The sequence below is a fragment of the Streptomyces sp. VTCC 41912 genome (assembly GCF_045799175.1).
GTDB lineage: Bacteria > Actinomycetota > Actinomycetes > Streptomycetales > Streptomycetaceae > Streptomyces > Streptomyces albulus_C.
The window spans coordinates 1-56,478 of the sequence record NZ_JBJMAB010000022.1 but is presented as its reverse complement, the minus strand read 5'-3'; the positions used below and the strand labels follow the sequence as shown (position 1 = coordinate 56,478).

General features: G+C 70.3%; 51 protein-coding genes and 3 pseudogenes (1 of these 54 only partly in view). 36 read left to right on the top strand and 18 right to left on the bottom strand.

What is annotated here, in order from left to right; translation table 11 throughout:
* Positions 1-25, top strand: partial view of an SRPBCC family protein gene (locus ACJ6WD_RS26560; protein ID WP_407616658.1) — the end only. It extends 428 nt beyond the left edge of the window; 25 of the gene's 453 nt are visible here — the last part of the coding sequence; its start codon lies beyond the left edge, outside the window; its stop codon occupies positions 23-25.
* Between the two features lie 123 nt (positions 26-148).
* Positions 149-394, top strand: a complete 246-nt coding sequence (locus ACJ6WD_RS26555; RefSeq protein WP_407616657.1) for a hypothetical protein — start codon at positions 149-151, stop codon at positions 392-394.
* Between the two features lie 226 nt (positions 395-620).
* On the opposite strand, the gene ACJ6WD_RS26550 is transcribed toward ACJ6WD_RS26555, so the two are convergent.
* Together ACJ6WD_RS26550 and ACJ6WD_RS26545 are read right to left on the bottom strand one after the other, a co-directional pair.
* Complete coding sequence (locus tag ACJ6WD_RS26550) at positions 621-1,472, bottom strand: class I SAM-dependent methyltransferase (protein ID WP_407616656.1); 852 nt, start codon at positions 1,470-1,472, stop codon at positions 621-623.
* Positions 1,473-1,592: 120 nt separating this feature from the next.
* Positions 1,593-2,375, bottom strand: coding sequence for an alpha/beta fold hydrolase (locus ACJ6WD_RS26545; protein ID WP_233660205.1), 783 nt, complete (start codon positions 2,373-2,375; stop codon positions 1,593-1,595).
* Positions 2,376-2,493: 118 nt separating this feature from the next.
* Between ACJ6WD_RS26545 and ACJ6WD_RS26540 the strand changes: the two genes are divergently transcribed.
* The 10 genes from ACJ6WD_RS26540 to ACJ6WD_RS26495 all read left to right on the top strand — a co-directional run bounded on the left by ACJ6WD_RS26540 (position 2,494) and on the right by ACJ6WD_RS26495 (position 15,345).
* On the top strand, positions 2,494-3,450 hold the full coding sequence (locus tag ACJ6WD_RS26540; RefSeq protein ID WP_376438982.1) for a helix-turn-helix domain-containing protein: 957 nt from the start codon (positions 2,494-2,496) through the stop codon (positions 3,448-3,450).
* 1,116 nt (positions 3,451-4,566) lie between these two features.
* Entirely contained in the window at positions 4,567-5,316 is a 750-nt protein-coding gene (gene cseB / locus ACJ6WD_RS26535) for a two-component system response regulator CseB (RefSeq protein WP_016576435.1), read from the top strand.
* A 59-nt stretch (positions 5,317-5,375) separates the two neighbouring features.
* Entirely contained in the window at positions 5,376-6,635 is a 1,260-nt protein-coding gene (locus ACJ6WD_RS26530; RefSeq protein ID WP_233660207.1) for a HAMP domain-containing sensor histidine kinase, read from the top strand.
* Between the two features lie 153 nt (positions 6,636-6,788).
* Positions 6,789-8,009 carry a cytochrome P450 gene (locus ACJ6WD_RS26525; protein WP_376438995.1) on the top strand — a complete coding sequence of 407 codons (1,221 nt, stop codon included), beginning with the start codon at positions 6,789-6,791 and terminating at the stop codon, positions 8,007-8,009.
* Positions 8,010-8,075: 66 nt separating this feature from the next.
* Positions 8,076-8,945, top strand: coding sequence for an AfsA-related hotdog domain-containing protein (locus ACJ6WD_RS26520; protein WP_376436705.1), 870 nt, complete (start codon positions 8,076-8,078; stop codon positions 8,943-8,945).
* On the top strand, positions 8,942-9,589 hold the full coding sequence (locus ACJ6WD_RS26515) for a methyltransferase family protein (RefSeq protein WP_376436702.1): 648 nt from the start codon (positions 8,942-8,944) through the stop codon (positions 9,587-9,589). Before ACJ6WD_RS26520 ends, ACJ6WD_RS26515 begins: the two co-directional genes overlap by 4 nt.
* Positions 9,586-10,590 (top strand): NAD-dependent epimerase/dehydratase family protein, encoded by a 1,005-nt coding sequence (locus ACJ6WD_RS26510; protein WP_331247423.1) that lies wholly within the window; start codon positions 9,586-9,588, stop codon positions 10,588-10,590. The genes ACJ6WD_RS26515 and ACJ6WD_RS26510 overlap by 4 nt, the downstream gene beginning before the upstream one ends.
* The gene (locus ACJ6WD_RS26505) at positions 10,587-13,289 is read left to right on the top strand and encodes a PEP/pyruvate-binding domain-containing protein (RefSeq protein ID WP_407616655.1); all 2,703 of its coding nucleotides are present in this window, start codon (positions 10,587-10,589) and stop codon (positions 13,287-13,289) included. The genes ACJ6WD_RS26510 and ACJ6WD_RS26505 overlap by 4 nt, the downstream gene beginning before the upstream one ends.
* Positions 13,286-14,224, top strand: coding sequence for a hypothetical protein (locus ACJ6WD_RS26500; RefSeq protein ID WP_407616654.1), 939 nt, complete (start codon positions 13,286-13,288; stop codon positions 14,222-14,224). The genes ACJ6WD_RS26505 and ACJ6WD_RS26500 overlap by 4 nt, the downstream gene beginning before the upstream one ends.
* Positions 14,225-14,304: 80 nt before the next feature.
* Positions 14,305-15,345 carry a hypothetical protein gene (locus tag ACJ6WD_RS26495; RefSeq protein WP_376436690.1) on the top strand — a complete coding sequence of 347 codons (1,041 nt, stop codon included), beginning with the start codon at positions 14,305-14,307 and terminating at the stop codon, positions 15,343-15,345.
* Positions 15,346-15,711: 366 nt separating this feature from the next.
* Here ACJ6WD_RS26495 and ACJ6WD_RS26490 read toward each other — a convergent pair whose 3' ends face one another.
* Positions 15,712-16,668, bottom strand: coding sequence for a LysR family transcriptional regulator (locus tag ACJ6WD_RS26490; RefSeq protein ID WP_407616653.1), 957 nt, complete (start codon positions 16,666-16,668; stop codon positions 15,712-15,714).
* A gap of 90 nt (positions 16,669-16,758) precedes the next feature.
* Here ACJ6WD_RS26490 and ACJ6WD_RS26485 point away from each other — a divergent pair, with 90 nt between their 5' ends.
* Complete coding sequence (locus tag ACJ6WD_RS26485; protein WP_407616652.1) at positions 16,759-17,613, top strand: alpha/beta fold hydrolase; 855 nt, start codon at positions 16,759-16,761, stop codon at positions 17,611-17,613.
* A gap of 182 nt (positions 17,614-17,795) precedes the next feature.
* Here the strand turns inward: ACJ6WD_RS26485 and ACJ6WD_RS26480 are convergent, their stop codons facing one another.
* On the bottom strand, positions 17,796-18,524 hold the full coding sequence (locus ACJ6WD_RS26480; protein ID WP_407616651.1) for a TetR/AcrR family transcriptional regulator: 729 nt from the start codon (positions 18,522-18,524) through the stop codon (positions 17,796-17,798).
* An 87-nt stretch (positions 18,525-18,611) separates the two neighbouring features.
* Here ACJ6WD_RS26480 and ACJ6WD_RS26475 point away from each other — a divergent pair, with 87 nt between their 5' ends.
* Positions 18,612-19,472: an SDR family oxidoreductase gene (locus tag ACJ6WD_RS26475; RefSeq protein ID WP_407616650.1), complete on the top strand. Its 861-nt coding sequence runs from the start codon at positions 18,612-18,614 to the stop codon at positions 19,470-19,472.
* 301 nt (positions 19,473-19,773) lie between these two features.
* On the opposite strand, the gene ACJ6WD_RS26470 is transcribed toward ACJ6WD_RS26475, so the two are convergent.
* The 3 genes and pseudogenes from ACJ6WD_RS26470 to ACJ6WD_RS26460 form a co-directional block, all read right to left on the bottom strand.
* Positions 19,774-20,775 carry an L-histidine N(alpha)-methyltransferase gene (locus ACJ6WD_RS26470; RefSeq protein ID WP_407616649.1) on the bottom strand — a complete coding sequence of 334 codons (1,002 nt, stop codon included), beginning with the start codon at positions 20,773-20,775 and terminating at the stop codon, positions 19,774-19,776.
* A 209-nt stretch (positions 20,776-20,984) separates the two neighbouring features.
* On the bottom strand, positions 20,985-21,221 hold the full coding sequence (locus tag ACJ6WD_RS26465) for a hypothetical protein (RefSeq protein WP_407616648.1): 237 nt from the start codon (positions 21,219-21,221) through the stop codon (positions 20,985-20,987).
* A gap of 26 nt (positions 21,222-21,247) precedes the next feature.
* Positions 21,248-21,412, bottom strand: a pseudogene (locus ACJ6WD_RS26460) (TetR/AcrR family transcriptional regulator); the annotation flags it as partial.
* A 185-nt stretch (positions 21,413-21,597) separates the two neighbouring features.
* On the opposite strand from ACJ6WD_RS26460, the gene ACJ6WD_RS26455 reads away from it, so the two are divergent.
* Positions 21,598-22,329: an SDR family oxidoreductase gene (locus ACJ6WD_RS26455; RefSeq protein ID WP_331247413.1), complete on the top strand. Its 732-nt coding sequence runs from the start codon at positions 21,598-21,600 to the stop codon at positions 22,327-22,329.
* 413 nt (positions 22,330-22,742) lie between these two features.
* On the opposite strand, the gene ACJ6WD_RS26450 is transcribed toward ACJ6WD_RS26455, so the two are convergent.
* Complete coding sequence (locus tag ACJ6WD_RS26450) at positions 22,743-22,871, bottom strand: hypothetical protein (RefSeq protein WP_267953184.1); 129 nt, start codon at positions 22,869-22,871, stop codon at positions 22,743-22,745.
* 319 nt (positions 22,872-23,190) lie between these two features.
* Here ACJ6WD_RS26450 and ACJ6WD_RS26445 point away from each other — a divergent pair, with 319 nt between their 5' ends.
* From ACJ6WD_RS26445 to ACJ6WD_RS26405, 9 genes are all read left to right on the top strand, one after another.
* Positions 23,191-23,589, top strand: a complete 399-nt coding sequence (locus tag ACJ6WD_RS26445; RefSeq protein WP_233660221.1) for a DUF6234 family protein — start codon at positions 23,191-23,193, stop codon at positions 23,587-23,589.
* Between the two features lie 529 nt (positions 23,590-24,118).
* Entirely contained in the window at positions 24,119-25,159 is a 1,041-nt protein-coding gene (locus tag ACJ6WD_RS26440) for a bifunctional 2-polyprenyl-6-hydroxyphenol methylase/3-demethylubiquinol 3-O-methyltransferase UbiG (RefSeq protein WP_233660222.1), read from the top strand.
* 89 nt (positions 25,160-25,248) lie between these two features.
* Positions 25,249-26,178 carry an alpha/beta hydrolase fold domain-containing protein gene (locus tag ACJ6WD_RS26435; protein ID WP_407616647.1) on the top strand — a complete coding sequence of 310 codons (930 nt, stop codon included), beginning with the start codon at positions 25,249-25,251 and terminating at the stop codon, positions 26,176-26,178.
* A gap of 33 nt (positions 26,179-26,211) precedes the next feature.
* Positions 26,212-26,997, top strand: coding sequence for a class I SAM-dependent DNA methyltransferase (locus ACJ6WD_RS26430; protein WP_376439031.1), 786 nt, complete (start codon positions 26,212-26,214; stop codon positions 26,995-26,997).
* A 15-nt stretch (positions 26,998-27,012) separates the two neighbouring features.
* Entirely contained in the window at positions 27,013-27,816 is an 804-nt protein-coding gene (locus tag ACJ6WD_RS26425; RefSeq protein WP_376439034.1) for a class I SAM-dependent DNA methyltransferase, read from the top strand.
* Positions 27,817-27,819: 3 nt separating this feature from the next.
* A complete protein-coding gene (locus ACJ6WD_RS26420; RefSeq protein WP_407616646.1) occupies positions 27,820-29,487 on the top strand; it encodes a carbamoyltransferase N-terminal domain-containing protein in 1,668 nt (555 codons plus the stop codon).
* Positions 29,484-30,032 (top strand): GNAT family N-acetyltransferase, encoded by a 549-nt coding sequence (locus tag ACJ6WD_RS26415; protein ID WP_331247408.1) that lies wholly within the window; start codon positions 29,484-29,486, stop codon positions 30,030-30,032. The genes ACJ6WD_RS26420 and ACJ6WD_RS26415 overlap by 4 nt, the downstream gene beginning before the upstream one ends.
* A complete protein-coding gene (locus tag ACJ6WD_RS26410) occupies positions 30,016-31,221 on the top strand; it encodes a hypothetical protein (RefSeq protein ID WP_407616645.1) in 1,206 nt (401 codons plus the stop codon). Before ACJ6WD_RS26415 ends, ACJ6WD_RS26410 begins: the two co-directional genes overlap by 17 nt.
* The gene (locus tag ACJ6WD_RS26405; protein WP_407616644.1) at positions 31,218-32,687 is read left to right on the top strand and encodes a pyridoxal-dependent decarboxylase; all 1,470 of its coding nucleotides are present in this window, start codon (positions 31,218-31,220) and stop codon (positions 32,685-32,687) included. Before ACJ6WD_RS26410 ends, ACJ6WD_RS26405 begins: the two co-directional genes overlap by 4 nt.
* Before the next feature lie 246 nt (positions 32,688-32,933).
* On the opposite strand, the gene ACJ6WD_RS26400 is transcribed toward ACJ6WD_RS26405, so the two are convergent.
* Positions 32,934-34,415 carry an aldehyde dehydrogenase gene (locus ACJ6WD_RS26400; protein WP_407616643.1) on the bottom strand — a complete coding sequence of 494 codons (1,482 nt, stop codon included), beginning with the start codon at positions 34,413-34,415 and terminating at the stop codon, positions 32,934-32,936.
* 69 nt (positions 34,416-34,484) lie between these two features.
* Complete coding sequence (locus tag ACJ6WD_RS26395; protein ID WP_233660231.1) at positions 34,485-35,069, bottom strand: flavodoxin family protein; 585 nt, start codon at positions 35,067-35,069, stop codon at positions 34,485-34,487.
* A gap of 269 nt (positions 35,070-35,338) precedes the next feature.
* Here ACJ6WD_RS26395 and ACJ6WD_RS26390 point away from each other — a divergent pair, with 269 nt between their 5' ends.
* Positions 35,339-36,046, top strand: coding sequence for a TetR/AcrR family transcriptional regulator (locus ACJ6WD_RS26390; RefSeq protein WP_376436649.1), 708 nt, complete (start codon positions 35,339-35,341; stop codon positions 36,044-36,046).
* A 390-nt stretch (positions 36,047-36,436) separates the two neighbouring features.
* Here the strand turns inward: ACJ6WD_RS26390 and ACJ6WD_RS26385 are convergent.
* Positions 36,437-36,799, bottom strand: a pseudogene (locus tag ACJ6WD_RS26385) (hypothetical protein).
* 1,477 nt (positions 36,800-38,276) lie between these two features.
* On the opposite strand from ACJ6WD_RS26385, the gene ACJ6WD_RS26380 reads away from it, so the two are divergent.
* From ACJ6WD_RS26380 to ACJ6WD_RS26350, 7 genes are all read left to right on the top strand, one after another.
* On the top strand, positions 38,277-39,053 hold the full coding sequence (locus ACJ6WD_RS26380) for a hypothetical protein (protein ID WP_407616642.1): 777 nt from the start codon (positions 38,277-38,279) through the stop codon (positions 39,051-39,053).
* A 24-nt stretch (positions 39,054-39,077) separates the two neighbouring features.
* Positions 39,078-39,752 (top strand): hypothetical protein, encoded by a 675-nt coding sequence (locus ACJ6WD_RS26375; protein WP_407616641.1) that lies wholly within the window; start codon positions 39,078-39,080, stop codon positions 39,750-39,752.
* A gap of 217 nt (positions 39,753-39,969) precedes the next feature.
* On the top strand, positions 39,970-40,719 hold the full coding sequence (locus ACJ6WD_RS26370) for a nucleotidyltransferase family protein (protein ID WP_233660236.1): 750 nt from the start codon (positions 39,970-39,972) through the stop codon (positions 40,717-40,719).
* A gap of 12 nt (positions 40,720-40,731) precedes the next feature.
* Entirely contained in the window at positions 40,732-41,598 is an 867-nt protein-coding gene (locus ACJ6WD_RS26365; RefSeq protein WP_407616640.1) for a TIGR03620 family F420-dependent LLM class oxidoreductase, read from the top strand.
* Positions 41,599-41,811: 213 nt separating this feature from the next.
* A complete protein-coding gene (locus ACJ6WD_RS26360) occupies positions 41,812-43,050 on the top strand; it encodes a bifunctional folylpolyglutamate synthase/dihydrofolate synthase (RefSeq protein ID WP_407616691.1) in 1,239 nt (412 codons plus the stop codon).
* Positions 43,051-43,377: 327 nt separating this feature from the next.
* Positions 43,378-44,871, top strand: coding sequence for an APC family permease (locus ACJ6WD_RS26355; protein WP_407616639.1), 1,494 nt, complete (start codon positions 43,378-43,380; stop codon positions 44,869-44,871).
* 14 nt (positions 44,872-44,885) lie between these two features.
* Positions 44,886-46,451 carry a serine hydrolase domain-containing protein gene (locus ACJ6WD_RS26350; protein ID WP_407616638.1) on the top strand — a complete coding sequence of 522 codons (1,566 nt, stop codon included), beginning with the start codon at positions 44,886-44,888 and terminating at the stop codon, positions 46,449-46,451.
* Here ACJ6WD_RS26350 and ACJ6WD_RS26345 read toward each other — a convergent pair.
* On the bottom strand, positions 46,436-48,067 hold the full coding sequence (locus tag ACJ6WD_RS26345) for a helix-turn-helix domain-containing protein (RefSeq protein ID WP_376436618.1): 1,632 nt from the start codon (positions 48,065-48,067) through the stop codon (positions 46,436-46,438). The two genes, ACJ6WD_RS26350 and ACJ6WD_RS26345, sit on opposite strands and share 16 nt — an antisense overlap.
* Positions 48,068-48,205: 138 nt before the next feature.
* Between ACJ6WD_RS26345 and lysA the strand changes: the two genes are divergently transcribed.
* Positions 48,206-49,492, top strand: coding sequence for a diaminopimelate decarboxylase (lysA, locus tag ACJ6WD_RS26340; RefSeq protein ID WP_233660248.1), 1,287 nt, complete (start codon positions 48,206-48,208; stop codon positions 49,490-49,492).
* 38 nt (positions 49,493-49,530) lie between these two features.
* On the opposite strand, the pseudogene ACJ6WD_RS26335 reads toward lysA, so the two are convergent.
* The 3 genes and pseudogenes from ACJ6WD_RS26335 to ACJ6WD_RS26325 form a co-directional block, all read right to left on the bottom strand.
* Positions 49,531-49,799, bottom strand: a pseudogene (locus tag ACJ6WD_RS26335) (transposase); the annotation flags it as partial.
* A gap of 294 nt (positions 49,800-50,093) precedes the next feature.
* The gene (locus tag ACJ6WD_RS26330) at positions 50,094-50,804 is read right to left on the bottom strand and encodes a DinB family protein (protein ID WP_407616637.1); all 711 of its coding nucleotides are present in this window, start codon (positions 50,802-50,804) and stop codon (positions 50,094-50,096) included.
* Positions 50,805-51,592: 788 nt separating this feature from the next.
* Positions 51,593-52,429: a LysR family transcriptional regulator gene (locus ACJ6WD_RS26325; protein WP_407616636.1), complete on the bottom strand. Its 837-nt coding sequence runs from the start codon at positions 52,427-52,429 to the stop codon at positions 51,593-51,595.
* Positions 52,430-52,499: 70 nt separating this feature from the next.
* Here ACJ6WD_RS26325 and ACJ6WD_RS26320 point away from each other — a divergent pair, with 70 nt between their 5' ends.
* On the top strand, positions 52,500-52,817 hold the full coding sequence (locus ACJ6WD_RS26320; RefSeq protein WP_407616635.1) for a hypothetical protein: 318 nt from the start codon (positions 52,500-52,502) through the stop codon (positions 52,815-52,817).
* Positions 52,814-53,566 (top strand): SDR family NAD(P)-dependent oxidoreductase, encoded by a 753-nt coding sequence (locus ACJ6WD_RS26315; protein WP_407616634.1) that lies wholly within the window; start codon positions 52,814-52,816, stop codon positions 53,564-53,566. The genes ACJ6WD_RS26320 and ACJ6WD_RS26315 overlap by 4 nt, the downstream gene beginning before the upstream one ends.
* Positions 53,567-54,323: 757 nt before the next feature.
* Here ACJ6WD_RS26315 and ACJ6WD_RS26310 read toward each other — a convergent pair.
* Positions 54,324-55,181: an alpha/beta fold hydrolase gene (locus tag ACJ6WD_RS26310; protein WP_407616633.1), complete on the bottom strand. Its 858-nt coding sequence runs from the start codon at positions 55,179-55,181 to the stop codon at positions 54,324-54,326.
* Positions 55,182-55,281: 100 nt separating this feature from the next.
* On the opposite strand from ACJ6WD_RS26310, the gene ACJ6WD_RS26305 reads away from it, so the two are divergent.
* Positions 55,282-55,692, top strand: a complete 411-nt coding sequence (locus ACJ6WD_RS26305; RefSeq protein ID WP_233660254.1) for a helix-turn-helix domain-containing protein — start codon at positions 55,282-55,284, stop codon at positions 55,690-55,692.
* An 84-nt stretch (positions 55,693-55,776) separates the two neighbouring features.
* Here the strand turns inward: ACJ6WD_RS26305 and ACJ6WD_RS26300 are convergent, their stop codons facing one another.
* The gene (locus ACJ6WD_RS26300) at positions 55,777-56,328 is read right to left on the bottom strand and encodes a transposase (RefSeq protein ID WP_407616632.1); all 552 of its coding nucleotides are present in this window, start codon (positions 56,326-56,328) and stop codon (positions 55,777-55,779) included.
* Positions 56,325-56,468, bottom strand: coding sequence for a winged helix-turn-helix domain-containing protein (locus tag ACJ6WD_RS26295; RefSeq protein WP_407616690.1), 144 nt, complete (start codon positions 56,466-56,468; stop codon positions 56,325-56,327). Before ACJ6WD_RS26295 ends, ACJ6WD_RS26300 begins: the two co-directional genes overlap by 4 nt.
* Positions 56,469-56,478 lie beyond the last annotated feature (10 nt).

Sequence of the window (56,478 nt, the reverse complement as noted above, 5' to 3'; positions counted from 1 at the left end):
AGCCCTGGTCGAGAACGGCGTCTGAACCGACCGGTCGGGTCAGCGCCGCCCGGCTCACCCCGCTCGTAGAGAGACCTGCGGCCCGCGGCCGATCACGTCGCCAGCGGCCTGTCGCCGCAGTACGCGCTTCACAACCCAGGAGACGTGTATGGCACCCACACCCCGGCCATTCCGGATCGCGCTGGGCGACACCGCGGCCGGACAGGCGAACATCCAGGACTTCTACCGGCTGGCCCCCAAGGACATCGCCCGCAATGCGGTGCTCCACACGGCCCGGTCGACGATCGAGCAGTCCATCGTGGAGTACACCGACCTCGGGGTAGACGAGATCATCTTCGCGCCCGCCACGGACGACCTCGACGAGGTCACCCGGCTCGCCGACATCACCAGCTGATCAGCCGTCAGGGGGTGCAACCCGCCACGTCGACGCCCACGTCAGCCAGCTCCAGGCGCGCCCAAGGCCGTAGTCGTTCCGCTGCGGTAGTGCAGAGAAGGGCTCCGCGCTCTTCCGGCGGACCACCGACCAGAGCGCGGCAGGACCAGGTCCCGCCGCGCGCATGAACCCGGCTCCACTCATCAGGCTCCCGCGGAATCGATCATCTCGGGAACCGGGAGGCCCTCTACCGGCGGACCGCCGAGATCAGTCCGCCGGGCTGCTCCTCGCGCCGCGGCGGGGTGTTGAACGGGCGGCCGTAGGCGGCAGCGCGCTCGCGCAGGGTGTGGCTGTCGGCCTCCCAGCCGTGCCCGGCCAGCCACCCCGCCGGGTCGTCGGGCATCTCCGAGACCCACATGGACGCCGCCGATCCCGGCGCGGCGTTCGCGCCGAAGCGGTCGAGCACGCCGCGCGAGCCCAACGTCAGCCCCATCCGACTGCCCGCCGCCGACCGCGCCCCGATCCGGGTCAGCAGCAACTCCACCGCGTCCTCGGGCAGATAGATCAGCAGTCCCTCGGCGATCCACACGGTGGGCGCCGCCGGGTCGTGCCCCGCGGCGACCAGCGCGCCTGGCCAGTCCGTACGCAGGTCCACCGCGACGGTGATCCGCTCGCAGCGTGCGACGGCCCGCTCCTGGCGCAGCACCGAAGCCTTGAAGTCCAGTGGCGCGGCGGTGTCGACCTCGAACAGCCGGGTGCCCTCGGGCCAGTCCATCCGGAAGGCCCGGCTGTCCATGCCGGCGCCGAGCAGCACGACCTGCCGGATCCCGGACGCGGAGGCCCGCTGCAACAGGTCGTCGAGGAACTTCGTCCTGATGACGATGGAGGCCGACACGGCCAGTCGGCGGCGGCGCGCGCCCTCGTCATCCGGCAGCGGCGCCGAGGAGGGCCACAGGCCGCCGGCGGTGGCGAAGGCCCGTGCCAGGGGGTCGCGGAAGAGCGCGTCGTCCCGCTCGGTCTCCAGCGCCCGCACCCTGGCCACCCCCACCGCCGTGGCCCATACGCCCGACGGCTGCACCCGCTCCTGCTCATCAGTCACCGCGCCAGCCTAGATGACCGATTCCCAGGGAGCCCGATCAGTGCAGCCTGGGGCCAGGCTCATGCGCGAGCCGGGCTCGGATCCTGAGGCAGCACAGTCATGATCGGAGTTGCTCTTCGCTCAGGCGTGGTGCCGCAGGAAAGTGGTGAGCGGCCCGTTGGTTGCCTCGGGGTGCGTCAGGTTCGGGGTGTGGCCGGCGCCGGGAACGACGAGCAGGTCCAGGGCCCCGGGCAGTTGGTCGCGGAGCATCTGCCCGAACGCGAGGGGGACCGGCTGGTCGCGTTCGCCGTGGACGATCAGCGCCGGCGCGGTGATCTCGCCGAGGCGCCCCGAGACGTCGTCCACGCTCATGAGCACGGCAACCGCGTCCGCCAGTCGCGTGCGGGGCTGCTCGCGCCACGAGCGCAGCCACTCCTCGTGGATCGCGGGCTTGCCGAGCAGCAGGTCGAGCAGCACCGGGGCCACCATGTCAGGGCCGCCGGCCCGGAAAGCCTCGCTGACCCCGGTCATCTGCGCCAGAGCCTCCGGCGGCCAGGCCACCGCCGCGGTGTCCACCAGGACCAGGGCCCTGACCCGCTCGGGCGCCCGCAGCGCCGCGCGCAGCGACAGGAACCCGCCCTGCGAATGCCCGACCAGCGTCGCCCGCGCGATCCCGAGGTGGTCGAGCAGGCCGAGCAGATCGTCGGCGGATTCCCAGTACGTGTACAACTCGCCGTCGTCCTTGGACCGGCCGTGCAGCCGCTCGTCCCACACCACACACCGGAACTCGCCGCGCATTGCCTCGACCTGCGGCGCCCACATCCGCCGGTCCATCAAGTTGCCGTGGCTGAAGACGACCGCCGGGCCGTCGCCGCCGCTGTCTTCGTAGTAGAGCTGCTGACCCTTCACAGTCGCGTAAGGCATGAGCGTTCTCCCATCGGGTTAACTTGGTGCTTTCACGGTGCCGGGGGAGCGAGCGGCCGAATTGCCGTCACGCGCACACCCCGTTGTCGCTACGCGCACGGAAGCGGGGGAACGAGCCATGGCGGTCGTGCTGCGGACCCAAGACCACGCGGCGGCCGACCGGCGCGCGTTCTGGCAGGACGTCGTCTGCGACAGCTTCGTGCCGGTCCACGTCAAGCCGCTGACCGACGAGCCGTTCCACGGCCGGATCCAGGCAGACCGACTCGGCGCCGTCCAGATCGCCGAGGTGGTGGCCGACCCGAGCCAGGTGGACCGCACGCCCCGGCTGATCACCCGCTCCGACGCCGAGTTCCTGCTCGTCGGCGTGATCCAGGGCGGCAGCGCGCTGATCCAGCAGGACGGCCGGGAAGCCGAGCTACACCCCGGTGACATCGCCTGTTACGACACCACGCGCCCCTACACGCTCGTGTGCCACGAGGGCTTCTCCATGCTGGAGTTCATGCTCCCGCACCGACTGACACACCTGGACAGCGGACAGACCGGCGAGCTGACGGCGACTCGCTTCTCCGCGACCGAAGGCGTCGGCGCCCTGGTCTCCCCGTTCCTCACCCGACTGGCCAAGCGCCCTCGCGACTACGCGGACAGCGCGGAGAGCCTCGCCCGGACCACCGGCGACCTGCTCGCCACCATGTTCGCCGAGCGGTGCACCCGCCCGAGCCGAGACGACGCACATGCCGCGCGTCGCACCACGTTCCTCCGCATCCGCGCCTATATCGACCGGAACCTCGGCGACCCCGACCTGTCACCGGCGCAGATAGCCAAGGCGCACCACATCTCCCTGCGCTACGCGCAAAAGCTCTTCGCCGAGGAGCAGACCACCATCACCGCCTGGATCAGACAGCGCCGGCTGGAGGGCTGCCGCCGCGACCTCACCAGCCCGTTCGCGGCAGGCCGCACCGTGGCCTCGACCGCGGCCCGCTGGGGCTTGCTCGACCCGGCCCACTTCAGTCGCGCCTTCAAGTCCGCCTACGGCCTCAGCCCTGTCGACTATCGCGCCGCGCACAGCGAGAAGTGACCGCTCGGCAACGCAACAGCGGCAACGTCTCGCACCGTCGGGCGCCCACCCGGATCGGCTGAGGCCCGGCGCAGCCGGCAGCGGCGGCGCCGCATCTGCCGGTCCGATTCCCCACCACCGTCACGCGGGCTCACATGCCTGGCGGGGAGGCTGTGAGGAGCGCGTCAGGGGCGGCGGCGGGAAGAGCGGCGCCGGTGTGCGACCGCAGTCGCCGGAGGCCGGACCGGTGGCAACCGAGCCCGGTTCGCCTGCCGCTGATGCCGGACAGAGCCTTGATGCACCGTCAGGACAGTTGGCGCAGAGTGAATTTGATGCCGCCACGCGTTGGCAGTCCAGACGCCGATCGTTGCCTGGGGGGGGGTGGCCTGATCGGCGAACGGCCCGGAGTGGTCGAGGAGTTCGCGTCGAAGGCTCTTGTGCCACCGTTCGATCTTCCCGGTGGTCGTGGGGGAGGGGGCGGTCGGCCGGACGGCTGGGTCACGACCTTCGCGATCACGGCGAACCGGGAGTGGTCGTCGATCCCGGGCGCCTGCCCGGTATGCCCCAAAAGGGGCAGCTATCGTGTCGCTGGTGCATGCCGTCGATCCGGCCACCCGCCTGCGATGCCGGACGTGGCCCCGTGGGTCCGAATGACTGCGGCTTCTCCTAATTTCGGATGTGTTATTCGGGCCCAGGGGTGCAGTGGTGGCAACCGCTAGGCTCCTTGTCAATGCGCTCTTCACGCTTCGTACACACACGCGCGGGCGCGGCGCGGTCTCGAAGGGACGACGACCGCCGCCGGTCGCTGTCGTGCGGAACCGGGCTGGGCCGTGCCGTTTCCCTCACGGCCATCACGGCCCTCATAACCGCCGCAGCGATCGTGTTGAGCGTGGCCGTGGCCGGATACGCGTCCGACACAGGGGTACGGGACGCGGGCACGACGACGGATCTGCCGCAGCCGGCGGGCACGTTCCCGTCGGGGCCGGACCGGACGCCCCCCGAACGTCCTCCCGTCGAGGGGGCGAAGCGGTGTCCACCCCGTGCCGATGCCGTTCTCCTCCGGTACGGCGCGCCCGGGCACCTTCCGGCCTTCGCCGGCGTCTTGCCATCCCTCACCGGAACAGCGAGGACATTGCCATGACCGCCACCCCCGCCCTCCTCGACGAACCCGCCGGTCCGCACATCCTGTTCGTGGAGGACGACGCGGTGATCCGGGACACCGTCCGCATCGCGCTCCAGCGTTACGGCTTCACCGTCTCCACCGCGGCCGACGGCCTCACCGGCCTCGAACTCTTCCGGAGCGCGCACCCGGATCTGCTGCTGCTCGACCTGATGCTTCCGCAGCTCGACGGCATCGGACTGTGCCGGAGGATAAGGGAGTTCAGCCTCGCGCCGGTCCTCATGGTGACCGCGCGCGGCGACGACCTGGACGTCATCTCCGGGCTGGAGGCGGGCGCGGACGACTATGTGGTCAAGCCGTGCGAGAGCGCGGTGCTCGTCGCGCGCATACGGTCGCTGCTGCGCCGCGCCTCCTTCCCGTCCCTGTCCGGGGAGCCCGCACGCGAAGAACCCGCACGCGACGAGGGCGCGGCGGACGCCCGGTCCGTCCTCACCTTCGGGGAACTGACCATCGACACCTCCGGAATGGAGGTGCGGCGCGCGGGTGAGATCGTGGCGCTGACCCCCACGGAGCTGCGACTGCTGCTGGCGTTCGCCGAGTCGCCGGGCGTCGTGCTGGAGCGCAGGACGCTGCTGAGAAAGGTGTGGGACCACACCTGGGACGGCGACACGCGCGTGGTCGACCTGCATGTGAAGCGGCTGCGTGCCAAGGTCGACGCCGAACGGATCGAGACCGTACGCGGCTTCGGATACAAGCTGCGGCGCTGACGATGCCTCCGCACCCGCCGTCCTCTCCGAGGGCCTGGTCCTGGTATCCCTCACGGTCCTTGCGGTGGCGCATCGCGGGACTGGTGGCCGCGGCGACCTGTGTGACCGTCATCGTCCTGGAGATTCTGGTCGATCGCGCCTCGCACGCCTTCACGTTGGAGCAGTCCCGCTCGGTCACCATGCTCACGCTCGACCGTGCCGCCGTGTCCTACTCGCGTTCGGGCCTGGTCGCCGGAACCGGCGCCGAACTCGACGCGACCGAGGTGCCCGGAAAGCTGCGGGCGTTGGTACGCCAGGGGCGTCAGGGCACGCAGTACACGGACGGCCCCGACGGTCCCGCCATGTGGGCCGCCCGCCCCGCCGGCACACGCACCCTGTCGGTACGGCACTCGTTGCGCACCACGCTGGGCGACCTGGAAGGCTTCAACAGGTCCATCCTGCGGGCCGGCCTGTTGACGATCCTCGTCGTGCTGCCGCCCATCTGGCTCGTCACCGGGGAAATGAGCCGCCGGCTGCGAACAGCCGCGGGCACCGCCCGACGGATAGCGGCCGGCGACCTGGACGCCCGGATCTCCGCGATGCCCCGCCCGTTCGACGAGATCGCCGAGATCTCCGGTGCCGTCGACTCGATGGCGGCCTCCCTCCAGGCGCGACTGCGAAGCGAACAACGCTTCACCGCGGATGTCGCCCATGAACTGCGCACGCCCCTGATGGGGTTGGTCACCGCAGCCGAACTCCTCCCGGACGGTGAGGCGGAACGCTACGTGCGGGACCGGGTGCGCGCGCTGTGCGCGCTGGTCGAGGATCTGCTGGAGATCTCCAGACTCGACGCGGGCGTGGAGCGCGCGGACCCGCAGCACTGCGCGCTGGTGCCGCTGTTGGAGGAGACCGTGGAGCGGGTCGCGGTTCCGGCGACCGTGCTCGTCGGGGGCCCCACCAACCCGGCGGACGTACGCGTGTGGACCGACCCCCGCAGGCTGGAGCGCATCGTCGCCAATCTCGTCGTCAACGCGCACCGGCACGGCCGGCCGCCCGTGACGGTCACGGTGGGGGTGGACGCCGACACCGGCGTTCCCACCGTGTCCGTACGGGACCGGGGGCCCGGCTTTCCCACCGGACTGCTGGACGACGGCCCTCAGCGGTTCCGGACCGGCGCCCGTGAACGCGGCAAGGGACACGGACTCGGGCTGACCATCGCGCTCGGGCAGACCCACGTCATCGGCGCCACTCTGACGTTCGGCAACGCACCGGACGGCGAAGGCGCCGTGGCCCTCGTACGGCTTCCCCGCGGCCCGGCGGCGGACCCGATACGCGACTGACACACCGCCGACCCCGGACGGACGTACCGCTGACACGCCGTCGCGGCACAGCCGAGCCGGCCCCGACCTCCCTCCTACCTCAGGACGACACATTCGCTTCGCAGGATGGCACCCGCACCTGAACTGACGACGTTCCAGGGAAGGACTGCCGCAATGAACGCGAAGACCACCCACGGCGCGCGGGAAGAGACCGTGGTCGACCTCGCCGCTTACGGTGCGCAATTCGTCGAGAACCCCTATCCCGTCTACGCGGAGCTACGCGCGAAAGGGCCGGTGCACCGGGTCCGTGTCCCCGGCCAGGAGCGGGACTTCTGGCTGGTCGTCCGCAACGAGGAGGGCCGCCGCATCCTCGCCGACGAGCGCCTCAGCAAGGACTGGCGCTCCCAAGGGGTCTGGCCGGCCGACGCGCTGCCGATCAACGAGAACATGGTGGAGAGCGATCCGCCCAAACACACGCGCCTGCGTTCCCTGGTGACCCGCGCGTTCACCGCGCGGCGCATCGAGGCACTGGCTCCCCGGGTCCACACGCTGACCGCGGACCTCCTGGACGCGATGTCCAAGGCCCCCAACGGGCGGGCCGACCTGGTCGCCGCCCTCGCCTTCCCGCTGTCCATGACGGTGATCTGCGAGCTGCTCGGCGTGCCGGACCTGGATCGGCAGTCGTTCCGGCAGTGGACCAACGAGATCGTGGCTTCCTCCTCCCCCGAGGCGACCGCCGAGGCCGTGCGGGCGGTCAACGCCTATCTCACCGGCCTCATCGAGCAAAAGCGCGCAGAACCGCGCGACGACCTGCTGAGCGCGCTGCTGCGCACGACCGACGAGGAGGGGGACAGGCTGAGCCCGGAAGAAGTCGTCGGCATGGCCTTCCTGCTGCTCGCGGCCGGGCACGAGACCACCGTCGGCCTGATCTCGAACACCGTGCTGGCGCTGCTCCGCCACCCCGACCAACTCGCGCTGCTGAAGGCCGACTTCTCCCTCATCGGCAACGCGGTCGAGGAGACGCTGCGGTACGACAGCCCGACGGAGAACTCGACCTACCGGTTCGCCACCGAGGCCATGGACTTCTGCGGCGCCCGCTTCGAGAAGGGCGACCCCGTGCTGGTGTCGCTCGCCGCGGCCGGGCGGGACGGCGAACGCTTCGAGGACGGCGAACGCTTCGACATCACCCGCAGCGCGCGCGGACACCTCTCCTTCGGCCACGGCATCCACTACTGCCTGGGCGCCCCGCTGGCCCGGCTCGAAGCCGGCGTCGCGGTCCGGGCCCTGCTGGAGCGCTGCCCCGATCTGCGCCTCGACACCTCCGAACCCCTCGTGTACATCCCGGGGATGCTCGTCCGCGGCGTGCGCCGGCTGCCGGTGCGATGGACCGGGTGACCCCGTGACCGCACCGAGCCCTCAACTCCCCGTCCCGAGCACCCCGAGCACACCCCGGAGCACTCCATGAGTACCGACACGGTGAACCCGGCGCACGACACGGCCCGCGGCCCGATCAGCGAAACCGCCAAGATCAGCACGGACGACACCCACACGTTCTTCTTCGACCACCCCCTCGACCACATACCGGGCATGCTGCTCGTGGACACCGCCCTGCACCGGGCGGAGCAGGCCGCCGGCCGGCACGCCGCGGGTCCACTGCGGGTCCAGGACCTCGATCTGACGTTCAACGGCCTGTGCGAGCACGGCTCCGAGGCCCTCGTCCACCTCAGGGAGAACCAGCCGGGCAGCCGCACGTTCAACCTGGACGTCCGCCAGGACGGGACGAGTGTCTGCACCGGATCGCTGCGGCTGGAGCCGGCTCCACGGCGGGAACTCTTCGTCGAACCGCCAGGACAGGCATCGGGACACGACCGCCCGCGACGCGCGTCCGCGGAGCTGGTCCACAAGAGGTCCCTGGACAACATCCTGATCGGGCCGCTGCGGCAGACCGGCGAGCACAGCTACACCACCGTCATGATCGCTCCGCCCGCCGACCGATGGCCCGACGTGCATCCCACGACCGTGCTGGTGGAGGCGATCCGGCAGACCGCGACCCTCACCTCCCACACCGCGTGGGACATCCCCACGGACTGGCAGTACATCCTGATGTCGATCCACCTGACGCTCACCGGCACCGCGACCTGGCCCGCCGCTCCCGAACTCATCTGCCACGTCAGCCCGTTGAAGGGCCGCGCCCGCGGCGGGATCGACATCGCCGTCCAGGTCGACGGGGCGCAGGTCGGCCACATGCACCTCAAGGCCCGCGCCGTACCACCGGCCGCGTACCAACGGATGCGCGAGGCCAGCGCGAAGACGGCGGAGGCGACGGCATGAGGCGCTGGATCACCGAGAAGTTCCCGGCACTCTTCTTCTTCACCGGGCTCCTGGCCGGCGTCGGCGCCCTCGTCCGGGCGGCGCGGGGCACCGGGAGCCCCGCCTTCCCGATGCCGGCGGTGATGATCGGCGTCTACCTGTGCTGGGTCCTGCTGGAGGCGCGCATCACCTTCCGCACGGCCAGGATGCAGGACACCGAGGACGACCACGGCACGGAGATCCTCTACGGGCTGTCACGGTTCGCGACCGTCCTCGCCGCGCTCTACGGCCCGCTGCCCGACACGTCGCCGCTCCTGGCGGCCGGCCCGCTGCTGGTCCTGCTGGCCGGAATCGCGCTGCGGCTCGTCTCGATCCGGACGCTCGGCGCCTTCTACTCGCACCGGGTGCGCACGGACGCCCAGCACCGCGTCGCCACCTCCGGACCGTACCGGCTGCTCAGACACCCGGCCTACGCGGGAATGATCCTCGCGCACATCGGGCTGGTGGCGTACTTCCTGAATCCTTTGAGCGTCGCGCTGTTGCTGCTGCTGTTCGTCCCCGCGGTCGTGCGCAGGATCTCCGTCGAGGAGAAGGTGATGTCGACCGTCGCCGGCTACCGCGACTTCATGGCGAGCCGCAAACGGCTCGTGCCGTTCCTGTGGTGACCGAAGGACCGCGCACCGGCCGACTGCCCAGGATCGCCCTGACCGGGGCCACCGGTTACGTGGGCCGCGCGTTGCTGCGGCACCTGTCGGGAATGGCCGCGCCCTGGCCGGTCACGGCGCTGGTCCGACAACCGCCGCCGCGACGGCTGCCGTTCGTCACCTACGTGCAGGGCGAGATCCCGGGGCGGCTGCCCGCCGGCTTCCCGCCGCCCGGCACCGACGTGCTGATCCACCTCGCCAACGAGAACCGCAGCCGCGACCAGGACCTCCTGCACGCCGTGAACGTGGCGGGCACCCGCGCCCTGATCGGCGCGGCCCCCGACTCCCTGAAGGGCGTGCTGCTCGGCAGCTCCCTGTCCGTCCACGGCAGGGGCGCTCAGATCCGGGTGGCGGAAACGGCGCCCGCCCGGCCGTCGACGTCCCTGGCCCACGCCCGGCTGGGCGCCGAGCGCGAGGCCGCCGAGGCCATGCGGCAGCGCGACGCAACGGCCTACCTGCTGCGGCCGCGGTTCATCACCGGCCGGGACGACACCTCGTTCCTGCCCGGCATCAGCAAGCTGCGGCGGCTGCCGCTGCGGGTGCCCGCCGACCGGACCCACTTCAGCCTCATCGACGTCGACGACTACGGCTCGGTGATCGCGCAGCTCGCGCGCCGGGTGCTGGAGCGTGCCGCGTCCGGCACGCCCGTCCGCACGGCGGTGAACGTCGCCTACCGCAGACCCGTGACCCTGCGCGCCCTGTTCGACCTCCTGGCGGCCCCACCGAGCCCCGGCCCCCTCCGCTGGCTGCCGGCCGCTCCGGTACGGGCCCTGAGTTCCGTACTCCCCGGGCAAGGGGCGTCCCGGCTCGCGGAGCAACTCGACCTGGTCACCCGGTCCCACTGGGCCGACGTCGGCCTCCTGGAGAGCGAGATCGGAACCGCACTGACCGCGAAATCACCGGAAACGGTGGTGCGCTCCTACCGGGCGCACCAACCCCAACCCGAACAGGGAAACTCGTGAACGAGACTCTCATCGAGACACTCGACGACGGCATGACCCCGGACAGCGTCGGCTGGAAGTTCGCCCGGCTCAAGACCCTCCAGGAGCGGGGTGTTCGGGTCCCGGGACTGTTCTGCCTCACCGGCGCGGCCTACCACCGGGCGGTGGCACCGGTCGCGGACACCATCGACTCCCTGGTGCGCAACACCGACCTGGACGACTGGGACCAGCTGTGCGCCACCAGCGCCCGCATCCGTGAGGTCATCGCCGAGGCCGGACTCGGCCCCGAGGTGGAGCCGGCCCTCGAACGCCGGCTGGCCGCCGATTTCCCCGACGGCCCGCTGCTGGCGGTGCGGGCCTCGGTCATCGGCGCCCTGGGCCAGGGGGAGGACTCGGCACGGAACCCGTTCGCGGGCATGAGCGACAGCTTCCTGTACGTCCCGCCGTCCGGGGTGAAGGAAGCGGTGCTCAAGTGCTGGGCATCGGCGTTCAGCCCGGAGGGACTGCTCTACCGGCACCGTCAGGGGCTGCCCTTCTCCGGGCTGTCCGTCGCCGTCGGCGTCCAGCGCATGGTCTTCGGCGAGCGCTCGCTCGTCCTGTTCACCTGCGACCCCACGAGCTACGCGCGCAACACGGTGATCAGCGCGAGCTGGGGCATCGGCGAGGGCGTCGTCCAGGAGAAGGCCCCCGTCGACCACTACTTCGTGCACTCGCGCACCGGGAACGTCGAGAGCGTCGTGGCCCGCAAGACGACCATGGTGACCCTCGACCGCGAGCGGGGACACGGAACCGTCGAGACCGCCGTGGCGAGCGAACGCGTCGACGTTCCCGTGCTGAGCGACGAGGAGGCCAGATCGCTGGCCGCACTCGGCCGCGACATCGAGAAGATCTTCGGCGAGCCGCAGGACATCGAGGCGACCTTCACCGAGGACGGTCTCGTGCACGTGGTGCAGTCGCGACCCGTGACGATCGAGGCCGACCGGCACCGGATCTGGAGCAGCGCCAACGTGTCCGAGAGCTTCCCGGACACGACGACCCCGATGACGTACTCGGTGGCGCGCCGCTTCTACTGGCTGCTGAACCACGACTACCTGCGCCGCAGCGGAGTCCCCGAGAGCGAACTGCACGATCTGCACGAGACGATGACCCGGCTGCTCGGGTTCATGGACAACCGTATCTACCACAGCATCAACGCCTTCATCACGATGCTGTCCGCCGTGCCGATGTTCGACAGCGTCCGGCGCGACTGGGAACGCCTCGTCGCCGAACTCGACACGTTCTACCACCACACGTCCGACAAGCCCACGGGCTTTCGCGCCCGCGGTCGCCGGGCGGTCCGACTGGTCACCGGATGGGGCCGGGTGGCGCGTGCCTACCAGACCCTGCCCCGCGACTTCAAGGATTTTCAGGAGCAGTGGAGCGGGCTGCTGCGGGAGGTGCGGACCGGGGCGACGGCGAGCGAACATCCGCTCAAGCTCGTCGCCGACTACCGGCACACCTGGCGCACGGCGGGACGGCTCTGGGGCATCACCCTCGTCAACTACCAGTTCATGGTCCTGTTCCACAAGGCCGTCGAGCTGACCATGGACCGCTGGGGCGTCGACGAGCAGGAGACCCTCTTCAGCCAGTTGCTGTGCGGCGGCCGGCAGCTCAAGGGCGCGGAAATCGCCCTGAGCGCGGTACGGCTGGCCGAGCGGGTGCGCGCCGACGCGGGACTGCACGATGTGTTCCTGGCCGACCCACCACGCGCGATCTGGGACCGCTTGGAGGCGGGGAGGCTTCCACGCGAGTTCACCGAGGAAGTGCGCCGGCACATCGAGGGGTACGGCGACCGCGGCATCGCGGAACTGAAGCTGGAGAAGTCCAACCTCCGCGACACGCCGTGGGAGCTGATCCGCCTCGTCCAGCAGTACGCCGCGAGCGACCTGACCGTCGCGGACATGGAAGAGGTGGAACGCGAAACGCGCCTGGCGGGCGAGGCACTGCTGCGCTCCAAACTCCCGCGGGCCCGGCTGCGGCGCGCGGTGCTGCTCGGTCTGTTCGACCGGCTGCGCACCACCCTGTACTACCGGGAAGTCGGCCGGTACATGCGCAGTGAGCTGTTCGGTTACAGCAAGCAGGTCATCCGCGCCCTGGGTGCGGAGTTGCACCGCCGCGACGTGCTCGGCGACCCGGAGGACGTGTTCTTCCTCGATCTCGACGAGCTCTTCGGCTTCGTGGACGGTACGGGCTCCACCCGAGACCTGGCGGGACTGGTCGCGGTCAGGAGGCGCGATCTGGAGAAGTCCCGGGCGCTGCGGCCGGTGCGCGAGTTCGCCACCGGCGACGTGGTGGCGACGTCGGTGCCGCAGCAGGAGGACGTGTCGCCGGACGGCACGGAGGGCGTCGAGGGGCTGCGCGGCCTCGGCTCGTGCCCGGGAAAGGTCCGCGGATACGCGCGTGTCCTGTCGGACCCGGCCCTGGACGGGGAGTTCCCCGCCGACAGCATCCTCATCACCCGGGAGACCGATCCCGGCTGGCTCTACCTCATGCTCGCCTCGAAGGGCATCGTCGTCGAACGCGGCAGTCTGCTGTCGCACACCGCCATCACCGGCAGGAAGTTCGGCATACCGACGATCGTGGGGGTGCCGGACGCGACCCGGCGGATCCCCGAGGGGAGCCTCATCGAGGTCGACGGGGGCACCGGCAGCGTCGTGATCCTGGACGAGGCCCCTCGGTGAGGCCGCTGCGCGCCTTCTGGCGGTTCTTCTCCCGGCGCTTCCCCGCCCTGCGCTACCTGGCGTACGTCGTGCTGTGGCCGGCGGGCGTGCTGGGCGCGCTGGCGCCGTTGCGCCCCGCCGGGGCGGCGGTGGGACCTGGCGTCGCGAAGCAGGTGTGCGCCGCGCTGGCCCTGTTCGTGATCCTGTTCTTCATGCGCGCGGTCGACGAGGTCAAGGACCTCGACTACGACCGGGAGTTCCACCCCGACCGTCCCCTCGTGACCGGCGAGACGGATGCCGCGACGATCCGTTTCTACCTGGCGGGTGCGGCGCTGGCCGCCGTGGCACTGAGCGCCGTCGTCGGAACGGCGGCCGTCGTGACGGGCGTGGCGATCATGGCCTACAGCGTGTTCCTGCTCCTGCTGGAGAGGACCTCCGAGCGCTTCCGCGAGAGCGTCTGGGGGAACATCGCCGTCACGATCCAGCTCAAGACCGGACTGATCTGCTACCTGGCGCTGCTGGCCGCCTCCGGCGGCACCGGAACGCCGCCGCTGCCGACCGCGCTCGTGGTGCTGTCCTTCCTCCTGGCGTATCTGCACTGGGAGATCGCACGCAAGACGGTACGGGCGCGATTCGCCTTGCCCGGCGAGAAGCTCTACTCGACGGCGTGCGGCGCCCGGTGGAGCCTCGGCGTGGCCGCAGTCCTCATGGTCACCGCCTGCTTCTTGCGCGCGGTGGTGACCTTGAAAGCGGACGCGGGCGCGGTACGGCCCGCCACGCTCGCGGTGTTGGCCGCACCACTTGCCCTCGTCATCTGGGGCGTGATCGGCTTCCGCAGGCGCGGGGAGGCGCGGCACACCGCCGGCGGGCCCGCGTTCGCCGCGTACCTGGCGTTCCTCGCGACCGGGGCGGTGCAGCCCGCCCTGATGGGCGAGGCGCCGCCCTGGTTCGGCTGAGCCGGGCCCCCTCCCTGCCCCCCTCCCTGCCCCCTCCTCCCTGTCTCCTCCGTCTCCTCTGACGAAAGGTGTGGCGTGTCATGAACGGACGTGTCATTTACGCCGACTTCGAGTACCCCATCCCGCTGGGCGGCGCGCGCATTCTGTCGGCGCACGTGAAGCTGCTGGCGGAGGCGGGGGTGGACGCCTACCGGTGGTCGCCGACACCGGGCTTCCGGTACGCCTGGTTCGACGACAGCGGTGTCCCGACCCTGTCGGGCATGGAGATCGACCTGACCGCCGACGACCTCCTCGTCGTCCCGGAGATCTCCGTCCTGCCCGGACACGACCCGGCGCCCGGAGCCCGCAAGGTCGTCTTCAACCAGGGGCACTTCCTCACCTTCCTCACCAGCGGCGCGGAGGGCCGGTACCCGGGCTTCACCCCCGATCCCGGCATCTGGACGATCTCCCGGGAGAGCGTCGACGTCCTCAGCCGCGCGCATCCGTACCTGCCGACGCCCCTGCTCATCCCGAACCCCATCGACGGCGAGCTCTTCCGCCCCGCCGAGCGGCGAGTGCCGAGCATCGCGTGGATGCCGCGCAACCGCCCCGCCGAGTCACTGCTACTGGAGCGGCTGCTCCGCGCCGATCCGCGCGGCGAAGGTGTCGAGTTGCGCCCCATCCGCGGATTGAGCCACGAACAGGTCGCCCAGGTCCTGGCCGACACGTCGGTCTTCGTCGCGCTCGGCTCACCGGAAGGAGAGGGGTTCGGCCTGCCCGTCGCCGAAGCGCTGGCGAGCGGCTGCCTGGTCGCCGGCTATCCGTTGGGCGGCGGCGAGGAACTCTTCGACGCGCCCTCGGCCTGGCGCGTACCCGACCTGCGTACGGGCCTGCTGGCGGACCGCGCCCTGGAACTCGTCCGGCGGCCCGAGGACGGCCTGCGCGCCGAAGGGCGCCAGTGGCTGCTCGACCGGTACCACCGCAAGACGGCGACGGACGCCCTGCTGGCGGCGGTCGACGCGGCCCGGACCCTGCCGGGCGGCCCGGCCACGGCGACGCATTTCCTGGCCTGGTCGGAGGAGTACCGGCCGTTCTTCGTGTCCCAGGTGGCGGCCATGGAGGCGGCGCAGAAGGGCAGTTGACCGTCCTCACCGTGCGGAATCCGCCGACGCCGAGGTGACCAGCACGCTCTTCCCCCCCCGTGCAGGGCGGCGGTCCCTGGACAGCTCAGGGGCCGCCGCCTCGGCCGCCCAGTCCCGAGGCGTTGCCGCGCCGCGGACTTCGGCCGGTGCTGCTGACGGTGGCGTTGCGGTATCGCGGGCAGTCTCCCGGCCGGGCCACATCGCCTCCACGCCCCCGGGTTGGCATGGGCGCGGGTTCTCCGGGCCGGATCCCGCTGAGGGGGACATCCCGTTCATGGGATGGTGGTGGGTTGGCGTACGGCGGGCACGGCCTGGGCTTCGCTGAGCCCGCACGGTGTGCGGTGGGTTCCGACCGCGTCCGAACCTTCAGGGGGCGGCTGGCGGGACCGAACCCGATGTCCCTGCGTGGCCCAAACGCCTGTCGAGCGCGGCACCGACGTCGGGGCAGTTCCGGCGGACGGTGTCGAGGAAGGCGCCCAGCACGGGGGAGCGGTCCTGGCCGTTGAAGGACAGGATGAGTTCGGGCAGTGCCGTGCGCGGGGTCACCTCGCAGAACCAGGTGCCCGGGCGCGGGGCCGACAGCATGCGGGAGGGCCCGAGGCCCACGCCGATCCCGCAGGCGGCCAGGCCGATGATCGTGTGCACGTCCCTGGCGACGGACGCACCGTCCACCGCGTCGTCGCCCAACAGGGTGCGCAGCCCGGCGGTGACCGCGGGCTCGTCCTCCCCGGCGGCCACGATCAGCGGTTGCCGCCGCAGCTGCTCCACGCTCACCGATGCCTGGCCTGCGTAGGGGTGCGTGCTGCTGACGACGGCGATCAGGCGGTCGCGCCCGACCGGGACGGACACCAGGCGCTCGGCCCCGGCGCCCCGGGGCGGTCCGAGGGTGACGGCCACATCCAGTTCGCCGGAGATGAGGGTGGCGGCGCTGCGGCTGGACGCCATCTCGTACAACTCCAGCCGTACATCGGGACGTTCGCGGCCGAACCGGGTCAGGACGTCCGGGAGTGGGTCGAGCAATGCGGAGGCGATGAACCCCAGGCGCAGCCGCCCCGTCTCGCCGCGCGCCGCCCGGCCGGCGTCCACTGTGGCCGCCGTCATCTCCTCCAGTGCCCGCCGCGCCCGGGCGAGGAACGCCTGGCCCGCCGCGGTCGGGAACACGCCCTGGCGCGTGCGATCGAACAGCCGGGCTCCTATCTCGCGCTCCAGGTCGGCGACCTGTTTCGAGAGCGGGGGCTGCGCGATGCCCAGCGCGTGGGCCGCCCGGCCGAAGTGTCCGTGCTCGGCGAGCGTGAGCGCGTACCGCAGATGCCGCGCCTCCATGACCACCCCTTCATACACAGAAAGTATCGCCACTCAGCGTGCCATATCTTCTGCTGGATGACGGGGCCGTCGCCGACTGTGATGGAACCCATGACGACCACCCCCAACTCCGATGTGAACGACACCGTCCTCGTCCTCGTCCACGGTGCCTGGCACGGCTCCTGGCAGTGGGCGGCGACGCAGCGCGCACTCGCCGGTCTCGGTGCCGCGAGCCTGGCTGTCGACATGCCCGGGCACGGCTTCGACGCCCCCCTGCCCAGCGGGTACCTCCTGCCTGGTCAGCCCGCTCTGCTGACCGAGAAGTCGCAGCTCGCCGCCGTGACCATGGACGACTGCGCCGATGCCGTCGTGGACACGCTGCGCCGGGTCCGCCGCTACGGCCGTGTCGTGCTCGTCTCCCACAGCGCGGGCGGCGGACCTGCGTCGCTGGCCGCGGAGCGCGCACCGGAGCTGGTCGACCGCCTCGTCTACCTCTCCGCGTTCGTCCCCGCCGGCCGCCCCCGGTTCTTCGACTACCTCAGCACCCCCGAGAACGCCACCGCACGGGGGCAGGGCCTCAACCTCGGTGATCCCGAGGCACTGGGCGCCGTACGCATCAACCCGCTCTCGTCGGACCCCGCTTACGTCGAGGAGCTACGGCAGACCCACTACCACGACACGCCCGTCGACCGTTTCGACCGCTGGCGCTCCGCGCTCAGCCCCGACCTGCCACTGGCCATCCCGACAACCCCGATCACCCTGACCGCGGCGCGGTGGGGCCGCATCCCACGCACCTTCCTGCGCTGCGCTCAGGACCGGGCGCTGGCGCCGGCCGCACAGGACCTGATGATCGCCGAGGCCGACCGAGCCATGCCGGGCGAGCCGTTCACCGTCCACACCCTGCCGAGCAGCCACAGCCCGTTTGCCGCCCGACCGCGGGAACTCGCCGAGGCCCTGGTCCGGTAACCGGCGGTCGGTTCCTGCTGCCGGTGGTGCTGAGTGCGACCTTCGTGCAGCTGCTCAGCGTCAATCGAAGGCGAAGCCAGCCGGGGCCGTGTGGTCGCTGCCCGCTGCCTTGTCCCGTGGATGCTGCTTCAGCGCAGGATCTGTCCTCGGGGGCGGCCTGCGCGAGGGTGCCTGACGCACGATCAGGTATGCGGCGCGCCACTGTCTGCTGCCAGGCGTGTGAGCCATTCCCGCAGTAGGTGCTGTTCGGCGTCGCTCAGGACGTCGGCGTCGTCGGGGAGAGCGGCGCGCAGCGCGCGGGCCGCCGCGGCGGGACCGGACTCCGCGGCGGGGACCGTCGGTTCGGCGCGGGTGACGGCCGCGATCATGGACTCGCGCAGGACGGTCAACAGCGCCGGATTGCGGCGGTCCGCGGGGGTGGAGTGCCAGGTGGTGACGGCGCCCTGGCCGGTTGCCCGGATGATCTGGCCGGCCAGCTCCTCGTCGACCCGCAGCCAGCCCCCGGCCGCCAGCCGACGCACCCGGCCGTGGAGGATCTCCAGGCCCGCGCGGTGTGCTGCGTCCGATTCCCGGCCGGTGGCTCGGTTCATCACCGCGAACAACTCGGGGCGGGAGACCCCGAACTCGACCACCATGTCCCAGCCGCGGCGCAGCTCCTGCACCGGGTCCTGCGGGGCGGGGTCGAGCTGCGCGCGTTTTCTCTCCAGGAACTGCGCGTAGCCGTGCTCGGCGACGGCCTCAAGGAGCCCCTCCTTGTCTCCGAAGAGGCGGTAGATCGCCGGCGGCTGCATGCCGGCCGCGGCGGCGACCGCGCGGGTGCTCACCGCGTCAGGGCCGCCGTTCTCCAGCAGCTCGACGGCTGCCTCGACGATCCGGCGCCGAGAGCTGTCGGTTGAGTCGCGCGTCACCATGAATCGATGATACCGACAATCTGCTTCCATCGGAATTTCCAGTGTTATCGTTGAAGTGCTTCCATCGGAACAGTGTCGGGAGAATCCATGATCATCGTTACCGGAGCCACCGGAAAGCTCGGCCGCCGCACCGTCGAGCGCCTCCTGCGGCGCGTCCCCGCCGACCGCGTCGGCGTCAGCGTCCGCGACCCCCGCAAGGCCCAGGACCTCGCCGACCGCGGCGTCCGCGTCCGACAGGGCGACTTCGACGACCCCGCCTCGCTCGTGCACTCCTTCGAAGGCGCCGAGCAACTGCTCCTCGTCTCCCTCGACCGCACGGGCCACGAATGCGTCAGCGGCCACCGCACCGCCATCGACGCCGCCGTGCGGGCCGGCGTCGGCCGCATCCTCTACACCAGCCAGATGGGCGCCGCCCACGACGCCCGCTTCCAGGCATGCCGCGACCACGCCCAGACCGAGGATTTGCTGAGCGCCACCGGCCTGCCCTGGACCGCGCTGCGCAACGGCTTCTACGCCTCCAGCGCCCTGCAGTTCCTGGAGCCCACCCGCCACACCGGCGACATCGCCCTCCCCGCCGACGGCCCCGTCGCCTGGACCGGCCACGACGACCTCGCCGAAGCCACCGCGGTGATCCTCGCCGAGGAAGCCCGCTTCGAGGGACCCACCCCGCCGCTCACCGGCCCGGCGGCGCTCGACTTCGACACCGTCGCCCAGATCGCGACCCAGACCACCGGACGACCCATCACCCGCACCGTCCTCCCCGACGACACCTTCCACGAGCAGGTCTTGGCGCACGGCGCCCCGGCCCCGATCGCCGACCTGATGCTGAGCATCTTCACCGCGGCGCGCAACGGCGAGTTCACCGCCGTCGACTCGACACTGGCCGAACTGATCGGGCGAGAGCCCACCACCTTCCGCACCCAACTGGAGCGTGCCTGGGCCGAATAGATCCAGTGGGGCGCACACCCGGCCCCGGCCCTACTCGCCGCCCACAGAGGCGTATTGGCCACGAACGTTGTTGACGGTGGGCGACGGATACGTGATCAAAAGTGCCTGCGTTGGACCTCGCGTTGTCCTTCGTCGAGCCGCCCGCCTCCCGGCCGCGGGTGGGGGGACCGGTCCCTGGGGCTGCCCACGGCGGCCCGCTCGCGATCGCCGTCGACGGTTACGCGATCGGCTGATGCCTTGGGTGAGCCCGTGGCCTGTCAGATCGAGTTCGTGCCTCAAGTTCGTTCACAGAACGGGACGTTCAGGGTGCCGGGGTCGCTGCGACGAGGACCACCTGGCTGTCCTGGGCGTGTTCGAGTACGCGTACCTGGAGCCCGCAGTCGGTCAGCTGGTCGGCCACCGCCGCACTGTCCTGGTAGAGGTAGCGCCAGACCACCACGGTGTCGTCCGGCTCGAACGACACCGTTCGGCTGCCTCCCACGGCGTCGAAGGTCACGGTGACCGGCTCCAGGAACCGTGCGCGGACGAAGATTTCGCTGCGCGTCCGGTCGAACCCGGTTTCGGTGACGTACCAGGAGCGGTCGATGGCAAGCAGGTCCAGTCCCGCCAGCTGCTGCGGCTTGTGCGGGCCGCCGACGCTGACCTGGTTCATGAACGCGGGCCTGTCGGCGCCGATGTCGATGCGCAGCGTCAGTAGCAGCACGTCCTGGTCACTCATGGCGCCGCGCACGTGGCGTAGCACCTGGTTCGGTTCGGCGAAGTTGTACAGCGTCCCGCCGGCCAGGATGACGAAGCGGAACGGCTCGGCACCGGAGTGCCCGGAGGTGCGCTCGGGTGCCAGGACCCGCTTGAGATCCGGCCCGGTGAAGTCGCCGTGCCACAGCTCGAAGTTTTCCGCGTGGTCCGGGAATTCGGATTGCAGGTTCTCCCTGGCCAGTTCGAGGATCTCGGCGCTGATGTCGACGGCGCGATAGCCGGCCAGGCGGGTGCGCTCCAGCAGGTGGCGGATCAGACCGCGTACCGGACGCGTGGTGCCCGGCCCGAGATCGACGAGCTGGATGGGTGACGATGGCGGGGCAAGGGCGAGGAGTTGCTCGGCGTGCCGGGCGAGCAGGCTGTTGATGTCACGCAGCATCGGCACGAGGTCGGGGTTGGACGGTACTTCGCCCGCCCGCCACATTTCGCTTCCCTCGCCGAGGTAGGTCAGTTGGTAGGGGAACTCGGCGCGGAGGCTGAGCGAATCGGCGACTGCATCCACCTGGGCAGCCGAGTAGAGGCGACAGAAGTCTTCGCGCGGGGTCACCGCATGCCGTTGTATGCCCATGGCGGAGAGTAGACCGTCAGCCGTATGTATCCGTCCAGCATGTGCTACGGCCTTTGGCTGAGTTCAGCCGACTGTTGGCTGCTCCTTCAAGTCCGACCCGCGGTGTTCCCAACTTCGTGACCAGGAGTTCGTACTTTCCCCGGCCGCGGCTCACGGGCTGCCGCAACTTCGGGATTTCTGAAGGGTTCTCATCGCCCCGAGCGGTTGAGCGCTCCGTTGCGGCTGCGATCACCCCGGCGGCGCGGCTCGTCGTCGCGCTCGCGGCGGTCCGCGCCGCCCGGGCCGCCCGGGCCGCCCGGGCCGTCCGGATCGGCGCCCTCATGCTCGATGACGTCGATCTCGGTAACCGCCGGTTGACCATCGCCGGACGTGCCCGCCCGCTCGACGACCTCACCCTGAAGCTCCTGGCGGACTGGCTCGGCCACCGACGCCGCACGTCTGGGTTCTGCCGTCAGTTTTCGGGGAGCTGCGGCGGCACAGATTCCAGTCCGTCCAGGGTGAGGTCGAGGAGGCGTTCGGCCTGCTCTCGCTGCTCGGGCTTGGCCGAGGTGAGGGCGATGCCGGCGAGGGCGGCGAACATGTCGGTCGGACTGACGTCGGACCGGATCGTTCCGGCCCTCAGCGGGCGTCCTGCATCTCGGGCCATCGGCGGTTCTCCCCCTGTCTCCACTTGCTAAGCGGAGGTGCCACCACTTAGTGTCGATGAAGTGGAGGCGCCTCCACTTTCACTTTAGGGCATGGGCATGGGCATGGGCATGGGCTCGGCCTGCCCGCACTCCACTTCTGGAAGGACCGCCAACCGTGTCGGGAATTGAGGGCAAAGTCGTGGCGATCACGGGCGCCAGCAGCGGCATAGGAGAGGCGACCGCGCTTCTGCTCGCCGAGCGTGGCGCGAAGATCGTCCTCGGGGCACGCCGTCCGGAGCGCCTTGAGGCCCTGGCCGCCCGCATCGAAAAGGCCGGCGGTGATGCCGCTTGGGCCCGCACGGACGTGACACGACGCGAGGACCTCGCCGGCCTCGTCAAACTGGCACGCGATCGGTACGGCAAGCTCGACGTCCTCGTCAGCAATGCCGGGATCGGTTTGATCTCCCGTCTGGACGACCTGCGCGTCGAGGACTGGGAGGAGATGATCGACGTCAACCTCAAAGGCGTCCTGTACGGGATCGCCGCAGCCCTTCCCGTCTTCCGGGAGCAGGGTTTCGGGCATTTCGTCAACACCGTGTCCACCGCCGGACTGCGCATCGTGCCGCTCCAGTCGGTATACGCCGGCACGAAGAACGCCGTGCGCACCATCTCCGAGGGCCTGCGCCAAGAGGCCGGCGACAGCCTGCGGGTGACCGTCGTTTCGCCCGGCGCCGTCCGCACGGACTTCGCCGAGCGCATGGATCCGGCTGCGAAGGTCCAGATCGACAAGATGATGGAGATCGCTCTTTCGCCGGACGCGGTGGCCCGCGCCATCGCCTTCGCCATCGAGCAGCCGGACGGTGTCGATGTGGGCGACATCGTCGTTCGCCCCACCGCCCAGGGATAGGTCTGCGCAGCCACCCAGCCCACCCCCGCGTTCCTAACGAACCCGCGGGCCTCGCCGGTGTCGGGAAACATCGGTACAGCCGTTGGAGCTGAGGGCGATCACGGTCAGTGGGTGCGGCGTCCCGGCGGCCGGGAGGAGGGGCGCAAGCCGTTGCGGGCGAGCAGGTGTTCTGGCGCATCGCGTCTTGCCGATGGCAGGATGAGTTCCATGGTGATCACCAGAAAGGCCCATGCCGCGTAAGCGTCCTGGCGCGATCCGCGCCGTGCGGGAGCGCCGACCGCCTGAGTGGGCTCGTGAGCTGCCCCCCATCGATCGCCTGTCCCGCGTGATGCGAGTGCGGCAATCCACTTGGTGGAGTACGGCTATGGCGGCTGCGAGGTCCAACCGGGGCGTACCTCGCAGTTTCTCTTCAGCTACCGGAAGTTCTTGCGGCAGCCCGGTCGGAAGCTGAGGTTGACCGCCTCGGAGTGCCCGTCCTGTCCGGGGTGCCAGTACGACGATGTCGCGGTGGTCAGGGACGCGCTGGAGCATGTGGTGGGCATGCTCCCGCTTCCGGCGCGTACCGAACTGCGACGGCTACTTGCCGGACTCGATGCGGAGTTCCGCCGCAGGACACTTCACGATCCTGATCCAAGCCATTGGCTGGACTGGAGCGGAAAGCCGTACCCGCTGCCCAACATCCGGCAGGAGAACGGATGTCGAGGGTGGTCACCCACCCTTCGGCGTCCGGGCAGTCCGGGAACTGGTCCAGCGCCACCCGCCGGTGGGTTGTGCCTGCCGTGGGAACTCCTGCCCTTCCGCCGGGCGGAGTTGAGTACGGGTACTCATGTACGCCACCGCCAGTTGCGGCACCCTGCACCCATGACCGATGCCTTTCCAGCACCGGCACGACGACGCCCCTGGTCGCGCCGAACGCGCCTGGGTGTGGACCTCGCCCTCGCGATCCCGCTGTTCCTCTTGGAGACGGCGTGGCTCGTGGTGGACTGGATTTACGGCTACGGCCTGGAGCTATGGGCCGCGCAAGGGGAACAGGCGCGGATCGACGTGGCCAGCCTCGCGCATACGGGTCGGGTACGGGTGCTGCTGATCTCCGTACTGATCGTGGCAGTTCTCGCGGCAGTCTTCCGCGCCCGCTGGACGGTGATCGCACATCTGCTGGTGGCCCTCCTCACGTACGGATCGCTGACGCTTGCGCAGTACGACTGGGAGCGCAGGCACGCCCCGCCACCCGGGTGCGTCCGCTACAGCGCGAACTGCTGAAGCCACCGGGCGTGGATCGAGCCGCGGTGCCGTCTGGCGTGCGCTCCGTGAGTGGCGCCGTGTGTGCACCACCCGAAACGCGTGGGTACATGGCGGCTGTCCGGTCCGCCGTCCCGGCCCGTGGTTCCGCGCGGGTGTGTCGCAGGCTGTTGCCCCGGAAGGCAGTTATCCGTTGGCTCCGGTGCCCGCGTTCGCCGTGGTGCAGTTCTTGGAGCGGACAGTGGGCATGCCTGGGCTGAGTCGGAGGGCGGCGCTGCTTACCGACTCTCCGGTCGGTTCGGCGGTTTCCCTGGGTGCGGCCCAAGGGGTGCGGGGTTGTGGGTGTCGGAGTCGACGGTTGGACCGCTGACTGGCGTGCTGGACGGTCTGGCCTCAGGGGCAGCCTGGCAATGGCGCTCCCCTGAAACTCGCTATTCGTTGATGCGTCAATGATTGCGCGGTGAGGCAGGTGCAAACGGAGCTATTAGGCGTTGCGTTCGCGGGCTCTCGATCGTTGGATATGCATGCTGTTGTTCGTGGGGTCCGTGACATGGAACGCCTGTACTTCCACGAAAGGGACGGCATGGCCGCCAGCGCAACGCGTCGTCTGTATGAAGCTTTTCCCTTTCCTTCGCCCGGAGTGAACCGGCCGCTGATCGACGTCGTGGCAAACGAGTTGCCCCTGGTCGTCGAAGGCGGCCTGCGTGACGGCTGGTCGGTGCTGGACGCAGGGTGCGGCACCGGCCACACCATGATCGGCCTGGCCCGTGCCTATCCGAACGTGCACTTCGTGGGGCTGGAACCGTCCAACGCCTCACGCGGTATTGCACAGCGCCTGGCCGAGCGGCACGGCATCACGAATGTGGAGTTCGCCGACGGCGCGATGCCGGACGCCGTACTTGAGCGCCGTTTTGAATTCGTCTACAGCTTCGGTGTCGTCCATCACCTTCCAGATCCAAAGGCAGGGCTCAAGTGGCTTGGCGACCACCTGGCCGACCACGGGCTACTGCATTTGTGGCTGTACAACGCCATCGGTGAGATCCAGCGCATGCGTGATCGCGAATTGGTCCGGTTGATGGCTGCGGATGAGGATAGCCATGGGCTCGACGTCGTCAGGGCTCTCGGGCTCTCTCTGTCACTTGACGCCTACGGCATGCCTGGTGCCTGGGCCGGCGCCGCACTGGACCAGGAGGAACAGGACGTCTTCGACGCGGACGCCTACCTCAATCCCGTGGTGCACACCCTGCGGTTCGGCGACCTCCCCGAGCTGTTGGACGGCGTGACCGACTGGGTGGCGGCCGATCGCGTCTATGGGCCCGATGGCGCCCCGTACCTGGATCTGAGCGGCACCGGTGAGTTTGCCGCGCAGGGTCCCGAGGTGCTGCGCCCCGAAGACCTCTTCGAAGATCCCGGGCTACGGACCCGGATCGGGGGCCTCGGCAACCTCGATCGGCTGCGGGCGGTGGAACTCGTCCAACGGCCCACCGGCTTCCGGGTGCTGGCCGGACGGGGCCGTTCCCTACACCGGTGTACCCGGCGCGTCGCCGGAAATCTCCTGACCGGACCTGCCCGCGGGGCTCCGCTCCCCTGAGCGCCAGGACTGTAGCGCGGCACAAGGCCGCATCCAGTGCGAAGCAGGGGACGTCCCCCGCGGCTCCCAAGGAAAGGTCCTTCACCTCCGTGCTCGACCCCCGTATCAAGGAATGCTTCCTCGACGGCCTCAACGCGGCCCCGCCTCCGGAAGCGATGACTCCCGCCGCACTGCGTGCCGCGCTGGAAGGCATGCTCACCTTCTGCGCCCCGCCTCCCCCCATCGCCCAGGTCGTCGACGGCACGACCTCGGAAGCCGCCAGGGCGGTGCCGTTCCGTGTCTACCACCCGAAGCCGGGGACCCCCCTGCCGCTGGTCGTGTACTTCCACGGCGGCGGTTGGACAGCCGGCGGCATCGCGTTCATGGACCCGCCGTTGCGGGCCTTGGCGGTCGAGGCGGGCGTGGTGGTGCTCAGCGCGGGGTACCGGCTCGCGCCGGAGCATCCCTTCCCGGCCGGGCTGCACGACGCGCAGGCCGTCACCTCCTGGGCATTCGAAAACGCCGCCGCACTCGGGGCCGACCCCGCGCGGTTCGCGGTCGCCGGGGACAGCGCGGGCGCGGCCCTCGCGGCCGTCGTCGCACTGGAAGCCCGCGGTTCGGCCGTCTCCATCGGCCACCAGCTCCTGATCAACCCGGCCGTCGACCCGCGCATGAACACCGCCTCGTACCGGGAGTTCGCCACGGGCTACCAGAACAGTGCGTCGATGATGAACCTGTGCTGGCGCACGTACCTGAACCGGCCCGACGGGCCCTTGGACGACGTGCCCTGGCAGGCCGCCCCCGTCTTCGCCCCTGATCTCTCCGACCTACCGCCGGCCAGCGTCCTCACGGTCGAGTACGACCCGCTGCGCGACGAGGGCGAGGCATTCGCCGCGCGGATGGCCACCGCCGGCGTGCCGACCACGTTCGTGTGCTGCCCGGGTCTCATCCACTGCGCACTCCACCTGGATGGCGTGGCCCCTCGCGCAGCCTCCCTACGGCAGCACGCGGCGCGGGCGCTGACCACCGCGTTCGCCTGACCCAGCCCCCGTTCCGGACAGAGAGGACCTCGCATGGCAGACGACGCGCACGCCCCGATGTACGGGGCCATCGCTGAGATCTACGACCGACTGGACGACTGGATCGTCGCGACCTGGCACGAGCAGCCCGTCTCCGGGCGGGTGGCCTTCCTGCGCAAGCGCTGGGAGCAACGCGGCGGCGAGGTGCGGGACGTGCTGGATCTGTGCTGCGGCACCGGCAGCGTGCTGCACGAGCTCAAACAGGCCGGCTACGCGGTCACCGGGCTTGACCAGTCCCCGCAGATGCTCGGCCTCGCCAGGCAGCGCCTCGGAGACGGAACCGCACTGATCCACGCGCAACTGCCCGACATCCCGGTGCCCGACGCCGCCATGGACGCGGTGTGTTCCACCGGCGCGGCGCTGAGCTACACCCCCGGTGAGGCGGAGCTGACCCGGATCCTCCTGGCCGCGCACCGCGTCTTGCGCCCGGGCGGCGTCCTCGTCTTCGACGTCCTGTCCCGCCACATGATCACCGAACACGCGGGCCGGCACGTATGGGCCGCGGATCAGGGCGACTTCGCCTTCATCTGGGAGTTCACCAACCCCGACGAGAAGTACAGCGACGCCTTCTACACGCAGTTCCTCCGGGAGGGCGGACCGACTTCCACCCGGTTTGTGCGTACCAGGGAGAAGCATCGGCTGTACGTCCTCGACCGCTCCCTGGTGCGCCGCAGCGCCGAGCAGGCCGGCTTCACCACGGCGGAGGTGCTCGACAACTACACCGACGCCCCCGCCCACGAGAGCACGCTCTACGACACCTGGGTCCTGACCCGCGCCTGAGGAGGTACACCGAGCATGATGCAGGGACAGCCGCACCAGGATGCGGGCATGCCCGAGCCGTACGCCGCGACCGCCGACGTGTACGACCGGCTCGTCGCGTACGCCATCGCCCAGTGGGGAGAGTCTCCCCGGCCGCGGATGGCCGACTTCATCGAGCAGGCATGGAAGGCTCGCGGGCAGCGCGTGCGCCGCGTGCTGGAGCTGTGTTGCGGCACCGGGCTGATGACCGAGGAACTGGTGCGGCGCGGTTACGAGGTGACCGCCGTCGACCGTTCCGAGACCATGTTGGCCCTGGCGAAGAAGCGGGTCGGCGGTGCAGCCGACTTCCGACAGATCGAACTCCCCGCCCCGCTGCCCGGCGACACGGACGCCGTGGTGTGCACCGCAGCCGCGTTCAACTACCAGTCCAGCGCGCACTCGCTGGGAGAAACCCTGCACGCCGTGGCCACGGTGCTGCCGGCCGGCGCGACGTTCGTCTTCGACATCGAGACTGCCGCGCTCCTCAAAGGACACTGGGGCAACCGCATGTGGGCCGCCGACGAGGGCGACCTGGCGTTCATCTGGAACTTCATCAGTAAGCCGGACACCACCTACTGCGACGTGCACTACACCCAGTTCACGCGCTCCGAAGCGGGACCGGACACCTACACCGGCACCCGCGAGGTGCACCGGCTGTACGCCTTCGACCACGACACCGTCCGCGCCCAGGCACGCGCCGCCGGATTCGCGCGGGCGGAGGTGTTCGACAACTACACCGAGCGCCCCGCCACCGACGCCACCCACTACGAGACGTGGTTCCTCACCCGGGACGAGAGCTGAGCCATGCTGATCTGCGGACTGAAACTCACCCACGACGGTGGCCTGGCCGTCGTGGAAGGCGGCAGACTCCTGTTCTCCGTGGAAATGGAGAAACTGGACAACAACCGGCGATTCCAACCGTTGGACCGTCTGGAGCTGGCGGAGGACGTCCTCGCCCGGGAAGGCGTCACCGGCGGCGACATCGACCGGTTCGTGGTGGACGGCTGGTTCGCCCCACTGGGCCAGGACCAGCGACACCCGGCCTTGCACGTGACCCACCGAGGGCGCCCGGCCACCCTGCCGGTGGCTCCCTACGTGGATCAGCCCGGCGCGGACGTGCTCGCCCGACACACCTTCGCCGGCCTTCCACTCGGCTCCGCGACGCACGCCTACAGCAGCTACCACCACAGCACCCAGCACCTCATGGGCGCCTACGCCACCAGCCCCTTCGCCCAGCGAGGCCAGGACGCCCTGGTACTGGTGTGGGACGGCGGCATGGTTCCTGTCCTGTACCGGGTGCAGCCCGAACCCCTCCACGTGGTCCGACTGGGCGAGCTGTTCCCCTTGTACGGCAGCATCTTCGCGGACTTCTGCGCCGCACTCCCGCCGTTTCGCAGCACCACGGCACCGGCCGCGCCCGACCCGCAGCTCATGCCCCGCAACCTGGACGTGGCAGGTAAGGCCATGGCGTACGCCGGGCTCGGCACGGACGACCCGGGCTTCGACGGGGTCCTCGCCGAGCACCTCGACGGCATGGACCTGTCCTTCACCATGGGTGACGACCTCGCCCGCGCCCTCACCGAAGGCCACAGCCCCCCGTGGCCCGACGCCTCGGACGCCGATCTCATCGCCAGCCTCCAGGGCTACCTGGGCCGCAGGCTGCACGCCGCCCTCAGCTCCGCCATGCGCGACGACGATCTGCCGCCCCGCCTGTGTCTGGCCGGTGGCTGCGCACTGAACATCAAATGGAACAGCCGGCTGCGCTCCTCCGGCCTGTTCGAGCAGGTATGGGTGCCGCCGTTCCCCAACGACTCCGGGGCCGCCCTGGGGGCCGCCACCGTGGAGTGGTCACGGACCGGCGAGCCGCCCGCCATGGACTGGTCCGTCTACCGGGGCCCCCAGCTCCGGCCGGCGGAGGGCGATCCGCCGGGCTGGACCTCCGCCCGCTGCGACATCGACGGACTGGCGCGCTTCCTCCACGACAGCGAACGGCCCGTCGTCGTCCTCACCGGGCGAGCGGAACTGGGACCACGGGCCCTGGGGCACCGCAGCATCTTCGCGCCGGCCACCGTCCCCGGCATGAAGGAGCACCTCAACCGCATCAAGGACCGCGAGGACTACCGTCCCGTCGCCCCGGTGTGCCTGGAACACCGCGCCCCGGAGCTGTTCTCCCCGGGCACCCCCGACCCCCACATGCTCTTCGACCATGACACCCGGGTCGGCTGGGAGGCCAAGGTACCCGCGGTCGTGCACCTGGACGGCACCGCACGTCTGCAGACCGTCAACGACCGGGAAGCGCCCTTCGTCCACGAGCTGCTGACCGCCTACGAGAGGCTGTCCGGCATCCCGCTGCTCTGCAACACCAGTGCCAACCACAAGGGCCGCGGTTTCTTCCCGGACGTCGCCTCGGCCGCGGCGTGGGGGCGCGTGCCGGCCATCTGGTCCGAAGGCCGCCTCTACCGCCGAGCATGAACACCTTCCGGACCGCGACGGCACGCGATCTCCCCGATGTCGCCGCCACCCTGACCGAGGCGTTCGCCGCCGACCCGCCGACCCAATGGGTCTTCCCGGACGGTGCCGCAGCGGTCTCCCGCTTCTTCTTCGGTGTCGCCGACCGTGCCCGCGAGGCCGGCGGGATCGTCGAACTGCTCCCCGGCACCGCCGCGATGATCGCCCTCCCCCCGCACGTACGACTACCCGACGCCCCAGCCCGCGGCAGACAGGCCGAGATGCAGCGCAGGCTGGGCGAACGCCGCCCCCGCACTCCGCACTACTACCTCCTCTTCTACGGCGTGCGCACCGCCCATCAGAGCTCCGGCCTGGGGGGACGGATGCTCTCCGACCTCATCTCCCTGGCCGACCGCGACCGCGTGGGCACCTACACCGAGGCCAGCACCTGGCGCGGCGCCCGCCTGATGTTGCGTCACGGCTTCCACACCGCACAGCCGCTGCGGCTTCCCCACGGGCCACCCATGTTCCCCCTCTGGAGAGACCCGATCCATGACCACTGCGACTGAGGGCGCGGAGCGTGCAGTTGACACCTGGCTCCAACGCATCCGCAAAGGCCCACCCGGACCTTTCCCACACCGTCTGGTCGCCCGCGCCGTACAGGCATACGGCACCACGGCCCTGCCCGCGCGCCTGAGAGGGCAGCTCGTCGAAGCCTGGGAGTGGGCCCGCAACTGCTCCCTTGAGCCCGGCAGCCAGGACTGGGCGACCGCTGCCTGGCTGGACTGCCTGACCGCCTCACTGCGCAACACTCCCTCCTACGGCGCGTACACGATGACGTCACTTTTCGGCCAGTGGAGCCGTCTGGGCGACTTCCCCCGACGCAACGCACAACTGTCCGCGCTGCTCACCGCAGACCTGATCCGGCACGAACTGCGGCGTGCCACCCACGAGGACCACCTCGGCGAACGCCGCTCTCGCACCACGGCAGCCACACTCCTCGCCCGCCATCTGGACGAGGACCACGGCTGGAGCGAAACCAACTGCCGACCCAAACACCAGGGTGGCCCGCAAGCCATACAGCGCTGCAACCACCTGCTGTCCGCAGGCGGCCGCGGGCTACCCACCACCCTCGCACTGCTGGTGGAGTCATCACTCCCGGTGGCCACGGCGGAGCCGGACGAGCCCCTGTTCATCCGCTCCGTACAGATCATGGAACTCCTCGCCGAGCAGGCCGCGTTCCACCTCGGCGAAACCCACCGGCAGGCAAACGCCACCGCCCCGGAGCCGTCCGCGCTGGCCGTTCGACTGCATGCCACCGCGGACAGCCTCGACCGTGCCCAGCACGTCTTCCGTCTGGTGTCCACCATCGATCCCACCCAGTTCGCCACCATCCGCGCGGCCACCGCAGGCACGGGCGCACTGCAGTCGACGGGCTTCGCGCGCTTGGAACGCTGCTGCCGCGGTGAGGACGCGCTGCGTCCGGAGACCGTGGACGCGGTCGGGCTCGCAACAGCTCCGGCCCCGGTCCCTTCGCTGTCCGCCACACTCGCGCGCGTCACCACCCGCCTGGAGGCACACAACCAGACCGCAGCCGAACAGTTACGCATGGCCATCCAGGCTGTGAACGAGCAGTGGCAACGGTGGAAGCGCACCCACCTCGGCGTTGCGAAGAAGATCATCGGCGATGTGCCGGGCACCGGCGGTACCGACGGTGTGCGCTACCTCGCCCGTCACCTTGAGGAACCGCTCCTGTGAAGCCCGCTGACGCGAAACCGCCCCACATGGACCACGACACCTTCCGTTCCCTGGGCCACCAGGCCATCGACTGGATCGCCGACTACTGGCAGCGCTTGGCGGATCGGCCCGTTGCTCCTCCCGTCGAACCCGGCAGCATCCGGGCCCAGTTGCCGACGGCCCCGCCCGAGTGCGGCGAGGACTTTCCCGTGCTGCTGTCCGACCTCGAACGGATCGTGCTGCCGGGCCTGCTGCACTGGCAGCACCCCCGCTTCTTCGGTTACTTCCCCGCGAACGCCTCCGGCCCCGCCGTCCTGGCCGAGCTGTTGTCCGCGGGCCTGGGCATCCAGGGGATGAACTGGAACACCAGCCCGGCCTGCACCGAGATCGAACAGCAGATGCTGGACTGGTTCGTGCACCTGCTCGGTCTACCCGAGCACCTTCGCGGTGGGGGAGTCATCCAGGACACCGCCTCCAGCGCCCTCCTGGTGGCACTGCTCACCGCCCTGCACCAGGCCAGCGCGGGCCGCACCCGCGACCACGGCACCGGCGGGTGCGGCTACCGGGTGTACCTGACCGCCGAGACGCACTCTGCGGCCCGCAAGGCCGCCGTCATCACCGGACTGGGCCTGCGGGCCATGTGCGAGGTGGCCACCGACGCCGACGGCGCCATGGACGCAGCCGATCTGGAAAGACACCTCCGGGCCGACCGGGCCGCCGGTCTGACCCCGCTGATGGTCGTGGCCACCCGGGGCACCACCTCCCATCTCTCCTTCGACCCCCTGGAGGACATCGGCCCCGTGTGCCGTCGGCACGGCGTGTGGCTCCACGTCGACGCCGCGTACGCCGGAGTGGCCGCGGTCTGCGACGAACTGCGCTGGGTCAACGACGGCGTGCGCTACGCGGACTCCTACTGCACCAACCCGCACAAGTGGCTGCTGACCAACTTCGACTGCGACCTGCTGTGGGTGGCCCACCCCGAAGTCCTCGTCAGCGCCCTGAGCGTGCTCCCCGAATACCTGCGCAACTCGGCCTCCGAATCGGGCCGGGTGACCGACTACCGGCACTGGCAGGTCCCACTGGGCCGGCGCTTCCGCGCACTGAAACTGTGGTCCGTCCTCCACTGGTACGGCGCCGAGGGGCTGCGCGCCCACATCCGCACCGGCGTACGGCACGCCCAGCTCTTCGCGGACCTGGTCGGCGCCGACGACCGCTTCACCTTGGTCACCCCTCCCGCCCTCGGCCTGGTGACGTTCCGTCAGACCGGGACGGACGAGGAGAACCGGAACCTCCTGCAAGCCATCAACACCGAGGGGACCACCTTCCTCACCCACTCCGAGAAGAACGGCACCTTCTTCCTGCGCTTCGCCGCTGGCGGCACTCTCACCGAGGACCACCACGTACGCGAAGCATGGCGCGCTGTCCAGAACGCGATCCCTCGCGCACCACACCTCGCCGGCGGCTCGGCTGATGCGCTGCCCGAGTAGGGACCGGCGCATGCGGCTGGTGCTCCGGTCGTTCGCCGGCCGGAGCCGAGGCGCCTGGCTCAGCTCGTCGTGGGCCTGCTCGCCGTCGTCGCGCGTGCAAGCCCGGGCCCACGACGGCCCTCAGCAAGCCGTCCGGTCGGACGCGGGCGACGTCGAGCGTCGCGCCTGCCCGAGGCCGGCCCGACGGCTGCCGGACCGCAGCAGCACCCCCGACACCAACTCCGCGCGCTGGCAAGGGACATGCGCTCATTCGGTGATGGGGTAGCGCGGGGCCTGCGGGCCTTCGATGGTGATCCATTGGAGTTCGGTGAACGCCTCCAGTCCGGCCCGTCCGCCGGACTTGCCGTAGCCGCTGTTCTTCACCCCGCCGAAGGGGACCTGCGGTTCGTCGTCGAGGGTGGCACCGTTGATGTGGCACATGCCGGTGTTGATGCGTTTGGCGAGGTCCAGGGCGAGGGGGACGTTGCGGGTGAAGATGGCCGAGGTGAGGCCGTAGTCGTTGTCGTTGGCTACGCGCAGGGCCTCTTCGTGGCCGTCGACGGTGATGATGGTGACCATAGGGCCGAAGGACTCCTCCTGGTAGACGCGCATGCCGGGTGCGACATCGGCCAGCACGGTCGGGGCGAAGCACGGGCCGTCGGCCGTTCCTCCCGCCAGCAGGCGCGCACCCGCTCCGACGGCGTCCTGGACCAGGCCGGTCAGGCGGGAGACGGTGTTCCGGCCGACGACGGGGCCGAGCACGGTCCGCGGATCACGGGGGTCGCCGTAGGTGATGGTGCCGGCCAGGGCGGCGAGACGCCGGGTGAACTCGTCCGCGATGGCACGGTCGACGATGACGCGTTCGGTGGACAGGCAGCCCTGGCCCGAGTTGGCGAACGCGCCGAAGCCCACTGCGCCGACCGCGTGGTCGAGGTCGGCGTCGGCGAGGACGATGACCGGTGCCTTGCCGCCGAGTTCGAGGATCGCCGGCTTCAAGTGCGAGGCGGCCTTCTCGCCGATGAGGCGGCCGACTCGGGTGGAGCCGGTGAAGTGGACGCGCCGGACGGCCGGGTGCGCGATGAGTGCGTCGACGACGTCGGGGGCGTCCTCGGGTGCGTTGGTGACCAGGTTGAGCACCCCGTCGGGCAGTCCGGCCTCGGTGAAGCACTCGGCGACCAGGCCGTGGGTGCGCGGCGTCTGCTCCGATGCCTTCAGCACGACGGTGTTGCCGAGGACCAGCGCTGCGGGGAGCGAGGCGCCCACCAGCAGCGCCGGGGCGTTCCAGGGAATGATGCTCGCGACCACGCCGACCGGCTTGCGGATCGCGATCGAAGTGCGCCCCGAGGTCTCGGAGGGGATGACCTCGCCGGTCAGGCCCTCGTGGGCGGCGCTCGCCGCGTAGCGGATCTTCTCGGTGAGGACCTTGACGTTGTAGGCGCCCCAGGCGGCGGGGCCGCCCATCTCGGCGGTGATCGCCTCGGCCAGTTCCTGGGCCCGCGCTTCCAGCTTCTCGGCCGCTGCCCACAGGATGCGGCGGCGCTCGCTCGGTGCCAGCGCAGCCCAGGCGCCGAATGCCTGCTCGGCTGCTTCGGCCGCGCGCACGACGTCCGCGGTGCAGGCGGCTGCGGCGCGGGAGGCCACCTGGCCGGTGAACGGGTCGTGTGCCGCGTAGCTCCGGCTGTGCGCCGCCGGCTGCCATGCGCCGCCGATCAGCAGCCGCTGGATGGGGGGCTCGGTGGTGGGGGTCATGTGCTCTCCCGTCCTGCTCGCCCCGCCCTCGGGGGCGGGGCGAGCGGTGGTGGTGTGCGGGCGTCGGGGTTACCGCTGGGCGGCCAGGCCGTCGCGGTGGATGCGGGTCTGCTCGGCGACACGGCGGCCGAGGTGGCGCGCGGTGCTCAGGTCGGCGTCGTGCACGGCGGCGGTGTCGTTGAAGCTCTGCGCACCGGCGCCGAGGTAGAAGCCGAGCCGGTTGTCGTCCCCGGGGCTGGCGGCCGTGGTGTTCCAGCCCGGCAGCAGGCCCAGGCTGACCCAGAGCATCCCGTGCTGGGCGGCCAGGAGGGCGAAGTACTGCAGGGTGTGCATCTTGTCCCCGCTCATGGAGCCGGAGTTGGTGAATCCGGCGGCGAGCTTGTCGCTCCAGGCACGGGTCATCCATCGCTTGCTGGTGGCTTCGGCGAAGGCGTGGAAGGCCCCGGAGGCGGTGCCCATGTAGGTGGGGGAGCCGAAGATGATGGCGTCGGAGCCGTCCAGCACCTCCCAGTCCGTGTCGCTGAGCGAGGCGACGTCCACGCGGTGGACCTGCGTCCCGGAAACGGAGTGCGCGCCGTCGGCCACGGCCGTGGCGATCTGCGCCGTGTGACCGTAACCGGAGTAGGAGGCGATGCTGATCGAGATGTCGGACACGGTGTTTCCTCTCATGGCGCCGGCGAGTGCTGGCGCGGCGTCTTCGGATGCCGACGAGGTGGACTGACCGTCCGCTCGGGCGGCGAAGAGGTGGGGGACGCGCTCGTACGGCCCGTGGTGCGCGGCCGGGACGAGAGGCCCATGGACCCCTGTGTGGGTGCGGGCCTGTTGAGGAGCAGCCCTTGATCGACGATCACCTTTATCGGTGATCCGCGATTGAGCGTAGCACTGATAAGGCGGCGATACGCAAGAAGGCGTATCGTTGTTCCATGGATGAGGGAAGGCACGCCGCCAGGTATCGGGTTCTGCAGGTCGCAGCCGAGCTGCTGGAGGAGGGCGGCAGCGAGGCGGTTTCGACGCGGGCCGTCGCCACCGCGGCAGGGATCACGGCGCCGGCGCTCTACCGGATGTTCGGGGACAAGGACGGACTGCTCGCCGAGCTGGCCACCCACGGATTCGAGATGTACCTGGCCGAGAAACACGAGGCACTGTCCCGATCCGAGGACCCGGTGGCCGATCTCCACCGGGGCTGGGACCTGCACGTCGACTTCGGCCTGCGACACCCCGCGTTCTACCTGCTCATGTACGGAACGGCCCGCCCCGGTCGCAAGCCCCCGGCCGCCGACGAGGCGCACGCCCTGCTGGTGAGCCTGCTCGAACGGGCCGCCGCCGACGGCCGCCTTCGGGTGCCGGTGGAGGAGGCAACCCACGTGGTCCACGCCGCGACAACCGGTGCCACCCTGGCGCTGATCGGCGAAGAGGCGTCACAGCGGAAACCGTCGACCTCGACGCGACTGCGGAACATCGTCCTCGGATCCATCACCACCGACCCACCCGTCGTCGCCACCGGCGCGGACCGGGCATCCCGAGCGCTCGCACTCGATGCCGCGCTCACCCTCGAAGACGGCGCCGCGCCCCCCTTGCGTGCGACCGAGACCGCGCTGCTACGCGACTGGCTGCGCCGCCTCGCCGAGTAGACCACCCAACGGCGCCCAGGAGCTGCCCGACCGTGCCGGCCGGCCTGGACGGCTCCGGCCGCACTGCGCTGGTTCGGGGTGCGGGTGCGGTGCGGCCGTCAGCTATGGCTGATCTGAAGGAAGTTGCGGATGAGGGTGGCCCGTTCCTCCCTCCGCTCCCCGGACAGTCCGGGCCGACGACGGTGTGGTGCGCGGCCGGTACGTCCATGACGGGGCTGCAACTGGCGTCGATACTTCCGCCGGCGCCATGGGCAAGCAGAAGCCCCGGCTCTCGGACCGCTGTCGTCCGGTCGCGCCTCCACCTTTGTCGCGCGCTGCCCCGCTGCCTGGCTGCCTGGCTGCCACGGCGGTCTCTCGGCTAGGTGGTTGGGCGGGGCGAGGTCCGGGCGGTTACCGGTCATCAAGGCGTTGAAGGATCTGCGTGAACTCGCCGTTCTCGAGCAGGCCAGTGAGGACCTGGGTCATGTTGGTGATGCCGGCATCGCGGACGATGAGACCGTCCGAGACTCAGAAGTAGCGGCCTGCGAGGGCTTCCCCGCTGGCGGCCCATCGCTCCATGAGGAGCTCGATCTGGGCGAGGGTGATGATGGTCGCGCTCCACCGGGAGCCGTCCTCGAGGTCCACGAAGACGTCGACGTTGTCCACCAACTCCACGTCCTCTTCGGCACTCGGCAGGAACGCGGCCTCGAAGTGCTCTGTGCGGACGCGGTACCAGGGGCCGTCCCAACTGCCCGGCGCTGTGCTGTGGCTCATCGGGAGAGTGTTGCCGGGCCGATTCGCACTCCTCAACCGCATTGCCGGACCCGGGGCGTAACCTCGCGGAGGGGGCCTCGTTACGCAGCGGAGGGTTCGCGGGAGGGGAGGCGTGTATGGCCTGGATCTGCCCATTGTGTGGCAGTGCCAACGGGGTGCCGTTCATCAAGAGTCCGCCTGATGGCCTGCATCCCCTTCCGTGCTTGCACTGCAAGCGCAGTGTCTCCGTGGCGCACGCGCCCATGGCTGAGCTGGTGGCCTCCGCGCCGTGCGGCACTGGCGGTTGCACCGGTGCGGTCGTTGACCGCTTTCGGTATGGCCCGCAGGCTCAACTCGTGGCGGTGGACGAGGGATGCTGCACGTCATGCGGCATGCGCAAGCCGCGGGAAGCGCCCCGAACGGGGCGGTGTCTGCCCTCACCCGGTCCCAGGGGACACCTGCCCTCGCGGGCCGACCGAGTGGGTACAGAGGAGAGCTGAGGAAGTAACGATGACTCCTGCCTGCCCCGCCTGTGGAAGTCCGATGCGGCTGAACCACGCGACCGTACAAGTACCCGCTGGCATCTGGTGGGTGTGCTGCGACCAGTTCTATCGGCGCCACGAGGGCGAGCACGAAATGCCAGCCGATCATCCACTCAAACGGCTGGGCATCGTCAGGTGAGCGACCGTCACAAAGGAATGGAAGAAGACGAACCGCCCGAGAACATCACCTTGCCGGGGTCCGGTACTCATCGCGACGATGACGACGAGTAGCTGAAGGCAGCCGGGGCGAAGTTCCCCCTGCGGCTGCCTGAACTGCGTCGCTGGCCGCCTACGAGGAACAGAATCGGTTCTCTGATCCACTTCTTGTGGGTCAGTGACGCGGCGTCACGAGACCAGTACGCCGATCCTCGTAGGCCGGCCCCGGTACGGGCAGTCGGACAGTGACTGGGCGCAGTCATGGCCGGGACGGGTCCTCGGCACCGCGCATACGGTGACCGGGGCCTGGTCGTGTTCTTCGATGGCGCTGGCATCGCCGACCTCGGGCGGGACGGTGGTGATTCAGCTGAAGGTCGCCTCAAGGGGCCGGTGCACGACGCTCGCCGCCCCAGAGGGATCGGTGTTCTCCCTGGCCGTACCCCAAACGTCGGCTTGACGCCGCCGCCCGCGACCGCGGTGCCCGGGAACCGCCGAGGTCCAGCCCCATGACAGGCACGGGCTCGGCGGGCCGGCCACGCGTCCGCGCGCACCTGCCGTGGTGCGGGCCGGCCTTCTCCTACCACCGATGCCAGGTCGACCGCTGCTCCGCTGCTCGGCCACGCGCGCAGATTTGGCAGGCAGGAGCCACTTTTCCCCATGGCCGGTTCTCTATGACCCATCTGGGCCAAATCGCTCTGTCTGCGGTGCCGTGGTGCAAATAGTGACGAAGATTGCCCCCAGCGTATGGCCGCCGATGTCGGGCGCCTACGCCGTCCTTCCCGAATCCGCAGAGGAGTGCCGTGGCCACCGATGACCGCGAATTACTGCTGAGCCGCAATCCGGACAAGCGCGCCCTGAGCGAGAAGATGCACCGCCTCGGCTTCGGAAGCTATTACGACTTCCCGGAGAAGATCCCGGCCATCAAGTCGACCGAAGTGCCCGCCAACCACTGGAAGGACCCCGTCGGCAACAACAGCGACGGCTACGGGGTCGTCGGCAACTGGAAGGTGATGAGCTACTACCGGGGCGTGCCGGCCTACGTCGGGGACCCGGTCTTCAACGACACCCCTGACGACGCCTCGATGACGGTGGGCGGGTCCCGGACCATCGGCTCGGAGTACACCTTCGGTGTCGAGTACTCGGCCGAGGCGGGCTTCTTCGACCTGGTCAAGGTCTCCACCACGTACTCCTTCAGCGCCAGTTGGAGCGAGTCGACCACCTTCTCCCAGTCGATGACCGTGAACATCCGGCCGGGCTGGGTGTCCTGGATCGAGGTCTCGCCGGTGGCCCGTGTCCTCGACGGCGACTTCGTCTACCTGCGTGCCGCCTCCGGGACCCGGAAGATCGGCAAGTTCAGCGGCGTCATCGAAGCCCCAGGCATCGAGGGCAACTTGAAGGACCTGTACACCCTGCGCTCCACCCCCATGACCGACGCCCTCGCCTCCGAGGTGCGCGCCCTGGCCGGCCAGGCCGAATCCGCAGCGCAGGCGGTCGACGGCGGTGGACTGCGCTTCCCCGCCGAGTTCCTCTCCGACGACCTGCGCACGCGGGCCGAGCGGTACGACCTCGACCACTGACCGGAACGGGCCCAGGAGGCGAAGATGAGCACCGACGACACCGCCCGACCCGCAGATCCGGCCGCGATCGAGGCGGACGCCGCCCAGCGCGCAGCCAAGGACGACGAGTCCGGGATCCTGTCCGACCAGTACTTCATCCACTACAAGGACAAGGACAACGCCAAGCGGCGGCTCGGCGCCAACATGCCGTTCCTGCTCTACTGGTGCAAGGGCACGGGGGACACCTACTATCCCGTCGGCCTGTGGGACAACAAGGATTTCTCCCCCAAGAGCTCGGTGGACAAGTCCGGCATCGTCCAATGCCGTTTCGTGACCGCCGACGGGGACCTGGACAACCACACCGTCAAGGACGCCGAGTTCCAGTACCGCGTCGGTAACGGTTCGTGGTCCCGGCCGGTCCAGCGCAAGGGCAAGTACCACTACATCGCCCACTCCGGTTCCAGCAACACCATGCGCAAGATCAACAACTGGAACATCTATCCGGAGCAGATCCGGTTCGCGCTGCGCTTCGACATCTCCGGCGTAGGCGACTCGTGGATCTCCGAGGACGAGTACACCGGCTCGATCCGGATGCGGGACAGCACCGGCGACCGTGCCTGGCTGGCCGCGGTCCGCCACGGCACCACCTGGGACGATCCCTTCGGCAGCAAGGCCACGTTCGCCCCACGCTCCTGGAACAGCGACCTCGGCAAGGGCTGAACCGTAGCCCACCCACCCCGCGTGATCCGCCCCTGAACGACCGCGCCACGGGCGCCGCGCCGCACCGTGCTTGTCCGCCCGGCCCGTACCAAGGCTGGGCGGACATCACGCGGGACGTCGTGGCGGCAGGCTCCCGCCAAGGTTCTGGCGAAGATCGGATCGGGACACGGGGAGTTGGTGTTCCAGGAGGAACGGGCGCGGCGTACGCTACGTGACCATGTCGCGACTCACGGATGGTGCGGGCGGGGGAGGCACCGGCCTCGGCGCGGTGCGGCAGGCGGTCGTCCTGGCCGGCGGCTTCGGCAGCCGGTTACGGCCACTGACGCGGACCCGGCCGAAAACGATGGTCGAAGTGCACGGAATTCCGATCCTGCGCCATCAACTCGACTGGCTCGCCGAGTCGGGCGTGGAACAGGTCGTCGTCTCCGCGGGGCACCTGGCGCCGGTGATCGGCGACTACCTCGCCGCGCACCAGCTGCCGCTGCGGGCGGACGTGGTCGCCGAGGAACGGCCCCTGGGCCGAGGCGGCGGGCTCAAGTTCGCATGCACCGCCCTGACCTGGCCCGAGGAGCCGTGGTTGGCGCTGTACGGGGACATCTGGACGCGGTTCTCGCTTGCGGGGATGTTCGCCCACCACCGGCGTCACGCGGCGCTGGCCACGGTCGCCCTGCCTCGACCCTGGCTGCCCAGGGGCAGCGTCGACTGTGACGAGCGGGGCCGAGTGACCACGCTCGTCTCACACGCGCCACCGCCGTTACGGGTCAATGGCGGCGTCTACATCTTCGAACCGCGCGTTGCGGAACTGCTGCCCGACGAGGGGGACCACGAGCAAGGCACCCTCCCTCGTCTGATCCAGGAGCGGCAACTGATCGGCTATCTGGTGGACGGCCCGTGGCGGGCCATCAACACACCACGCGATCTGGACGACATTGAACGCGAACTCGCTTCAGCCACGGATGATGTGTAGAAGAGGATCGCCATGCTGCTCGGACGGATCGGTGTATGGAGCGTGGGACTGACCCACGGGGACCGCGGTGAGGCGAGAGAGGCCGCGGCGGAGCTGGAGGCACTCGGGTACGGCACGCTGTGGCTGGGCGGCACCCCCGGCCACAACCCGCAGGCGGATCTCGCTGCGGCGGCCGAAGTGCTGGCGGTGACTGGACGGGTGGCGGTAGGGACCGCCTGTCTCTCGATCTGGGCACACCCTCCGGACCGGCTCGCCGCAGCCTACGAGGCACTGCCCGTCGCCGACCGCGCCCGGCTGGTCACGGGCCTGGCGGTCAGCCATGCCCCGTTCACCGCACACTACCGGCAGCCGCTGACCGCGATGCGCCGTTATCTCGACGCGCTGGACACCATCGGCACCGGACCGCCGCCTTCCGCACGGCTCATCGGCACACACCGCCCGCGGATGACACGGCTCGCCGCCGCCCGGACCGCCGGCAGCCAGCCCTATCTCGTAGACGCCAGCTACACCGCGCGGGCCCGTGCGCTGTTGGGTGCGGGCCCGCTGCTGGCGCCGGTGCAGACCGTGGTCCCGCTCACCGACCCGGTCGCGGCCCGGGCAGCGGCGCGCACCGTGCTCGCGCCCTATCTGACTCTGCCCAACCTCACCCGAACCTGGCTCGACTCCGGCTTCGCCGAGGCCGATCTCCAGGACGGCGGCAGCGACCGCCTCGTCGACAGACTCGTCGCCTGGGGGGACACCGAGCGGATTGCCACCCACGTCACCAACCATCTGCGAGCCGGCGCCGACCATGTCGCCGTCCACGTCGTCACCGAGCATCCCCGAGCCTTCCCGCGCGCCGCTTGGCGCGACTTGGCCTCGCTCCTTCCGACCACCTGACGATGCCGCCGCCTGTGGGAGTGCCGTGGTTGCGGGCATCGTTCATGGCGGTCCTTGTCGCGGATCCTCCCTGCGTACGGCAGGAGTGGGGCTCCGCGCGTTTCCCCTCCACACCAAACTTGCGGAAAGGCGGCACAGTTGGAGACTGAGGAAGACCTGGCCTGTCAAGAGATCATCGGTCGGTACCAGTTCAACGGGGCAGGAGCCGGTGCGATGCCCCGGCTCCTCCAAGCCCTCGGTGACCCGGGACGGCACCTGCGGGGCATGACCGTCACCGGCACGAACGGGAAGGGTTCGACCTGCGCGTTCGCCGTCTCAGCGTTGGCTGCGGCCGGACTGCGGACCGGAAGTATGCCCAGCCCGCACCTCCAGCGCGTCACCGAACGCATCCGCATCAACGGGACGCCCGCCTCTCCCGCCGCATGTCACCAAGCGTTCCAGAAGGTCGATGAAGCCCTCAGGAGGACAGGGCTCGTGATCAACGCAGGAGCGGTCCATGCCGCCGCAGCCGCAGTCCATTTCGCCCTCTCGGGAGTGGACTTGGCCGTCTTGGAAGCGAACATCGGCGGCCGACGCACCGCGGTCAAGTGCTTCGACACCGGAGTGAAGGTCATCACCGGAGTGGGACTGGACCACCAGCACCTGCTGGGAAACACCCTGGGCGAGATCGCACGCAACAAGGCCGGCATCGTTCGGGACGGCGACCACGTCGTGCTCGGCGAGCTGCCGGAGGAGGCGGCACAAGCCGTGGAAGACGTCCTCAGTCACCACGCGGGCGTGACCGTCTGGCGCCTCCACCAGGAAGTCCACTGCCGGCCGCGCACAGCCAGCGACGGGCGTACCGTGCTGGAAGTGGCCACCCCGCACGCCGTGCACCGGGACTTGACCTGTCCGCTCCGCGGCGACCACCAACATCACAACCTGGCACTTGCCGTGGCCGGCATCGACGCACTGACCGAACGAGGATCGATCCGCGCCATCCCGGAAGAGGCACTGCGCAGTGGCCTTGCCGCGACCCGCTGGCCCGGCCGCCTTGAACTCCTGGCACCGGCTCACCTCGATTCCTGGACCGGCCGCCTGCTGCTCGATATTGCAGACAACCACCAGGGTGCAGCCACCGTGGCCTCGGAAATCCTGCGGGAATCCCGCGCCGCCGAGCGCACCGCCGTCGTCTTCGGCACCCTCCAGTACAAGAACGTGGCAACCATGCTTGAGCCACTGCCGACGGACTGGCCGGTGGTACTGACCCGAGTCGGACACCCCAACGAAGCGGACCCGACCGAGATGCGCACCACCCTGGCCTCAGGCAGAGAACTGCACGTACGGCAGGAAACCGCCGACGCCGTCCGCCACGCCACCGAACTTGTCGGGGCCGGCGGGCTCGTCACCGTTCTGGGAGCCCCCCTCCTGATCGGCCGGGTCCGTGAGCTGTTCCGGCTCCCGCCCGGCTGATCGACGCTGTGGGCGGTTCCGAGGTCGGCCAGGCGCTCGCACGGCCCGTCGGCCGTCGTCTGCGGCGGGCGGCGGGAGATCGCCGAGCGGCTGAAGGACGTGGTGCTGGGCAGCTGCGCGCGGCCCGACCCGGCCCCAAACCTCGGTCCTGTCACAAGCTCCGGGTGACCGCGTCGCCCGGGGCTTCGTCGTGTTCCGGGTGAATCGGTCCGGCGTTGGTGGCAGCGACAACCGACGGGCCGCGGCTTTGGCGCGCACGACGAGAACGGCCCCGGTGACGCCCCGTACGTTGTGCCGACCAGGCCCGAACGGAGAATGGAGCCCAGGATGACCGAACTGGTCCCGTCGGAAACCACACGGTCGGCGCCCGGGGCGGGCAGACGCAGGCTCGGCGTGCTGCCCCTGGTCGGAATCTTCTTCTTCACGGTGTCCGGAGGCCCCTTCGGGCTCGAAGCCTCACTCTCCAACGCCGGTCTGGGCATGACCCTGCTGATGATCGTCCTGGTGCCGGTGGTCTTCGGCGTGCCGAACGCGCTGGTGGCAGCGGAGTTGAGTGCCGCGATACCGGTCGACGGCGGCTACTACTACTGGACGAAGATCGCGCTCGGCAGAGGTGCGGCATTCGTGTTCGGGGCCTGGAACTCGATCGGGTCGGTGCTGAACCTCGCCCTCTACCCGTTCCTGCTGGTCGACTACCTGGCCACCTGGGTCCCGGACCTCGCCCGCGGGAAGAGGCTGGTGATCGTGGACCTGTTCCACGGCGGTTTCGTCGTGGACCTGCACTGGATCGTCACCGTCGCCCTCATCGTCCCGATGGCGTACCTGAACTACCGCGGCTCCAAGGTGGTGAGCGGGTACTCGGTCGGGATGATGCTGCTGATCCTCGCACCGTTCGCGGTGCTGACGGTCCTCGGCATCTGGCATGCGGTCGGCAACGGGATCAACGTGCTCTCGCCCTTCACGGTGCCGGGGGAGAGCGTCCAATCGTCGGTTGCCGGCGCGCTCAGCGTGATCGTGTGGCTGTACCTCGGCTTCGACGGCCCGAGCACCGTGCTGGGCGAGGTCGCCGACGCGCACCGGACCTACACCCGGGCCCTGGTCATCTCGGTTCCGCTGATCATCGCCGCCTACCTGCTGCCCACCATCGCCGCCATCGGCAGCGGGCTGCACAGGGGTTCGCCCGCCGACTGGGTCCAGGGCGACTTCATCGTGGCCGGCGACGCCCTGGGCGGAATCTGGCTGAAGGTGCTGATCTCCCTGGGATCGCTGCTCTCCCTGGTGGGGCTGTTCATGGCGATCCTGCTGACGAGCACCCGGGTCCCGCGGGCGCTCGCCGCGGACGCGTACCTGCCGCGCTGGATGGCCCGGGACAGCAGACGGTTCAACACGCCGGTGGGTGCGCTGCTGACGAGCACCACCGTCGTCGTCGTGCTCTCCGCCATCGACTTCAGCTCGATCCTGCGGGCCACGGTGCTGCTCACCCTGGCCTCGATCCTGCTGGAATTCGCGGCCTTCCTGGTCCTCCGCTGGAGGTATCCACAGATGCTCCGGCCGGTTCGCGTCCCCGGCGGCTGGCCCGGCGCGGTCCTGGTCGTCGTGCTGCCCACGGCGATGATCGTGTACCTGGCGTGGAGTACGGCTGTCAACGAGGCCGCGACGTTCGGCATGAGTCTCGCGGTGGCGCTGCTGGCCGTGCTGCTGTACCCGCTGTGCCGACGGTTCGTCAAAGGCGACCGGCCGGACGCGGAGATCGACTTCTCCCAGGTCGAGCTGGGTCCGGACCGGTTCGCGGGGTTCGGTTCGCGGAAGGCGGGCGTCTGATGGATGTGCAACGGGTGCTCTCTGGGCTTGCGGAGCGGTTGCGGACCTGGTGGCCGGTGCCGGGAATCGCGATCAGCGTCGTCGACGCGAACGGCGAGTCCGCGTGCGTCACCACAGGATTCGCGAACGCGGAGTCCGGGGCGCCGGTCTCCCGTCACACGCGGTTCGAGATCGGTTCCGTCAGCAAGACCTTCACCGCCTTCCTGCTCGGCATACTGGCGGACGAGGGGAAGGTGGACCTCGACGCGGCGGTCGCCGACCACCTGCCCTGGTTCGCCCCGAACGACGGCTCCCGCGCGATCACCGTCCGGCACCTCCTGCAGCACACCTCCGGTCTGGTGGCCGGGGCCGACGCACTGCCCGACGCCGCCGCACGCGGCTACGCGCTGCGCGATGCGAGGACCTGGGCCGAACCAGGTGAGCTGTTCCACTACTCCAACGAGGGCTACAACCTGCTGGGGTTGATCGTCGAGCAGGTGACGGGGGAGGCGCTGGCGGACGCCATGGCCGAACGGCTGCTGCGGCCCCTGGGCATGCGCGAATCGGCGGCGCGGATCACCCACGAGGACATCGCCGAACTCGCCACCGGGTACCGGTTCCTGCGCGACGACCGCCCGCCGCTGCCGTCGGCTCCGCTCGCGCCGGCCGGCTTCTTCGAGTATTCGGCGGCCGATGGGAACGTGCTGGCAACCGCTTCCGATCTGGGGCTGTTCGCCCGCATGCTGCTGGGCCGGGGCACCCTGGACGGCAGCAGGATCATCGGGCCGGAGTCGTTCCGACAGATCGTCACGGTGCCTGCCGGAGCAGCCAGTTCCAGCTACGCGCTCGGCGTGGACGTGGAAGTGATCGACGGACACACCTGGCTGACGCACGCCGGCGGGATGGTCGGATACCGCTCGTACCTCGCCGTCGACATCGACGGCGGGCACGGTGTCGCCGTGCTGACCAACGCACCCGGCGAGTGCCACGTCATCGACCGCTTCGCCCGCCATCTGCTCGCCGTCGTCCAGGGCGCCCCGGCGGACCCGGCGCTGTTCGACCCGGAGCGGATCCCCGACGCCCAGCGCCACGTCGGGATCCACGGCACGACGCCGCGTCAGATCCGCGTCGAGGCCACGCGGGACGACCGCCTCTCGCTCACCTCGCAAGGGGTGACCGGCAGGCTGTACGACGCGGGGGACGGGCGGCTGGTGTGCGATCACCCAGGATGGTCCGCCTACCACCACTCTCTGGACGGACGCTGGCTCTACGGACCCGAGTCACTGGGCCCCAGCCCCGCCGCGCCGACCGCTTCCCCGCACGCACTCGCAGGTCACTACCGGAGCTACACCCCCTGGTATCCCAGCTTCAGCATCGTGCAGCGGGCGGGACGACTGCACATGATCGCCGCGACCGGGGTGGAAGCGCCCTGCGACGAACCGGAACTCGTCCCTCTCGACGACGGGACGTTCCGCATCGGAGCCGACCCCCGGCTGCCGGAGCGCCTGACGTCCGGCCCCGCCCTGGACGGCGCGGTGCTCTGGGTCGACCTGGACGGGTGCCGCTACACGCGCTCGTTCCGGGATCAGCCGGAGCCTTGACAAGCGCCTGTCCGCAGCTCGCGCACCCGGAGCTGAAGGTGCACGAGCAGCATGGCGTCGGCATCGGCGAAGTCCAGCCCGGAGACCTCGCGGATACGGCGCAACCGGTAGCGCATGGTGTTGGGGTGGATGTGCAGGGCCTCCGCCGCGGTGTCGGTGGCTCCCGCGGCGGCGAGATAGGCGGCCAGGGTCGCCGCCAGCGGACCGTCCTGGCCCTCTTCCTGGCGCAGCCGGTGCAGCGCGCCGCAGGCGTCCGGCAGGCCGAGCGACTCCGTCGCGTCGGCGAGATGCAGCAGCAGCACCGCCAGCGCCATGTCCTCCACGGTGCGTACGGCCGGTCCGCGGACGGCCGGATGCCGCAGCGCCCGCAGCGCGGCGTCCGCCTGCGCCCGCACGTCGGCGATCCGGCCCATCGATTCGGCCGGGCCGCCGACGGCGACCACGTAGTCACCGGCCAGTGGGGTCCGCGCGAGGAAGTCGCGGGCCAGGGCGGCGGCCGACTCCAGGGCCGTGGCGTGTTCCGGAGGCCAGCCGGCCAGTACGTACACCACTCCGGTGCCCGCCACCAGGGCCGAACGAGGGTGCACGGCAGCCAGGAAGTACTCCAGCGTGTCCGCGAACCGGCGCAGCCCGGCGGCGTCCAGCGCGTCGGAGCCCGACGCGTCCGACCCTGTGCGGCCGGCCAGCCGCGGGGCCGCGGCCAGGACGCAGACCGGGCCGGAGCCCAGCTGAAGCCGGCTCGCCTCCACCGGATCGGCCGCCCCGCCGAGCACCGCGGCGGCCAGCTCGCCACGCTGGCGGCGGGCGTAGCTGGTCTCCGTGCGCAGGCCGACCAGCTGCAGCGCGACCACCGGCGCGAATTCGCGCAGCCGGGCTGTGGCCGCCTCGTCGAGCGGACCGGTGACGGCAGCCCAGATGTAGCCGAGGACGTCCGAACCGGCCCGGACCGCGATGGCCACCCTTGCCAGCTGATCCGCCCCGGTCGCCTCCATGTACACCGGTTCGGTGCTGGCATGGAGCCGCTCGAACTCCTGACGCTCGCGCTGTTCGGCGAGCGTCCGCTGGTGCACGGCCCGCCCCAGGATGCTCTCGATCCGCTCGGAGTCGGTCCGGTCCTGCCCCTCCGACCAGGCGACCAGCGCGGAGAAGCGGTCCTCGATGGTGACCGGGGCGCCGACGGCCTCATAGACCGCGTTCGCCAGGGCGAACAGCTCCGCGCCGCTGCCGGCCGAGCGCACGCGCGTCCTCGCGTACTCGAGCAGCTGCTCACGGACGGTCGTCGCCACGTGCATCCAGGACGCGCCCTGGTTGACCTCGATGATCGCCGGCCTGTCGTCGGCCGACGGCGGCACCGGGGCCTTCACCGCCAGCACCTCCGCGCCAGCCTGCGACATGGCCGCGGTCAGCTCGCGCAGCTCGGCCTCCGTGGTCACGCCCACCCCCAGCACCACGCACCCGGGCCCGAGCTGTGCCGGCGCACCCGGGGCATGGATGGCGATGTCGGTGAGCGGCCCGCCGCTGCCGGTCCCCTCCTGGACCAGGCGCAGCAGCGCCGGGCCGATGTTGTCCACGAGCTGACGGACGGGCAGATGCCCCCGAGCGCCGGACTCCCGCATGGTGCACTCCCGACTCGAAGGATTGTTGTGGGCGTCAAGTCTGGGAGGCCCGTATTGACGATGTCAACGATGATCCGGAGTGACCGCAGCGGGACGATGGCAGGAGAGCGGGACGGATCAGTGGCACAAGGAGCGCGGATGGCAACGACGCAGACGCAGGCGAGCCGGGAACTGCTGGGACTGTTCCCGCCCGGGACCACCCGGGACGGGAGCGGCGGATTGGTGATCGGCGGCGTACCGGCGGCCGAACTCGCCGAGTCCCACGGCACTCCCGCGCTGATCCTCGACGAGGCGTCGGTCCGCGCCCGCGCCCGCCGGTACGCCGACGGCCTGGCCGCCCGTTGGCCGAACTCCCGCGCCGTCTTCGCCTCCAAGGCCTTCCCCTGCACCGCCGTCATGCGGCTGCTCGCGGAGGAGGGCCTCGGCATCGACGTGGCCGGCGGCGGCGAGCTGACCCTCGCCCTCGCCGCCGGCGCGGACCCGGCCGGCCTGGTCGTCCACGGCAACGCCAAGACCGAGGAGGAACTGCGCCTCGCCGTCGAGGCCGGCGCCGGGACGATCGTCGTCGACAACTTCGACGACATCGACCGGTTGGAGAAGATCCTCGCCGACACCGCGGCGGAGCAGGGAGTGCTGGTCCGGGTCACCCCCGGCATCTGCCCCGACACCCACGAGGCCGTGTCCACCGGCCAGAACGGCTCCAAGTTCGGTCTGCCCCTGCCGCAGGCCCGGGCGGCGATCGCGCGGCTGCGCGGCAGCGACCGGTTGCGGCTGGACGGCGTCCACGTGCACGTCGGGTCGCAGATCCTGGACCTCGTACCCTTCGCGCAGGCCGTCGAGGCGGTCGCCGAACTCGGCGATTTCGCCGTCTACGACCTGGGCGGCGGCCTCGGCTCCCGCTACACCTACGCCGACCGACCGCCCGCGGTGGAGGCGTACCTCGACGCCGTCACCGACGTCGCCCGACGCCTGCTGCCCGCTGACGCCCGCATCCTCATCGAGCCGGGCCGCTCGATGGTCGCCGAGTCCGGTGTCTCGCTGTACCGGGTCGTCTCCGTCAAGCGCGACGGGGGCCACACCTTCGTCGCCGTCGACGGCGGCATGGGCGACAACCTCGAAGTCTCCCTGTACCAGCAGCGCTTCGAGGCTGCCGTCGCCGGCCGCCCGACCGGCGAGGGCGAGCTGTGCCGCCTGGTGGGCCGGCACTGCGAGTCCGGCGACATCCTCAGCGCCGGCGTCCCGCTGGCGGACCCACGCGTCGGGGACCTGATCGCCGTGCCGGTCACCGGCGCCTACACCTATGCGCTGAGCAACAACTACAACGGCGCGCGTCGCCCGCCGGTGGTCTTCGTCCGCGACGGCGCGCACCGCGCCGTGGTACGCCGCGAGACCTACGCCGACCTGATGCGCCGGGACCTGCCGTAGCGGCGCAGGCGACCGAGCCGGGCTCAGCTTGTCCCTTATCACCGGCGGTCACGCAGAGCGACGCGAGTCTCGGGGCGTTTGACGGTCTCGCCCACGTCGTAGGGGGTGCCGGTTCTTGGAGCCGGGTCGTCGTCCCGGCCCCGGCCGGGTGGGTTTGGCTGCACGGGCCGGACTGCCCAGGCGGGGGTGGATGTTCCTCGCGCCGGACGCGGCTCGGGGTGAGCGCGGTGCCGGGGCGTGTGGTCTTCTCCCAGGGCCTGCGCTGGTCGGCTGCGAGCGGGAGTGCGAGGCGGAGTTGGGTGTGGGAGGCGCGTCAGGCCGTAGCCCGCGTCCATCACGACCAGGATGTTCCGGTCACCGTCTTGCCACTGATGGGCCACGATCAGGCGCTCGACCACGGCCCGCAGATGGTCGGCGGTGACGGTCGCGGCGTCGTCGGCGGGCCCGAGCTCGACCGCGTCCAGGAACTCATCCCCACGGCCTTCCTCGTGAACTCCCGTGCTTCTTCGCGGAGTTCAGGATCGCGAGGAAGGCCGCCCCCATACGCTGCGGTCACTCCAAAGAGTGACCACGGGACCGGGCCCGATGCTGAGGAACCAGCTCAGCGTTCCTGCATGGTGAGGTCACGGACGCAGAACCCGTGGTGTTCCCATTCCTCATTCAGCACCACCCGCAGGCACTCGACCACCGGCTTGCCCTCGGCGTACGGCGGCCAGCCCGGTCCCGCAGGAACGGGAGCGACTGCGGACAGCTCGTCGACCGTCACGGTCGCCAGCCAACGCTCCAGCGTGGCGGACTGTTCGTCTCGCACGGCCAGTACCTCGTCGAGGTCTGGGGTCGCCGCTCGATCGAGGCCCTGTTCCTCCTGATCGGGCACGAAGTCGGACGCCAACCCGATCCCAGTGAAGGGCTGGGTCGATCCCAGGCAGCAGCGGCGAAACCACGAGTCGTGCACGAACACCAGGTGGCGCAGGGTCTCCACTGCCGACCACTCGCCGGCGACGCGCCGGTGCTCGGAGCCCGCGGGCATCGCGCGGAGCCGCTCCACCGTCCTCGCCCAGCCATCCCGTAGCTGTCGATGGGCTTTCCGCAGATCGGCCGGGTCATCTGAGCGCATCAGCAACCGAACCGGATACCGCCGGTCGAGCTCGGCCTCCACGTAGGACGTCACCTCCACACCGTTGACCACCAGGTTGCTGACCAGCCCGTCGACCACGACGTCCCGCATCACCACGCCGGTCAGCCGGGCGCGGGTCAGGTCGCACTCGCGAAACTCGGCGTCGGTCAGATCCTGATCTTCAAAGCTCACCATGGCGAGCATTGTGTACCGGCGGGCTGACACCAGGGGGGTGTTCAGAAGGAGATGGGCCGTGCGCGGGGCGTCCGACACGTCGTTCGAGGCCAGGGGTTAAGGAACAAGCTCAGAAGCCGCTGTCATACCGATAGTGGTGTTCGCGGGTTCGAGGTTGGAACTCGGCCGGGTGGTCTCCGGCCTATGTGAGCATGAGGACCGGGCCTCCTGCACAACTCGTGGGCATGGCAGCCCGAGCAGACCAGGAGGCCCTGGTGCCGCAGTCTTTCGTGCCCGTTCCGGGCGAGTCCAACTCAGCTTCCTGGCCGTGTGATTGCCTCGCGCACCGGTTCGGGAATGCGAGTGGCCATCCGGACGGCGTGCGGTGCTATCCGTCGGACAGGACGGGCGCGGAAGCGCACGCTCGCATGGCTGATGAACTCCCGTCGCCTGACGCGCGATGACGAATCCCTGCCCGCTTCCAGCGAGGCGATGATCCGGTGGTCGATGGTCACGAGGATGAGCCGTCGTCTGGCGCGGCCGCGGGCCGCCGGCTGGTGCTGAATGCCCCGATGCCTCCGGGAGGAGCCACCCACGCTCCGCCAGGCGCCTGGCCTTCGAACGCACAGACGCCTGGCCTTCGAGGCACTCCCTCGACCTTCGCAGGCGTCGTGTCCAGACCCGTCAAGAGGTGCCCCGACGGGCCGGTGCGTCGGTTGACCAGTCCAGCCCGAGATCGGTGATCCGGTCACCCCGTCCTCTCGTCAGGCATATAGGCGTGGCTCACCCAAGTCGGGTGCTGTGGCTGGTCATTGCTGTCGCAGTGACGCGGCGGCGGTGACAAGTGCGGTGACGTGGTTGCGGTGGTCGTGTTCGCGACGTGCGATGACGATCCGGCTCGGGCCGGCGTCAGGGACGGCTACGCACACGATGCCCGGCGGTGCCGGCGTGATGAGCGAACGGGGCACGACGGCCACGACACGGCCGATCCTGACCAGCGCGACGAGTGCGGCGCCATCGGCGATCTCGGGGCCGTTCCCGGCGTCGGGAACACCTGGCCACCGCGGGAAGACCTCGTCGTCGAGCTCGGCCAGGTCGATGCTGTCGCGGGAGGCGAGCCGGTGCCCTTCCGGGAGGACGGCCACGCGGTCCTCGACATGGAGCGTCTCTGCGGCGAACCCCGTGAGGTCGTCGAAGGGAGCGTAGAGCAGGGCCGCGTCGGCGCGTCCGTCGCGGAGATGGTCGGTCCGGTCGGTGGCTCCGCTGAACAGGATGTCGACCTGCCGGGCGCAGGGGTGCTGAGCGTAGGCGGCGAGGATTCCGGAGAGCAGGTTCGCGTCCCCGCCGGGCTTGATCACGAACCTGAGCGGTGCGTCGCCGGCAGCACGCTGCGCGTTCTGCACGGCGATCGTCATCGCGTTCAGCGCATGCCGACCGTGTTCCAGCAGAGCGGCGCCAGCGGATGTCAGCGCGACGCTGCGGCTGGTGCGGTCGAACAACTGCACGCGGAGCCGTGACTCGACGCGCTGGATGGACTTCGACAGGGCGGGCTGCGCGATGGAGAGTCTGGCGGCAGCGCGGCCGAAGTGCAGTTCCTCGGCGACGGCGACGAAGTATCGCAGCTCTCTGATCTCCAACAGATCCATTCCCACAGGCTATCGAACGAGGCGCAACGGGTCTTGGACGCGACCGACAATTCGGTGGTCACATGGGGGCATGATCAACCACACACTGTTCGTTCAGTTCGCCGAACCTATTCCCGACACCGACCTGGACCAGTACCTGACGGATGTCGAAACGGCAGCGAAGAACACCGGCTCGCTCCTGACGTTCGCCGCGCGGCGCCACATCCGAGTACCCGGCGAGGAGCAGATCCCGGCGTTCATCGCCACCGTCGTCATCCAACTCGGCGTCGCCGACCTGGAGGCGTTGGGAACCCTCTTCGCCTCGCCGGAAGTCGACGAGGTGTTCGACACCTGGCGGACCCGCTACCCGTACAAGGCGGCATGGGCGAATCACGAGACGCTCGCGTGAGCGACTTCACCGGCAAGGTCGGCCTGGTCACCGGGTCCGGCAGCGGGATCGGACGCGCCATCGCGTCCGGTCTCGCCCGCCGCGGCGCAGCGGTGGCGGTCCTCGACCTGGACGAGGCCGCAGCGCACGAGACCGCCGAAGCGATCAGCGCGGCAGGCGGCCGCACGATCGCCGTCCCGGTCGACATCGCCGACGAGGACTCCGTCCGCTCGGCAATCCGCACGACCGTAACGGCGTTCGGAAGGCTGGACCTGGCGGTCAACAACGCCGGCGTCGCCTCCAGTGGCCGGGAACTGACCGAGATGACGGCACCGGAGTGGGAGCGCGTGCTGCGGATCAACCTGACCGGCACGTTCTTCTGCGTCAAGCACGAGATCCCGGAGCTGCGCCGGGCAGGAGGCGGGGCGATCGTCAACATCGCCTCCGGCGGCGGCCTGTACGCCATCCCGCGCTCTCCCGCGTACGTGGCCGGCAAGCACGGTGTCATCGGGCTGACGAAGGCCGCCGCCGTCGACTACGCCCCCGTCGGCATCCGTGTCAACGCCCTCGCTCCCGGAATGACCCGCACTGCGAAACTGGAGCAGGTCGCCGAGGGCACCGGCATGATCGCCCAGCACGAAGCGCTCACCCCGCTCGGCCGTCTCGCCACCCCGGACGAGATCGCCGACGCCGCGATCTGGCTGTGCTCAGACGAGTCTGCCTACATCACCGGCACCACACTGTCGGCCGACGGCGGACGCCGAGCCTGACCACAGGAGCAGGAGCAGGAGCAGGAGCAGGAGCAGGAACAGGAGTAGCAAGTCAGGACAGGAGGATCGGACATGCAGCGCCTGTCGGTTCTCGGAGCGTTCCGCAGGTGATCCGTGGTCGCTCGGCCGGGACGCTCGCGCCCGGTTGGGCGGCTCGGTGCGTGTGCTGTTGGGCGTGGCCGGCATGGAGGGCACGTCGGACGCGCGGCCCGACTGGCGGTGCCGCGCAGTTGCATCGGGAGGTGGCGGCCAGGGCGCGTGGGCCCGTGAGCGGGGGGCCAACGGGGCCGTGCCTGGCAGGCAGTCGTCGTAGCGCGTTCCGGAGCAGCGGCCGCGCGGCCCGGGGCGACGACGATGTTCCCGGTCCGCGCCGCGGGTCAGACGCCGCGGCCAGCCCCACGGCCTCAGCGTCATGAGAGCCACGGACGACCAGGGCGAAGCCCCTGCCGAGGACGCGATCAACGACCCGCCGCTGCAACCTCATTCCGTCTGAGACCATCGATCGGCCCCGATACGACTGCTGGTCTCAGGCGGTCCACCACCAAGCGACACTCGGGTGGGGCAGCGGCCGGGACGACGTCTGCGTGGTGTCCGTGCCGGCCGGGGCCCCGCCGGGGACACCGTGGCGCTGATAGCAGGGGGGCCTGCTGCCCCAGGGTGAGGTTGGCGCGCACGAAGTTCCGCACCAGCGCCGCGTCGGCCTGAGCGCTGGGACGAACGCCCGAACCGTCGCCCGTGATCCTGCGGCCCGCTCCGGTCACTTCGGCAGATCGCCGGAGAGGAAGGGAGCGAGGAGCGCGAACAATGCGTCGGGGCGGTCGAGGGGGATGATGTGGCCGCAGTCCTGGAGGTGGTGTCCGACCAGGTCATCGGCGATGGGACGGAGTTGGTGTTCGAGCCCGGTGCCGACGGGGTGGGAGCCGACGGCCATGGTGGGCATGGTCAGCCGAGCCGTCGCGACGGCGTCCTGGATCTGCTGCGCGCTGGTGGGCAGGGCCCGGTAGTAGGAGAACGCGCAGCGAAGGGCTTCGCTCCCGGTGTACGCGTGGACGAAGGCCGCACGGACGTCGTCGGGTACTCCTCGCCCGAGCGTCCCCGAGTCGAGGAACCAGTCGATGTACTGGGTCTCGTTGCCGGCCAGGACGGTCTCAGCGAGGCCGGGGACGGCGTGGAAGCCGAACCACCACGGGGCGCCGCCCGCGACGACGTGCTCTGCTCCGGGCAGACGGCCGAGCAGTGCTTCCATCACGACCAGGCGCCGGACAAGGCCGGGCCGGCGCAGCGCGAGCAGGACGGCGGGGGCGGTGCCCGCGTCGATGCCGACCACCGCTGCAGAGGGCTCGCCGAGTGCGTCGAGCAGCCCTTCGGCGTCGGCGGCGAGGGTGCCTGCGTCGTAACCCTCAACGGCACGTGCACTGGCGCCGAAGCCTCGCAGGTCCGGGGCGATGACCCGGTACCGCCTGGCCAGTCGGCCCATGATGCCGCTCCAGAGTTGCCAGGTGTGTGGGAAGCCGTGCAGCAGGAGAACCGCAGGTCCGTCCCCCGCGATGGCGACGTTGAGTTGGACGCCGTTCGTCACGATGCGGCGCAGGTGGTGTGCGGCGGTTTCGGGCATGATGGCTCCTCCGGCTGGTTACCATTGGTGATCACAGAACGATAGGTAACTGTCCGGCCGCTTCCAAGACGGCACTTTCAGGGAAGGTGGTGAGCCACAGGTGACCACCAGAGGAGCCCGGGCCGCCGGTCGCGGGGTACGCGGCGATCTGTTCGATCCCCACTGCCCTACGCGGCAGTTGCTGGACCGCATCGGTACGAAGTGGACGTCCATGGCCGTCAAGACGCTCGCCGATGCCGCACCCGACGAGGTGCGCTTCGCGGAGCTGAGGCGCCGGATGCCCGGCGTCTCGCAGAAGATGCTGTCCGTGACGCTGCGAAGCCTGACCCGCGACGGGCTGGTGTCGCGCCGCGTCGAACCGACCACGCCACCGCGGGTCTTCTACCGACTCACCGGACTCGGGCTGTCCCTGGAAGCCGCGCTCGCGGGGCTGCGGACCTGGGCGGAGGAGCACATGGCCGAGATCGACCGTGCCAACGAAGCCGACGACCAGGAGGCCGATGGGGGATAGGAGGCCGGTTCCGCCCGAAGCACTCCAGGACCCTGAAGTCGCCGTCGAAGGCACCTGTTCGCGGTGGTGCTTACTGATCTTTGCTTATGAGGTTGACGGTTGTGGGTTCCAGTCCAGGTGGGTCGCGGCAAGGAATCCTGTGACCAGGGCCGGGTGACGTTGGATGTGTCGCAGGCCGCGGCGGGCGGTGGTGAGGAGTTCGTCGAGGGTTCGGGCGCCGAGGTGGGCCAGCGGCCCGTCCTTGATGTGCGCCCAGCCGCCTTCGACCGGGTTGAGGTCCGATGCATAGGGCCGCAGATAGATCAAGGTGAGCCAGTGGCTGCGGGCGGCGAACGCGCGCATCCGGCGGCTGCGATGGCTGCTGAGGCTGTCCCAGATCAGAACGATCGGGCGGCCGAGAGACCGGTGCACCTGGCGTAACTGGCGGATCAGGATGCGATCGGTGACTGACCCCGGTACGACCCGGTAGAAGTAGCGGGCTGGCTGGCCGAGGCTGTAGCAGCACCAGCCGACGACGGAGACCTTGGGCCACTGCCCCATCCGCATCTGCAGAGTTGGGATCTGGCCGGCGGGTGCCCAGGTCCGTCGCACCGGTGGCAGCAGCGACAGACCGGATTCGTCCGAGAAGACGATCACTGCTTCGCGGTGCCCGGCTGTGGTTTTCCCTGGGGCCACACCTCACTCCGCCAGATCATCACCGCCTTCTCGCCGCGTTCGTAGGCCCGGCGCGTGGGGATCTGCCGCGACCAGCCGTGTCGCTTCAGCAGCCGCCACACCCCGGACGGG

Coding starts and splice junctions, on each gene's coding strand:
- lysA (WP_233660248.1), top strand. CDS start 48,206: ATGGCAACGACGCAGACGCAGGCGAGCCGGGAACTGCTGGGACTGTTC.
- ACJ6WD_RS26540 (WP_376438982.1), top strand. CDS start 2,494: ATGGCGGTCGTGCTGCGGACCCAAGACCACGCGGCGGCCGACCGGCGC.
- ACJ6WD_RS26475 (WP_407616650.1), top strand. CDS start 18,612: ATGATCATCGTTACCGGAGCCACCGGAAAGCTCGGCCGCCGCACCGTC.
- ACJ6WD_RS26440 (WP_233660222.1), top strand. CDS start 24,119: ATGGAACGCCTGTACTTCCACGAAAGGGACGGCATGGCCGCCAGCGCA.
- ACJ6WD_RS26430 (WP_376439031.1), top strand. CDS start 26,212: ATGGCAGACGACGCGCACGCCCCGATGTACGGGGCCATCGCTGAGATC.
- ACJ6WD_RS26485 (WP_407616652.1), top strand. CDS start 16,759: ATGACGACCACCCCCAACTCCGATGTGAACGACACCGTCCTCGTCCTC.
- ACJ6WD_RS26390 (WP_376436649.1), top strand. CDS start 35,339: ATGGATGAGGGAAGGCACGCCGCCAGGTATCGGGTTCTGCAGGTCGCA.
- ACJ6WD_RS26525 (WP_376438995.1), top strand. CDS start 6,789: ATGAACGCGAAGACCACCCACGGCGCGCGGGAAGAGACCGTGGTCGAC.
- ACJ6WD_RS26365 (WP_407616640.1), top strand. CDS start 40,732: ATGCTGCTCGGACGGATCGGTGTATGGAGCGTGGGACTGACCCACGGG.
- ACJ6WD_RS26360 (WP_407616691.1), top strand. CDS start 41,812: ATGCCCCGGCTCCTCCAAGCCCTCGGTGACCCGGGACGGCACCTGCGG.
- ACJ6WD_RS26325 (WP_407616636.1), bottom strand. CDS start 52,429: ATGGATCTGTTGGAGATCAGAGAGCTGCGATACTTCGTCGCCGTCGCC.
- ACJ6WD_RS26445 (WP_233660221.1), top strand. CDS start 23,191: ATGACCGATGCCTTTCCAGCACCGGCACGACGACGCCCCTGGTCGCGC.
- ACJ6WD_RS26450 (WP_267953184.1), bottom strand. CDS start 22,871: ATGCCCACCACATGCTCCAGCGCGTCCCTGACCACCGCGACATCGTCG.
- ACJ6WD_RS26400 (WP_407616643.1), bottom strand. CDS start 34,415: ATGACCCCCACCACCGAGCCCCCCATCCAGCGGCTGCTGATCGGCGGC.
- ACJ6WD_RS26310 (WP_407616633.1), bottom strand. CDS start 55,181: ATGCCCGAAACCGCCGCACACCACCTGCGCCGCATCGTGACGAACGGC.
- ACJ6WD_RS26495 (WP_376436690.1), top strand. CDS start 14,305: ATGAACGGACGTGTCATTTACGCCGACTTCGAGTACCCCATCCCGCTG.
- ACJ6WD_RS26490 (WP_407616653.1), bottom strand. CDS start 16,668: ATGGAGGCGCGGCATCTGCGGTACGCGCTCACGCTCGCCGAGCACGGA.
- cseB (WP_016576435.1), top strand. CDS start 4,567: ATGACCGCCACCCCCGCCCTCCTCGACGAACCCGCCGGTCCGCACATC.
- ACJ6WD_RS26515 (WP_376436702.1), top strand. CDS start 8,942: ATGAGGCGCTGGATCACCGAGAAGTTCCCGGCACTCTTCTTCTTCACC.
- ACJ6WD_RS26425 (WP_376439034.1), top strand. CDS start 27,013: ATGATGCAGGGACAGCCGCACCAGGATGCGGGCATGCCCGAGCCGTAC.
- ACJ6WD_RS26415 (WP_331247408.1), top strand. CDS start 29,484: ATGAACACCTTCCGGACCGCGACGGCACGCGATCTCCCCGATGTCGCC.
- ACJ6WD_RS26345 (WP_376436618.1), bottom strand. CDS start 48,067: ATGCGGGAGTCCGGCGCTCGGGGGCATCTGCCCGTCCGTCAGCTCGTG.
- ACJ6WD_RS26370 (WP_233660236.1), top strand. CDS start 39,970: ATGTCGCGACTCACGGATGGTGCGGGCGGGGGAGGCACCGGCCTCGGC.
- ACJ6WD_RS26555 (WP_407616657.1), top strand. CDS start 149: ATGGCACCCACACCCCGGCCATTCCGGATCGCGCTGGGCGACACCGCG.
- ACJ6WD_RS26420 (WP_407616646.1), top strand. CDS start 27,820: ATGCTGATCTGCGGACTGAAACTCACCCACGACGGTGGCCTGGCCGTC.
- ACJ6WD_RS26520 (WP_376436705.1), top strand. CDS start 8,076: ATGAGTACCGACACGGTGAACCCGGCGCACGACACGGCCCGCGGCCCG.
- ACJ6WD_RS26480 (WP_407616651.1), bottom strand. CDS start 18,524: ATGGTGACGCGCGACTCAACCGACAGCTCTCGGCGCCGGATCGTCGAG.
- ACJ6WD_RS26410 (WP_407616645.1), top strand. CDS start 30,016: ATGACCACTGCGACTGAGGGCGCGGAGCGTGCAGTTGACACCTGGCTC.
- ACJ6WD_RS26320 (WP_407616635.1), top strand. CDS start 52,500: ATGATCAACCACACACTGTTCGTTCAGTTCGCCGAACCTATTCCCGAC.
- ACJ6WD_RS26355 (WP_407616639.1), top strand. CDS start 43,378: ATGACCGAACTGGTCCCGTCGGAAACCACACGGTCGGCGCCCGGGGCG.
- ACJ6WD_RS26375 (WP_407616641.1), top strand. CDS start 39,078: ATGAGCACCGACGACACCGCCCGACCCGCAGATCCGGCCGCGATCGAG.
- ACJ6WD_RS26330 (WP_407616637.1), bottom strand. CDS start 50,804: ATGGTGAGCTTTGAAGATCAGGATCTGACCGACGCCGAGTTTCGCGAG.
- ACJ6WD_RS26545 (WP_233660205.1), bottom strand. CDS start 2,375: ATGCCTTACGCGACTGTGAAGGGTCAGCAGCTCTACTACGAAGACAGC.